This window comes from Nocardia sp. NPDC057455 (assembly GCF_042802775.1).
GTDB lineage: Bacteria > Actinomycetota > Actinomycetes > Mycobacteriales > Mycobacteriaceae > Nocardia.
The window spans coordinates 1-48,203 of the sequence record NZ_JBHVDM010000051.1 but is presented as its reverse complement, the minus strand read 5'-3'; the positions used below and the strand labels follow the sequence as shown (position 1 = coordinate 48,203).

Sequence of the window (48,203 nt, the reverse complement as noted above, 5' to 3'; positions counted from 1 at the left end):
GAACGGAACATGCTCGGTCTCGCTTCGCTCGGAACCGGGAGTTGCGGTGCGCTGGGCGCGTCGGTGTTCGGACTCCGGACATCAGGCGCGCGGCCTCAGCCGGACGACCGAAGGACGGTTCGTCGTGCAAATGCGGACGCACGACGTCAGGGCGGTTCGGCGCGTGGGCCTCATCTGGCCAGGAAGTGCCAGCCGAGCCATGCCCAGGCGAGCACGGCGGTGATTCTCGTTGTTCGCGTGCTGGTCAGGTACGCGAGCGTTTCGCCGAGGGACGCGATTCGATCGCGGCGCAGCCGCGTCAGCGCGATCGCGGTGAGTGCAGCCGCCGCGATCAGGCCGAATCCGAGGAGGACGACGGCTCGATCGCTCATCTCGACACCAGCCGGCAGCCGGCGCCCAGCCACACCAGCCAACCGGCGAGCCGCAGCGGCCATTGTTCGAGCGCTGGATCCAGCAGCGTGGACAATGTCGGGTGCTCATCGCTCGGTTGATTCAGGGCGGGCTGCCGCAGCAATGCGTAGACCTCCCACGCCAGCACCGCGCCCAGCAGCATCGACCACACGGCCACACCACGTCTGAGCCGGGTGGTGCACGGCGGCCGCTCGCTTCGCCCGCGAAAAGCGAGCACCAGCGCGCCAAGCGCCGCCACCGCCACCATCGCGGTCGCAGGCCAGCTGAACGGCCGGGTCGCGGCACCGCCTGCCGCCAGCACGATGCCCACGGTCAGCGGCGTCGCACGCCACCGGAATCGAGGTGCCGAGCGCTGCTCTGTCACGTGCGCAGGATAAGGCCCCGAGTGGCCGGATCCGGGGAGGCGAGATACCTACCTCCTGGCGACGAGCGGGCGGCGCCGGCGGAGGCGGACGCGCGCCGAGCGCCGTCCGCGCGGTTCAGCCGCTGGTGCGCAGGAGTCCGGAGATCAACAAAAGCACCGACTGCTGAGTCTGGGCGCGGGCGAGTTCGGGGTCCTCGGCGTGCGCGACGATCAAGGAGGCCTCGCTGATCATGCTGACCACGAGCTGGGCGAGTACGGGGATGGCGGCGTCGGCGATCAACCCGGCGGCGCGGGCGCGCTCGAGTTGCGTGGTGATCAGCCCGAGGCCGTGGGCGGACTCGAATTCCCGCCAGGCCTGCCAGCCGAGCACGGCGGGGGCGTCGGTGAGGGCGATCCGCAGCACCGCGGGGCGCTGGCAGATTTCCAGGAAAAGCGCGAGCCCCGCCGCCATTCCGGCCATTACGTCTTCGGAATCGACCGCGGCGATGGCGTTCTCGATCTCCTCGGTGATCTCGACCTCGATCTGCTCGAGCACCGCGAGGAACAGTCCGCGTTTGTCGCCGTAGTGGTGGTGCAGGGCGCCCCGGGTGACACCGGCCTCGGTGACCAGTTCTTCCGCCGAGGTTCCGGCCCAGCCGCGCTCGGTGAACAGGCGGCGTCCCGCCTGTTCGAGCGCGGCCCTGGTTGCGCGAGACCGGTCTTCCTGGCTACGGCGTGGCATGCAGCCGAGTGAACTCCAGGATCGATTCGGCGAGCAACTCGGGCTGGTCCTCCGACACGAAGGTGTAGGAGTCGTCGATGAGCTTCAGTTGCGCGTCCGGCAGGTCGCGGGCCAGTCGTTCGGCGAACGACACCGGGAACAGCCGGTCCTCGCGCGCCCAGGCCAGCAGCACCGGGATGTCGACGTCGGCGAAGTGGCGCGCGGCTTCCAGCGTGTAGCGGCGATGCACCGATTTCAGGAAGCGCCGCAAATCTTTGCGGATGGCGGCGGAATTGCGGCTCGGCAGCAGGTAAGAGTCCACGATCTCGGGCGGGACGGGCCGCTTGGCGACCCATCCGAACGCCAGCGGCAGGCGGTGCAGCGCCCGGATCCGCAGCGCCTCGGTGAGGGGGCGCAGCGATCCGGGAATCTTCGCCAGCAGCGGAAGCGAGGTGAACGGCTGCGGCAGGAAGCCCTCGTAGCTGTCGACCGAGGCGAGCACGACGCGGCCGACGCGGGACCGGTCGCGGGTCAGCAGCACCTGGGTGATCGCGCCGCCGGTGTCGTTGGCGACCAGGGTGACGTCGGTGAGGTCCAGGCGTTCGAGGAACGCGGCGATGAGGTCGGCGACGCCGGCCGGGGTCAAATCGGCGTCCGGGACCGGAATCTCGTGCGAGCCCAGCGGCCAGTCCGGCGCCAGGCAGCGGTATCCGGCCGCGGCGACCACGGGCACCACTTTGCGCCAGACATCCGCGTTGACGAGCAGGCCGTGCACGAAGACGACCGGAGCACCCTCTCCCCTCTCGTGATAGCGAATGCGGCCGCCGGGCAGATCCACCTCGTGGGTGCGGCCGAGAGCTGTGCTGGTTGCCATGGGTCCTCCCAGGGTCGGGTTTCCCGACCACTGTTACATACATACAGTATGTATGTCTAGATGCCGGTGCGGCCGGACGGATCAGCTGAAGACTGCTTTCACCGCGTCCTTCGATGCCATCACCGCGCTCGCCAAGGAGGCCACGCCCGCGACCGACTCTCCGACCGCGTACAGGCCTCCCGTGAGCACGATCCGGTTCGGTCGCTCCTTCGCCGCCTCGGCCGCCGCGCGCCGAGTCGTCTCCTCCACCAACTGCCTGTCGGCCAGGTCGATCTCGCACCGACTGATCCGGTCGAGCAGATCGCTCAGCGAAGAACGAAGATCCTCCACCGCCTTCGGCGTGGCCACACCGTCGCTCCCGATCCGCTTTCGGCGGGCACGCACACCGCAGTGCCGGCAGAACGCGGAGTCGTTGCGGTTGAAATGCTGGCACTCGGCGCATCGCACCTCGCCAGCCAAGCATCGGACTCGGATCGAGCCGAGCAGAACCCGGAAGCCGTGCCAGGTATGGCCGGCCACCGCCGTACCCGGGTTCCTTTCGGCTCGACGCGTGTCCGGGGCAGCAAGATCTTGCTGACCCCACGGCGCTAGGGGAGCCCCAGCATCGCGAGGAACTCCGCCTCTCCCAGTTCGTTCCAACGCTCCCGCGTGCCCTGCAACAGCGTGTCGAGATCCACTCGATACCTGCCGGAGGGCAACCCGCTACCGCAAGCGATCAACCGTGCCGCCAGACCGGCCAGCGTCCCCGCGAGAGTCACCGCGGTGGCCAGCTGCGGCCACGAGGACAGGCTCCGGCCGACTTCGGTCAGCGAGTAGCGCGTCCGCGGCGTGACGTCGCTGCCGACGATGGCGGTCGCCAGCTCGATCCGTCGCGCCGGATCGCGCAGCTCGGCCGCCGTCAGTGCGGTCAGATCGCCGGCCCGGCCGTGCAAGAGCGGATAGTCCGGGTCCAGGTCGTAGCGCTCCACGTCCACGAAGGAGCTGTCGCCGTGGTCGGTCGCCATCACCACGGGGACGCCGAGCGCACGCGCTCGTCTGCGGATATCCACTTTCAGCGCGAGGTCGTCCATCTCCTCGATGAGGACGGTCAAGGGCGTGGCGCCTCCCGGCCCGCCCAAGTAGTCCGCGGCGTTCTCCGGCCGGTAACCGTGCGGGAACGCAGCGATCTCGCTGTACGGGTCCAGCTCCAACGTACGGCGTTGCGCCAGAGTCAGCTTGGGTTCGCCGAGGTCGCACACCGACGCCTGGAGTCTGTTCAGGTTGGTGCATCCGAGCGTGTCGTACTCGGCGAGCCGGAACCGCCGGGCGCCGGACAACGCGCAGACCGCCAGCGCGGAAGCTCCGACACTGAGTCCGGCAACTCCCACCACGGCGCCGGACCAAGCCCGTTGCTCTTCACCGGTGAGCAGGTGCCGGTTCCTGGCAGTGCGCAAACGCCAGAAATGCTCGCGGTCGGGAAGTTTGACGACGGTACGGCGCCACGGGTACACGACGTAGCGGGTGATCCGGTCGACGGCCTCACCGTCCCGCAGCGAGGCCGGGTAGCCCGCCAGCGCCGTGGCCGCGGCCGTGGTGCCCGCGGCGAGATCGGGCCGTTCGATCATGGCGAGTTCCTCTGCCGCGCTCGCCCAGCCGTCGACCAGCCGGTACCCGGAATTCGGTGCGCACAGCTCGGCGATGCGTCGCTCGTCGTCCGCCGGATGCAGGATCTCGATCATGACCGAGCCCCCGTCCACCGGTGCTTGACGCCCGTCTCGAAACCCGCGCTGCCATGCCGGTGCAGGCTGATCTCCGGCTCGACGGCCGGGCCGAGGGTCTGGTGCAGGCGGCGGTACTCGCTGTTGGTGCGCAGCAGGGCATCCACCACCTTGCGCTCGAGCAGCGCGGTGAATCCGCCTGCGGGGCAGACGCCGTCGCGCAGTTCCACGCGCAGCCGCAAGGTCTGCTCGAATCGCGCGTCGGTCTCGGTCACCAGCACGAACTTTCCCGTGACCGTTGGGCCGATGTCCGGGTCCTCCAGCGCGGCGCGGATGTTCTCCGGATAGATCTCCAGGGCGTAGAACGACGCGGCGACGTCGGTGCGCCGGTGCAGGGCGAGGAACCCGCAGGAGTCGGTCGAGGTGCGCACCGGCAGACGGTGACCGTGCGCGTCGAGGACGGCGGCGAGTTCCGCGGCGGAGAAGATCCGGCCGGCATCGTTGATCCGGTAGCGCAGCAACGGGATCGCGGTATCGGCGCTGAACAGGAATCGTCCCTCGGCGTCGACTTCGGTGTACCGATACTCCGCGTCGTACTCCACGAAGGTCGGCTGCAGGTGCGCGTCGCCGAACAACGCCTCGCTCAGCGCAGGATCGGCGCCGGCGGCGCGGCGGACGGCGACACTGGTGCGCGTCTCGCAGCCCATGATGCCCGCATCGGCGGTGCCGTAGACGACGCGGATCGCACCCGGCTGCCCCGGCTCGCCGATCCGGTCGAGCACGTAATCCCGCCATTCTTCGGTGATGGCCTCGCCTGCCAGCAGAATGCGCAGGTTCTGGCGCAGCACCTCGGCGGGCGCCCGATCCAGGACGTCCTTGACGAACGGGGGATATCCGGCCAAGACGACCTGGTCGTAATGCGGGCCCAGTTCGGCGATGTCGGCCAGGATCGTCTCCGGTTCGATCCCGGGTGCGATGATCGAAATGCGGTGCCCGCGCTGACGCATGGCGGTAGCAGCCGCGTAGGTGTAGGTGCCTCCGATCCAATTGCCCATCGCGAATCCGACGACCAACAGCGTGGACCGCTGCCGCGTCTGGAAGCTGTCGCGGAACACTCGTGAGTAGAGGTCGATCGCCTCTTCCTGAGCGACGAGGTCCCTCGGCCAATAGGTGGGCCTGCCGGTGGAGCCGGAACTGCACGACCAGGTCCCCGCCGAAGCGACGTCACCGTGCCAGAGCAACATGCGCAACGGGTAGTGCCGCAAATACTCCGCTTTGGTCATCGGCGGCAATGCGGCGAAGTCATCGGCGGTCCGGATGTTTGCCGGTTCGATTTCGCGGCGCGCGAGAAAGTCGGCGTAGGCCGGTACGTGGATCGCCGCCCTGCGGAAGGTATCGAGAGCGCGGCCGAATCCGTGCCTCGGCCGGGTGGGCAACGACAGTGATGGTGCGGACATGGTGGCTGTTTCCTTTCCTCCCCACTGCGGCGATACGCGGTGCGCGATCGCGTCGCGGGTTCTGGAAACAGCCTCTGAGCAGTGCGTACTGCCGAGAAAGAAGTCAATACAAGGTCCATACGACACGCCGCGCCACTGCTCGGATCTCGCTAGACTCCGGTCATGACCGATGGGGGCGGGGGGCGGGTGGATCCTCGATCCATCTCCACCCGAGAAGAATTCGCGGCGGCCTTCACACGGCTGCGCACCACCGCCGGGTTGACCGTCCGCCAGGTCGTCGACCGCTCGGGAGGCCTGCACGGCACGGTTAGCGGATGGTTCGCCGGTCATCATGTGCCGACCGAACAGAACGAGCGGATGTTCCGGGATGTCCTGACGGCGTGCGGCGTGAACGACTCAGAGGGACAACAGCGTTGGCTCGGCGCGGTCCGGCAGGTCCGTCCGACGAGCGGACGCAGACGGAGCCAGGGACCGGTGCCCTATCGAGGCCTGGAGCCTTTTCGGCCCGATGACGCCGAATGGCTTTTCGGCCGCACCGAACTCACGGCGCAGCTGCGGCAACACATTTCGTCGCTCGCCGAATCCGAGCAGCGGATACTCATCGTCACCGGCGCCTCCGGCTCGGGGAAGTCCTCACTGCTGCGCGCCGGACTGCTGCCCGCACTGCGGCGCGAAGGCCGCACGGCGGCGGTGGTCACCCCGGGCGTCCACCCGGCACAAGTACTCCAGGAGGCCGCGGACGTCCTGGTCATCGACCAGTTCGAGGAGACCTGGACACTGTGCCTCGACGACGGCGAGCGAGCCGACTTCCTGGCCGCGCTCGCGGGTGACGCGAGCGGCCGGACCCATGTGCTCGGACTGCGCGCGGATTTCTATCGCCACGCCGCCGAAGAGCCGTTCTTGCACCACGCGCTGGCGCATCATGCGGTCCTGGTCGGCCCGCTGAGCAAGCAGGCGCTGTGCGACGTCATCATCGAGCCGGCCCGCAAAGCGAACTGGACCGTGGAAGACGAACTCGTGCAGCTGCTGATCGTCGAACTCGCGCCGCGCGGGTCCGCCGAAGCGCACGACACCGGCGCTCTCCCCTTGCTGTCGCATGCTCTGCTCGAGACCTGGCAACGATCCAGCCGCCGGAAGATGACCGTCGCCGACTACAACGCCGTCGGCGGAATCGCCGGCGCCATCGAGCAAACCGCCGAAACCGTGTATCGCGGGCTCACCGAGCCACAGCGACAGATCACCCGTCGCACGTTCCTGCGTCTGCTCAACATCGACGACGATGTCACCACCCGTCGCCGGGTACAACGCCGGGAATTGTTCTTCGACCACGATTCCGTGGCCAACGTGAATACCGTGATCGAACGGTTCGCCTCGCACCGCCTGCTCACGGTCGAGGAAGAGACCGTCGCGATCACGCACGAGGCGCTGATCGGCGCCTGGTCCCGGATGCACCGGTGGCTCGACCAGGATCGAGAGAGCCTGGCCGTACACCGCAGGCTGACCCAGGCCACCCAGGTCTGGCTCGACAACACCAAGGACCCCAGCGCGCTGCTCGGGCCCGCGAGGCTGGAGTTCGTCCAGGAGTGGACGCGTGACGACGGGCATCGGCGAGACCTCAACCACCACGAACGCGACTACATCGCCGCCAGCATCGCCCACCAGGCGGCGATCCAGGCCGGAGAACGCCGCCGCACCCGGATATTGCAGCGAATGGTCGCCGGCTTGGCGATCGCGCTGATCGCGACGATCGTCTTGACCGGTGTCGCACTGGTGGCCCGGTCGAACGCCGCGCACGCACGAGACGAAGCGCTGTCCCGCCAGATCGCGCTCCAAGCGGAGCGACTGCGCGGCACCGATCCCGCGCTGTCGGCGCAACTCGCGCTCGCGGCCTTCCGCATCCAACCGACCCTCGAAGCGCGCTCCGCGCTCTTGGACAGCACCGCGGTGCAGACGCCGACCCGGCTGCTCGGACCCGACGGCGGCACGCTGGTAGCCACCGACCGGTCCGGAGTCGTGCTCGCCGTCGGCCGCAGCGACGCCACGATCGACCTGCACCATCTGCACCGGAGCACCCGTCCCGGACAGCGCGGGTCAGCCGACTTCCGCAGCCGGATTCCCGCGCCCCGGCCGGGAGCCGTTCTCGGCTCCGTGGCGATGACTCCCGACGGCACACTGCTCGCCTCGGCATTCGGCAGTCACATCGATCTCTGGGATGTCGCGGATCCGGACGCACCACGACCGCTCGCCACCCTCGCCGGAACCGGCGGCCAGTACCGCACCCTCGATCTCGGTCCCGACAAGCGCTCCCTCGCCGCGACGACCACCACATCGGAGATCGTCCGCTGGGACATCACCGACGTCCGGCAGCCGATCCCGCTGCCCGCCCTGCAATTTCCCGCCGGCGTACCCGTCATCGCGTTCGCCCCGGACGGGAAACTTCTCGCCGCCGCGGGGGACGCGGGAGCACTGCGCATCTGGGCCACCGACCGGGACGTTCCGCTGACGGATATTCCCCCCGACGGTTCCACGGCGCAGGCGCTGTCGCTCCGATTCAGTCCGGACAGCTCCGTCCTCGCCGTTCCCGGACGCGCCAACGAGGTACGCCGCTGGGATGTCCGCGACCCGGCCCACCCGGCGTCACAGCCCCCGCTGCGTGGATTCACCAGCTACGTCAACGACGTCGCCTTCAGCTCGGACGGCACACGGCTGGCCGCGGTCAGCTCGGACAACAAGACGCGCGTGTGGCGGCTGGACACCGACCAAGTGGAGATGGAACTGCCCAACCCGGTCATCGTGGTGTCGGTGCGCTTCGCCCTCGACGCGCACGCGCTGGTCACGGGCAGTCTCGACGGCACCGTCCGGATCTGGCCACTGCCCGGTCCGGTCCTGCGCGGGGCCGGCAGCGTGGTCTTCCAGACACCGATCGATCGCAGCGGGACGCTCATGCTCGTCGGCACCGGCGCCGGCGACGGCAGCGCCCACCTGTGGAATCTCGGTGATCCGGGAGCACCCGCCGAATACGCCGCGCTGCCCGTCGGCGCGGATGAGAAGAGCTGCGGAGCGGTCGCACTGGCGATCGACGGCTCGACGGCCGCGGTCGGCACCCGTTCCGGGCATGTGCTGCTGTGGGACCTGCGCGATCCGGCGCATCCCCGGTTGACTTCGAAGGTGGCCGCCGTCGAGGGCATCGTCTCCGCGATGACCTTCACCCCGGACGCGAAGACGTTGGTCGTCGCGGGCCAAGACGATCCGGCGGTGACGTTGTGGGACCTCGCCGACCTCGCCGCGCCGCGATCACTCGGCGCGGTGTCCACCGGCCCGGGGCTGCCGGGCATCGCCGCCGTCGACGCCGAAGGCACCCAGCTCGCCATCGCCACCTCCAACGAGTCGGTGTTCCGCTGGGACATCCGTGATCGCGGCCGCCCGCGAGAACTACCGAAGCTCTCCGGATTCACCAACGATCTGGCCGCCGTGGCCTTCAGCCCTACCGCGCCGATCCTCGCCGCGGGCAGCATGGACCACACCGTCAAACTCTTCGACCTGTCCGACCCTGGAGCGCCCCGGCATCTGTCCACACTGGTCGGCGCCGCCGACGCGATCATCACCGTCAATTTCGGCCCGGACGGCACGCGACTCGTCGGCGGCGCCAGTGACAACGGCATCTGGGTCTGGGATATCACCGACCCCCGCGACCCGCGACGGCTGGCGGTGCTGAATGCCTACACGGGACGGGTCAACGATGCCGTCTACGCGGCGGGCGGCGATCTGCTGCTCGCAGCCGGCCCGGACCGGATCGTGCGCGTCTGGGCAACGGACGTCGACGAGGTCGCCGCCGAACTCTGCGACAGCGGCAGCGGGCCGATCACCGCCACCGAATGGCAGCGCTACCTTCCGACCATCGCCCAGCACAGTCTCTGCCCGCGGTAGCGCACTAGCGGGCAAGATGTTGCAGCCTCGAGCCACAGGGCGGCAAGCATCGGCGAAAATGCGTCCTGCCGCGGCTGTTTCGGTCCGGCAGAGCCTCGGGGAATGCCAGATCCGACGTCGATGATCTGCCCGTGAGCGTCTCCGCGAGGTCCATACTTGGTTTCTCGCCGCGGGACGGAAGATTTCATCGGGGATACCGAGAGGGGAATCGATTCATGCGACTTCTCGTCGCTTCACCGCTCGGAGACGTCATCGAACCGACGCTGTCGACGTCGTTCCCGGCGGCGAAGGTCATCGTCGCCCGCGACCGAGCGGACGTGGTTCGCGCTGTCTCCGGCATCGAGAAACCCGACGTGGTGATCGCGGACCTGGTATGGAACGACCCCACGCAAGAGTTCCGCTTCGACGGGCTGGATGTTCTGCAGATGGTGCGCGAAAGCCGTTCCGGCACTCCCGTTCTGCTGGCCGGACAAGGTCACGGCATGGAGCAGGATCACTTGGACGAGGCCTATCACCGCGCGGACGAGATCGCGGGTGTGCACGAAAAAGCGGCGGGGATAACGGCGCTGCTCTCGGCGATCCGGCAAGTCGCCGACGGCGAACGCCTGCCGCGCCGCCCCGCGCCGAGCGGTATCCCCTCGCTCTATGAACTATTCACCGGGCGCGACGGAGTACAAGCGGGCCGGCTCGCCGGGGCGATCGCTTCCGGACGTACGTGGGACGCCGCATCCCTGGCAGCCGCGGCCGAAGTCGATCTCGACGCGGCCCATTCGCTGGCCGACGGTCATCTCGGGCAGATCATCTCGCAACGTGGCGAGAACGAAGCCAACGGAGAACTCACCCCGGCCGTCGTGTACCGCTGGTGTGGTTTACACGCGCGCTATCTGATGAGCTGGTGTCGTCGAAACGGGCACACGGAAGTACTGACGCGCGGGGACGACCGCTGATGGCGATCTGCGGACTCCCGGTGCGGATCGTGCCGTTACGTGAATCGCGGACCGAGAACATCGGCATGGCCGTTTCGGCGGCACCAACTGATCAGGTAATGCGCGTGCTCCCCGCACCAGCGGAAGACCGCGCCCTGGGTCAGGGGCGTACCCTCCGGCAACTCTTTGCGGGCGAGGATGATCGGCCCGATATAGGTATTGGTGGCCTTGTTGGCGGTGTTGAGGCCCACCTGGGCGACTTGGGCGAGAGAGTTGTAGTCCCAAGCCGATTTGGCCGCGATCGCACCGGCCAATCGGCCTGCCGTCTCGCCACGCTGTTCGGTGAACAGCGCGCACAATGCGGGCGGCCCCTGCTGCGGGGGCACGGTCTGTGCGCTGCGGCCGGTCGCGGCGCGCTGGATGGCCGCGAGCAGAGCGGGCACGCCGGATGACTTGTCGTAGAACTCGGCGATCTCGGCCGCGCGCAGCCGGGCCTCGTCGAGGTGGTCGCTCTCCATGCTGTGCCCTTGCGCGGCAAGTAGAACCTCGCTCTGCCGTTTGGTGTCACGAAGCAAGTCCAGGACATCCAAACCGTCGAAGCGGTATTCCATTTCGGGTTTGTTCCAGATCAGATCCGAGATGACCACGTCGAACCGAAAACGTCCCACGATTTGACTGCGAACCTCGTCGACATCGGAGGCCACCGCGACGGTCGATGCCGGAAAATACTGCGACAGCATGGGAGCGATGATTCCCCCCAGTGGCGAGGCGACGAGTACTCGTAAGCTCGGTTCCATATCGCGATCTTCATCGCTGCCGATACGCGTCGGCAAGACGTCGAACGTCTTTCGAACCAGTAGGTTTCATAGTTCACCGCCCCAGGCAAGATCTTGCACATCCGACCGGCTCCCGGGTTACTATGCGGCGAATCCATACCTGGACAAGTGATTAGTAGCATCGCTCGTCCATGAACCGATAATGCCGCACCATTTCGTGTTTCGATATCCACACAGTCATCGGACGCCACGGGGGCGTGCCCGCCTGCGGCCGAAATCATGCCGTTTCCGGCCGAACATTCGTCGACATCCCGAGGAAACCCCTGTAGATGGTCATCTTTCTGCTCTATGCCCTGTTTCATCTGGTCTTGCTGAGTTCGGCGGTGCTTTTCATCACCTACTGCTTCCGGGTGGTTCTCGAGCCGCACGACTCGATGGAATCCGTTCTTCGCGGATGCATGTTGATCGCCGGCGGCCTCGTCGTCCTGGCCACCCACGTCGCCGGTCTGACCGTCGCCGAGTTAGCCGTCAGCGCACTGTCCAACGCCACACCGCTCGCGCTCATCGCGGGCGCCGTCCTGCCCGCGATCGCCGGTGCCGCCGTCGGCTGGTACTTCGTGCACGTCTTCCCCAAGAGCGAAGACATCGCCAAACGCATCACGATCTTCATCGGCGCCATCGCGATCATCGAATTCCTCCTGGTATACGCCCAGGCCATCCGCACCGAGGGCCTCGCCATGGGAACCGCCGTGATCCCCAACGTCGCCTTCGTCGTCGGGATCATCATCTACATCGGCATCACCTACACCCATCACCCCGACCGCACCGACGGCCGCCCTGACAACCATTCCGACCGCCGATTCGTCCGGTGACTCAGGCAGCGGATCAGAGGAATCACACGATGCACGTGTTCTCGAAACGTCGCTGCCCGTACTGCGGCCACGTGGTGATGCTCGGCGAACTCCCGATCGTCGCGACCAATCGCATCAGACGCAGGGCCGGCGACGCCGACGGTCAGCACTCCGTCGCCCCGGCGGTGAACGTGCCGGTGTACGACGTGGTTCGTGGCTGGCCTGTCGTCGTCGAAGCTCCGTTGGATGGCACCGACGAAAGCCTTGCCAACCGGGTGCTCCAGAAAGCGCGGCCGCCCGCACTCCCTCTGCTCAGTGACGTCAAACCAGCCCTGGTCCCCCGCCGCCTGTGCAACCGATGCGCGACGCCGATGCCGGAGGATATCGACAACTACCCGATCTACACCATCGCGGTGGTGGGAACCAGCGGAGCGGGCAAAACACACTATCTGGCGAGCATGCTGCGCGAAGCTGTCTACCGGCAAGGGCTGGAGTCCTGCGACTTCGGGGAGTTCATCTTCGACAACGACAGCGGCAACCGGTTCGACAGCGACTACTTCATTCCCATGTTCCGGCAGCGAACGACCCTCCCGTCGACTCCCGAAGGCATGGACGTGGCGCGGAACCCGCTGGTGTGCAAAGTTGCTGTCGGCCCGAACGATCCGGCGCTGGTCCTGTTCCACGACATCTGCGGTGAGGATTTGGCGGACCCGCGCCGCCGCGCTTCGACAGCCGGATTCGTGCGCCGCGCGGACGCGATGATCTTCCTGGTGGATCCGCTGTCCTTGGACCGGCCGGACGGACGCGTCTGGCAGGTCGAGGGCGCTGTCGACACCGCGTACGCCAATCAGGCCAACTTGCTGAACGCGTGCCTGGAAGAGCTCGATCACGCACATCGTCAGCGGACACCGGTCGCGATCACGCTGTCCAAGTCCGATCTCGTCGCCGGGGCGCTGGGACACCCTCCGCTGTTCTCGACGCCGGCCGATATGAGTTCCGTCGCGGCCTGGTTCGGGGACGCCGAGCGGATCGACTGGGAAGTTCGGCAGGTTCTGCGCGCATTCGGCGGCAACGACCTGGTCGCGGCCGGCCGACGGCTGCCCCCCGACCTGGTCTCCTTCCACGCCGTCGCCGCCATCGGCGAGAACCCCAGCGCGGATGCCATCGACGTGCTGAAGCCGCTTCGCTGCCTGGATCCGCTCCTGATGGTGCTGCTGCGCTTACCCGAGATCAGTGGTCGCTCCGCATGACAGAGCTGGAGCAGCTCCTCTATACACGGGTGCCCCGGGGGGCGGCTGGACTCGGTCGTCAAACCGTCGCCGCGACAGATGGTTTGGCGGACCGCGAAGACGTGCTCACGCGAGCCGCGTTACAGCTGTGCCGATACACCGCTCCTCCGGACAGACATCGCGACAGCCTCATGCCGGTGTCGTACGGATGGACCGACCGCGAGGGGATGCGATTCGTGTTCCGTCGCGGCTACCTCGGGCTGGACGCGACCGGACGCCCCGGCAACTTCTACGCCCACATAGTGGCCGGACCGGTGACGGCACTTCCCGTGATCGAACTGGCGGCGCGCTTCGACTCCCCGTTCTGGTGGCGGGGACAGCTACCGGTCGGCCCCGTCCTGCCCCGAACCGGTTTGGGTGACATACCCCCGGCGCCGCTGCCTGTCCTGCATCCGGACGAGCTGTCGGACGTCGTCGCGGCGATTCTGGCGCGCGGCGGGCAACTACCGGTGATTCTGCGGAAGCCGCCGGAGGTGATCGTCGCCGCGTTCGCCGAATTGGCACGGCGGCTCCCCGAAGTCGCCGAGGGCCTCACCGTATCGACCTACGAGACATCCCGTTTCGCCGAGGAATTCGACATCACCGGCATGGCGGGCACGGAACGTCCGCGGCCCGGAATGATAGGCGTTCGGTCCACCCGGCCGGTCGCGCAACTCCACCAGGCCCAGCGCCTCATCCTCTCCGACGACACAAGCGATCGGGCCGTCGTGCGCGCTGCCGTGGAAGCGGTGCGTGGGGGCGAGGGAGGCGGAGAGGTCGTACCGCTCGATGCCGTCCTCCGGTGCATAACGGTGCTCACGACGGGAAGGCCGGATCACGCCCTGCTGGCCCTCCTGCTTCGCCGCGAAGGAGGGCTCGCGACGGTGCTCGCCCTGCCACGCGGCAGCGACATCCTCGTTGCCTTTCTCCTGGAGTCCGATCCGCCGGCGTGGAAAGCCTTGCGCCGGCTCGAGACAGTGCCCGCCGACCGCGCCGACGACTTGGCCACCCGTCTCGGCCGGGAGATAGCCGACCGATCGGCCGCGCACACGGTGGGCGCGTATGTGCGTGAGGTCAGAAGTAACCTCGGCGCCTACCGCGATACCTGCCTGCTCGCGCTGCTACACCACCTGGCACCCCACGTTCTGAACGCTGCTGATCTCGCCCTCGCCGACCGGTGCGTCCTGCTGCACGTCGCGGCGCAACGTGCGGGCACCTCCACCGTCGCCGAGGCTCTGCTGACGACGACCACCGTCGCCGATTGCCTGGTCATAGCGGACGAGGTCCGGCTCTCGGCCCGCATCCGCGCGGCCGCGCTGGCACGGGCGTTCCTGGCCACCAGAAAGGATCCGGCGTCGATCTTGGCGCGGCTGCGCGCCTCCGCAGAGCTCGCGTCCTACTTCGTCGAGGCGTTGCCTTCCGTCGCACCGCTGTACGAGGCTGTCGCCGAGCTTGATCCGCGGCTGGCCTACAGCGTCGCGATCGCCACCGCGCAGGCACTCGACACCGACCAGCGTCATGCGATCCTGGCGATCGTTCTTCCCGGACTCGACACCCGCCGCCGCCCCGGATTCCTGGCCGCGGCGCTCACCGTTCCGCCCGCGCCCGACCCGGAATGGGATGCCATCATCTCGACTGTCATAGGCGAGGATTTGGTGGTTCGCAGCCAGGACAGACAGCGTCCCGCCGGCGTGACGGAGCACCTCACCTTCCTCGCCGGCTTGAACTACGGTCCTCGATCGGCCGCGTGGACGCGGCTGCTTCGCATGCCTCGCCGTACCGCGGACCTCGAGGACGCATTGCGGGCAGCCGCAGGCCCGGCGCTGGAACCCTATCGGGCGGTGACGATACCGCTCGTGCTCCATCGCTCCCGCTTCTTGATCAAAACGCAAGAGGGGGTGGCTCACCTGATCCGAGAACTCACCCGCGACAGACTCGCCTCCACGGAGCGAGACGCCCTCGGCCTGCTGATCGACGCATGCCTGCTCGACGACACGGCCCCGTTGGCAGCAGCGATTCTGCGTCACATCTGCGCTCGGCTGGCCGGCGGCCACCTCAGCACCTTCCACCATCGACTTCGTCCGCGGGGGCTGCAAGCGCGAGCAGCCGCAATCGCCGCGGTCGTCGGCTATGTGGAAGTCGGCGCCATCCTCGGCAACGAGATCGAGGACACGGCGGTGCGCGCGTGGCTGCGCGGCATCTATCAGTCCATCGGACCGCCTCCGGCGAGAGGACGAGCCGGACGCCGTCGACGATGGAGCATCGCCGGCGGCTCGCGGACCGGCCGCGAACCCTGAACTGTGCCTTGTCATCTCGTGTCGAAGGAAGCGACCCGAGCGGAAGATCGGAACTCAGAAGCAACATCTTGCCGACTTCGGCAGTATCGAGCAATAAACCAGCGACATCACCCGGAAACGGCAACAAATCGGTCCGACGACGATAATCCAGGCCGAAAATCACTCCGAGATTCGCTGATCACTTGCCGTACCGGACTTATATGATTTTAAACCTGTGCGCCCCCCGAAACCTTGGAGCACAGTTCCCACCATCGGAAGGCCCGAGAATGGCTGAAGTGTGTCCGCAATGCAGCAAGAAGACCGGAATGGACATCGGCGAGAAGGACCGGCAGGGGTGGCAGAAATATCAGTGCCAGATGTGCAAGTTCGAATGGAAGGCCCCGAATCCCTGACCATTGTCGCGGACCGTCCGGTGCGCGGCGCGTGTCCGAATCCGACGCATGCCGGCACTCCGACCGCACAGGTTGGCATATCTCGCAGTAACCATTTTTCGTGCACCGTCACCAGGTGCATCGGGAGGGCAAACAGTGGCACATACCGTCGGTATCGATCTCGGTACCACGTTCTCAGCGGTCGCCGTCGTCGGAGCGAGCGGTAGGCCGGAGATCCTGGTCAACCGGGACGGCGAGCGACTCACGCCGTCGGTGGTCTTCTTCGACTCCGACAGCGTGCTGGTCGGTTCGATGGCCAGACGGTCCGCGGCGACCGCGCCGCTGGATGTCGCGCAGTTCGTCAAGCGGCAGATGGGCAACCCGGACTACCGGTTCGTCACTTCCGACGACCGCGCCTACTCGGCCGAGGAAGTCTCGGCGATGATCCTCAAACGGCTGAAGGAGGACGCCGAACTCGTCCTGGGGCAGGGGCAGGTCACCGACGCGGTGATCACGGTTCCGGCGTTCTTCGACGACGCGCGCAGGCGGGCGACCAAGGACGCGGGCACGATCGCCGGACTCAACGTGCTGCACGTGCTGAACGAGCCGACCGCGGCCGGATTGGCCTTCGGGCTCAACCGCGGCCGCGCCGGCACCGTCATGGTGTACGACCTGGGCGGCGGCACGTTCGACGTCACCGTCATGCGGATCGGCGACGGCGAGTTCGACGTACTCGGCACCGACGGGCTACACGAACTGGGCGGTTTCGAATGGGACAACCGGCTCATGCGGCACCTCAACGAGCAGTACATGGCCCAAGGGGGCAGCGATCTCGATGAAGCGCTCGACGCGGAGGCCGACCTGCGCGAGAAGGCCGAATTGGCCAAACGCACCCTCAGCTCGACCCGGTCCACCCGCGTGGTGCTCAGTCACGGCGGCGTCACGCGCACGCTCACCGTGACGCGCGAAACGTTCGAAGACATCACCAGCGACCTGCTGAACCAGTCGCGCGATCTGACCCACTCCCTCGTGGAGGAGCTGGGCCTGCGGTTCGCGGACATCGACCACACCTTGCTCGTCGGCGGCTCCACGCGCATGCCGATGGTGGCGACGATGCTGGAGGAACTGACCGGCAAGCCACCGCTGCGGGCAGGCAACCCCGACGAGCTCGTGGCGCTCGGCGCGGCGATCCGAGCCGAATCGCTGGGGTCCTCCAGCACGGCATGGAAGCCGGTCGTCCTCGACGTCACTTCGCAGGCGCTGGGCACGGTCGCGCTGGACGACAGCAGGGAGCCGAAGAACCACATCGTGATCCCGCGCAACACCAAGATCCCCGCCAAGGCGAGCCAGGTGTTCGGCACCGTCGCCGACGGCCAGACCGCACTACGGATCTGCGTCACCCAAGGCGACGACGAGGACATCGACTACGTCCGGTTCGTCACCGAAGGAAAATGGCCCGACGGCGGGCAGCTTTTCACCATCCCGCCCTATCCGGCGGACTCCCCGGTGCTGATCACCTTCCACTACGACATAGATCAGACCATCCAGGTCGAAATCACCGACCTCACCGCGGACAAATCACTCGGCACGTTCGAGGTCGACAACGTCGCCAATCTCAGTGCCGCCGACATTCGAGCCGCCCGCACGAAGAACGAAAATCTCGAGGTGAATTGAGCATGACCACGACAACCGAAGAGTTCGTCAACTACTACGAAATCCTGGGCCTCGCCGAGACCGCGGGCGAGGATGCCATCAAGACGGCCATCCGCGAACAGCGCAGAATGTGGAACAAGCGCGCGGGCCAATCGGATCCCGTGAAACGCGCGCAGGCCGAAGCCCGGGTACGCCACCTCGGCCAGGCCGAGCGGGTGCTGCTCGACCCCAACCAACGACGGCAATTCGACCAGCAGGCCAGACAGTATCGGCCGACGAGCAATCAGCCGGCGCCGGTGGCGCAGGGTGGCCGGGACTGGCTGACCCTCGCCCGCGAGTACTTCGAGCGCGGTAACGCCCCCTCCGCGTATTACTGTGCCCGCGAAGCGATCTCGGTCAACGGCGCCAACCACGAGGCCTGGGCGGTGCGCGCGAACTCGTCGTTCGTCATGGGAAACTACAAGGACGCCGGCTTCGAGTTCCGGGAGGCCATCAGTCTCAAGCCCGACAGCCCGGAATACCACTTCGACTACGCCGAAGCGTTCCTGGCCACCGGCGCATTGAACGAAGCGCTCGGCGAATACGAGACGGCACTGCGTCTCGCGCCCGGCGAGCCGCTCTACCGGACCGCTATCGCCAACGTCTACTTGCAACAGAACAAGAACGACAAGGCGCTGGAACTGATGGAGGACGTGGTCCGGCATCATCCGAACGAGCAGATCTTCCAGTATTACCTGGCCCTCGCGCTGGAACAGGTCAACCTCGGCATGTGGTCGGAACTGCGCAGCGGAGCGTACTGCATCACCTCCGAGGCGCAGATCGCCCTCACCCACGAGATGTCCGGCCGCGCACTGAAACTGCGGTTCGACGACGGGCCGCTGCGCGCCTCGTTGCAAGAGAACATCGAACTGGCCGAGAAGGCCGCCGAGGCGAAGTGGTTCCACAGCGGTATGGGCCCATGGGCGGTGGCCCTCATCATCGGCCTGGCCCTGATACCCATGAAGGGCATCGGATTGCTGATCGTCGCCGCCGTCATCGCCGGTTACACGCTGACCCACCGCATGCCGGTCTGGAAGCACAACTCGAAGCGGTACGACATCACCGAGCGCGGCATATGACCGCACCGCCCGGTACCGATGATCCGCTGATCACGCTGGCCGGGGAGGTCGCGCAATTGCGCGACCTGTTCCACCGCCGGTTGCTCGAGGACAAAGCGAAGAATCGAGCCTTGGACGATCTGCACGAGCAGCTCGCCCTCGCCCGCGGGGGGTTCGCCGAACAGCTGCTCGCGCCGCTGTTCCGGGAACTGCTCATGCTCGTCGATCGGGTGGCGTCGCTGCACGACGAGCACGACGAGGTGCTCGTCAGCATCGTCGACGAACTGCACGAGGTGCTCGAACGCCGTGGCGTCCGGCGTGTGCCCGCCAGGGCCGACTTCGATCCCGACATCCATGAAGCCGTCGCCGCCGCCGAGGCTCCCGGCCGGTCGCCGGGATCGGTGCTGCAAATCGTCCGCCCCGGATACGTCATGGGTGCGCGCCTCTTGCGACCGGAACAAGTCGTCGTCGCGGCTCGCTCGGCGCTATCCGAGCCCGTCGAGACGCAATCCCCTATCGAGAGGTTCGAATAATGCGCAGGTTCTTCCGCATGGCCGTTGCACTCTCCGCTTCGGCGGCATTCCTCGGCCTGGGCCTGCCGAGCGCATCGGCGGCGTCGACCACGGTGAGCGGCACGATCGGTTGCATCAACAGCGCCTCGCCGGTCGGGGTGTGGGTCCAGGCCAAGACGTCGAAATCGGGATGGGCGCAGACCAAGGTCCCGGTCCGGCTCGGCGGCCACTCCAAGGTCGACTATTCCTTCAATCTCGACAAAGGCGGCGACTACCAGGTGCACGTCGGGTGCGGGGGAACGCCGCAGAAATGGGCGAAATCTTTGAAGTCCAAGGATGTTTCGGGCACCAAGAACGATTTCCTTTGCAACGATACGGATTGGTTGTCGGTGGCCGCGTTCAACGCGCTGGTCGGCCGAATGTTCGGTCGGCCCGACCTCACCCAAGGTGTGCCCCGCGGCGAGTGCAAGCACATTCGCTGACGCGCGCCTCCGGGCACTCGGCCAGCGCGCCGACCGCAGCCCGATCCCGCTTATCGAGCACCGCCTCGGCCCTCCCAACCGGCTCCCCCAGCAGTGCGCACCTATATGGACGATTGACCAAGTTCGCGCTACCGTCTGGAAGAAGACGACGAGACGGAGCTCACATGACGGTGTCCGATCACGCGCCCGGTACGCGGGAGCTGGGGTTGGCCGAACTGGCGGCCGCGATCGCGGGTGGCGCGATCACGTCGGCCGAGGCGGTCGGCGGCACGCTGGATCGGATCGACGCGGCACAGGGCACGCTCAACGCCTTCCGGATCGTGCGCCGGGAGCGGGCGCTCGCCGAGGCGGCCGACGCCGACCGGCGGCTGGCCACCGGGGAGCGACTGCCGCTGCTGGGCGTGCCCGTCGCGGTGAAGGACGACACGGATGTCGCCGGCGAGCCGACCGCGTTCGGCTGTGGCGGCGAGTTCGCACCGAAGACCGAGGACGCGGAGTCGGTCCGCCGCCTGCGCGCCGCGGGCGCGGTGATCGTCGGCAAGACCAACACCTGCGAACTCGGGCAGTGGCCGTTCACCAGCGCCACGTGGTTCGGGCACACCCGCAATCCCTGGGACCGCACCCGGACGCCTGGCGGGTCCTCCGGCGGCGCCTCGGCAGCCGTCGCGGCCGGATTGGTCCCCGCCGCCCTCGGGTCCGACGGCGCGGGCTCGATCCGCATCCCGGCCGCGTGGACGAACCTGGTCGGCATCAAGCCGCAGCGCGGACGCATCTCGACCTGGCCGGAGGCCGAAGCGTTCTACGGCCTCACCGTGAACGGGCCACTGGCGCGCACCGTAGCGGACGCGGCGCTGCTGCTGGATGCGGCGGCCGGTCCGCACCGAGGGGACCTGCACACTCCGGAGCCGATCAGCGCCTCGGACGCTGTGGGCCGCGACCCGGGCAGATTGCGCATCGCCCTCTCTCTGCGCATTCCGTTCACCGCGACCAGAACCGCGCTCGATCCCGAGGTCGAGCGAGCCGTGCGGCGCATCGCCGACACGCTGCGCGACCTCGGGCACACCGTGACCGTGGCCGATCTGCACTACGGCATCCTGATCGGCGGCTCGTTCCTTCCGCGTTCGCTCGCCGGAATCCGACGGGTGTACCAGCGCATGCCCGGCCTCGAGGTCGACCCGCGCACCGCCGCCAACGCCCGGATCGGACGGGTTCTCGACGGCCCCGCCCTGTTCGCGGCGCGACAACTGGAACCGCTGCTACACAAGCGGATCGGCCACTTCTTCCGCGACTACGACGTCGTCCTCGCGCCCACCACCGCGACTCCACCACCGCGCGCCGAGGAAATCGACGGCATCGGCGTCAACGCCACCAACAACCTCATCACCGCGGCCTGCCCCTACACCTGGCCCTGGAACGTCCTCGGCTGGCCGAGCGTCAATGTCCCCGCCGGCTTCACCGACGCCGGTCTCCCCGTAGGGGCCCAACTGATGGGCACGGCGAATTCCGAGCCCCGGCTCATCTCCCTGGCCGCCCAGCTCGAATCCGAACTGCGATGGCATCGCCACCGCCCCGACCCCTGGTGGTGACCTGAATCCCGCCCGGGCCGTGCGGGTTCGGCACCGGACGGGCTGACGCACGCGCCGTGCCGAATCGTGCTCGGCTTTCACCGGCACGATGTACCTTGTGGATGCGCCGAGTCCCCCGCATGTGTCGGTACGGCCGCCACAGGGCCCACACGGGTTCTATGCGTCGATGCCGCGTTCTCTCGGCCGCCCCTGGAACGCGAGGAGGGCCCGATGGCCGATCGTCACCTGGTAGACGTTCATGTCTTGCCTGCGCGCGGCGAGGAGCTACTGCCGACTCGGCATCGCGAGGGCGTATTCGCAGGCCGGCGGCACCTGAGATGAGGAAGCCGCGGCGATCGGGCCGAGGACGTTGTCTTGCTGACCAGATCCGACTTGATCGCACGGGCATATGCCCGATTCGCCCAGCACTTGAGCAACGAACTCCGAAGGATCGCGAGGGCTGATGCCGAACACGGCGTCAGGCCTATCGTTCGTGAAGCCGAGGGTGCGGCTCGAGTGCTTTCCGACGCCGACAGAGGTTTTCGCCACACTTTCGATCCCGGCGACCCGTCATTCCCACGTCCGCTGCTGGGGTCAGGGGCCGCACCGCCGGATCGTTTCTATAACGGAGCACGTTTGTGGCAAGTCGATCAGGTGTTTCCCAGAGCTTTTCGCGGAAGAGAAGCCACAGCCGAGGAAGGCTATATCCGCACAGCGTCGCACAGCACCGCCGGAGACGTCGTATACCTCACCGACGGCAGTGACATCGCCGGCGTGTACGGCACGATCACGAGCTGGACCGATGTCCGTGACGGCACGATGCGGTTCCATCCCGCGGGGATGGTGTTGGGTATCGACGCCAACCGTATCCGGGTGAATCCGATGGCAGAAGAGGGGCATTCGGCAGCTGATTTCATCGAAGGTGTCAGCGACCGCGTATTCACCACTCCGGGCCGCGTCGACACTTCCAAGATCGTCAGCGTGGAATTCCAAACCTACGACGACATCATCGACAACCCGGACGTGACCCTGGTCGCCGACGGGTTCCCTGGCTTCGACGGCCTCCGGCAAGAGTCATTACGCGACCCCGCAGTAATCGCCGATCGCCTCACCACGATCGCCGACGCCGTGCGCAGGAACTACCCCACGATCGACGTCACCATCAGTGCCAACCATCTCTCCAGCGACGAAGCCATCAGAACCTTCCTCGCGACGTGAGCAAGCAGGACACGTCTCGGTTCCGCGCCGAAATCTCCGACACGTTCCAATCGGCGAAGGAGATCAACCTGGCACCGAGGTTCGCTGATCAGCATCCGGTTCGTCATGTCGAGACCAGCACCGGATGTGTGTCGCGGCAACGGCGTCCCGGATGGACCGCACCGAGCGGTCTCCCGGAAACCATCCGGGGACGCTCGAACCGCTCAGAACCCGAGCTTGCCCAGCTGTTTCGGATCCCGCTGCCAGTCCTTGGCCACCTTCACGTGCAGGTTCAAATAGATGCGGGTGCCGAGGATGTGTTCGATCTGCTCGCGGGCGTTGGTGCCGACTTCTTTGAGGCGGGATCCGCCCTTGCCGATGACGATGGCCTTCTGGCTGGGGCGCTCTACGTAGAGGAGGGCGTGCACGTCGAGCATGTCCTCGCGGTCCTCGTAGGGCAGGACCTCCTCGATGACGACGGCCAGGGAGTGCGGCAGTTCGTCGCGGACACCTTCGAGCGCGGCCTCGCGGATGAGCTCGGCCATCAGCGTTTCCTCCGGCTCGTCGGTGAGCTCGCCGTCGGGGTAGAACGCCGGGCCCTCCGGCATCTTCGAGGCGATGACGTCGACGAGAACCTCCACCTGCTCGCCCTTGACCGCCGACACCGGCACCACGTCGGCCTCGGGGCCGAGCAGCTGGGAGACGGCGAGCAGTTGCTCGGCGACCTGGTCGCGGCTCACCTTGTCGATCTTGGTGACCACGCCGAGCAGGGTGGTCTTCGGCGCCATCTGCCTGATCTGCTGCACGATCCAGCGGTCGCCCGGGCCGATCTTCTCATCGGCCGGGATGCACAGCGCGATCACGTCGACTTCCGAATACGTATCGCGCACGAGGTCGTTGAGACGCTGACCGAGCAGGGTGCGCGGGCGGTGCAAACCGGGAGTGTCGACCAGGATCAACTGCGTGTGCTCCCGGTGCACGATGCCACGAATCGTGTGCCTGGTGGTCTGCGGGCGCGAGGAGGTGATCGCGATCTTCGCGCCCACCAGCGCGTTGGTCAGCGTCGACTTGCCGGTGTTCGGGCGGCCGACGAAGCAGACGAACCCGGAACGGAATTCCCGCGCGTCAGCCACCGCGCACCTCGCCGGAGTCGGCGCTCACCGCGTCGGCCGCGTCGGCGGAGTCGTCGACGATCTCGAACACCGCGCCGTCGCGATCGGTGAAAATGATCCGCGTCTCCGCCGACACCTCACGCACCGCGGCCACACCGAAGTCGGACAACCGCCCGCCGACCACGACGGCCGCCTCGAATCCCGCTGCGCCGCTGGACAACGCCGCAGCCACGGCGGCCTGCAGCGCCGTCAGCCGCAGCGCGGTCAGCGTGACCTCACCCGCGGCATAGGTGCGGCCGTCGGTGTCCCGGATCGCCGCTCCGCTCGACCCGCCGGTGCGGCCGAGCGCGCCTCGGGCCAGCACCACCAGCTTGTTGTCCTCGGCGTCCAGTTCGGTCATTCGCTGTCTCCGTCCTCGTCGCGATCGGCAGGGATCTCCCGCTCCGATCCGTTGGCCTTGCGCTTGCCATTGGCATTGTCCCCGTTGGCCTTCCCGGCGGGGACCTTCTCGCGCGCTTTGCGTACCACCACGGTGTTCACTCGCATCCGGCCCCGGGCGTCCGCGCCGCCTTCGCCACGCAACACCAGCCCGTGCGCCTCGATCTTCGATCCGGGCAGCGGTACCCGGCCCAGCTCATGAGCTAGCAGACCGCCGACGGTGTCGACGTCCTCCTCGTCGATCTCCAACCCGTACAGCTCACCGAGATCCTCCACCGGCAACCTGGCCGAGACGCGGTAGCGGCCGTCGCCGAGATCCTCGACGGGCGGGGTCTCGTCGGTGTCGTACTCGTCGGCGATCTCTCCGACGATTTCCTCCAGCACGTCCTCGATGGTCACCAGACCAGCGATGCCGCCGTACTCGTCCACCAGCAACGCCATGTGGTTGCGCCTGCGCTGCATCTCGTCGAGCAGGCTGTCCAGCGGCTTGGAGTCGGGCATGAACACCGCGGTCCGCATCACCTCGCGCACCCGCACCTTGCGGCTGCGATCGGTATACGGCACGAGGTCCTTCAAATAGACCACGCCGAGAATGTCGTCGACGTTCTCGCCGATCACCGGGATCCGCGAATGCCCGGAACGCACCGCCAGCGACATCGCCTGTGCCGCGGTCTTGTCCGCTTCGATCCAGACCATCTCCGTGCGCGGCACCATCACCGCACGCGCCGGTGTGTCGCCGAGTTCGAAGACCGACTGGATCATGCGCCGTTCGTCGTCGGCGACCACTCCGCGTTCACTGGCCATCTCGACCACCTCGCGCAGCTCGATCTCGGAAGCGAAGGGACCGTTGCGAAAACCCTTACCCGGAGTGATCGCGTTACCGATGAGAATCAGCAACCTGCTCAGCGGGCCGAGCAGCGCGCCGATGAATTGCAGCGGTAGAGCCGCGGCCAGCGCGATGGTGTACGCGTGCTGCCGGCCCAGCGTGCGCGGGCCGACACCGATCACCACGTAGGACACCAGCACCATCACCAGCGCGGTGTCCAGCAGCGCCCAGTTCTTTCCCCAGACCGTCATCAGTCCCGCCGCCAGCAGCACCGTGGCGCCGATCTCGCACAGGATGCGCAGCAGCACCATCAGATTCACGTATCGCGCCCGGTCGGCGACGACCCGGCTCAGCCGCACGGCACCGGGCCGGTCTGCGCGCACCATGTCGTCGACGCGGGCGGGCGAGATCGTGTTCAGGGCGGAATCGACACCGGCGAAGACCCCACCCACCGAGATGAGCAGGACCGCGAGCAGAACGAGGGTCAGGAAATTCACGCGGGACCCGAGGAGTCACCCGGTGTGGTGAAGCCCGCCTTGCCCAGCAATCGCGCGTCGCGTTCGGCCAGCTCGGCGCGCCGCTGAGCTTCCCGCAGGCTCTCGTACCACTCTTCGAGCAGCCGGGCCTGCAACGCGAACATCTCCTTCTCCTCCTCCGGCTCGGCGTGGTCGTAGCCGAGCAGGTGCAGGACGCCGTGCACGGTGAGCAGAGCGAGTTCCTGATCCAGGGAGTGCCCGGCCTTGCGCGCCTGTCCGGCGGCGAACTCCGGGCACAACACGATGTCGCCGAGCATGGACGGGCCGGGTTCGGGGCTGTCGGGCCGCCCGCCCGGCTCGAGTTCGTCCATGGGGAAGGACATGACGTCGGTCGGGCCGGGTAGATCCATCCAGCGCATGTGCAGGTCGGCCATGGTGTCGAGATCGACGAGCACCATCGACAACTCCGCGGCCGGGTGCACGTCCAACCGGGCGATCACGAAACGCGCGACGCTGACCAGCTCTTCTTCGGGTACGTCGATACCCGACTCGTTGGCGATCTCGATGCTCACCCGAACAGCCTACGATCCCGGCGATCGCGTCGGCGGAGCGGAGCCCCGCCCGGCGAGACTGGTTATCGCCGATCCGACCGGTTCGCCGCGCGGCGCTGCGCCCGGTTGCCCGCGTAATGCGGAGCGACCTGCGGGCGCGTCTCGGCCTCGAAGCGGTCGTAGGCGTCGACGATGTCGGAGACCAGCCGGTGGCGGACCACGTCACTGCTGGTCAGCTCCGCGAAGTGGATGTCCTCGATCTCGGTGAGGATTTCGCTGGCGGCCCGCAGACCGGACCGGGCGCCGTGCGGCAGATCGACCTGGGTCACGTCTCCGGTCACCACGATCTTCGAGCCGAACCCGAGGCGGGTGAGGAACATCTTCATCTGCTCGGCGGTGGTGTTCTGCGCCTCGTCCAGGATGATGAACGAATCGTTCAAGGTCCGGCCGCGCATGTAGGCCAGCGGCGCGACCTCGATGACCCCGGCCGCCATCAGCTTGGGAATGGCCTCCGGATCCATCATGTCGTGCAGCGCGTCGTAGAGCGGGCGCAGGTACGGATCGATCTTCTCGTTCAGCGTGCCGGGCAGGAAGCCGAGCCGCTCCCCCGCCTCGACTGCCGGACGGGTGAGGATGATCCGGTTGACCGACTTGGACTGCAGCGCCTGAACCGCCTTGGCCATCGCCAGATAGGTCTTGCCGGTGCCGGCGGGACCGATGCCGAACACGATGGTGTTGGCGTCGATCGCGTCGACGTAGCGCTTCTGATTCAGCGTCTTGGGCCGGATGGTTTTGCCCCGCCGGGACAAGATGTCGAGGCTGAGCACCTCCGCCGGCGACTCGCTGGAGCCCTCGGTGAGCATGGACACCGTGTGCCGCACCGCCTCGGGCGTCACCACGCGGTTGCGGCCGGTGAGCGCTACCAACTGCTCGATCACCCGCTCGGCGAGCGCGACGTCGGCCGCCTTGCCGGTCAGGGTCACGGAGTTGCCGCGGACGTGAATGTCCGCGTCGAGCAGCGTTTCCAGCTCACGAAGGTTCTGGTCGGCCGAACCGAGGAAGGGGAACACGGATTCGGGAGCGAGTTCGATACTCGAGCGCACGGTGCGCGCTGCGGGACCCGAACCGTTGTCGCCGGCGCCGATGCCTGCCGCTGGGGTAGTCGGGTCGCCGATCTCGCCTTGTGTTCTCAAAAGTGGCTATAGCCTGCTTTCCGGTCTCGACTGCTGTATGGAGAGAGTTTAACGCGCCCCACCGACACCGCCCAGTGAATACGCCGCGGGCGCAATCGGCTCCTCACGGAATTCCCCCACGTCGCCGCGCCCAATCCTCGGTGTAGTCACGAAAGCCGACTCGCCCAGCTTTCCGGGTGACTCTCACCAGCGCGGAGTCAGCGCGCCGAGGGCGCCGAGGGCGACCGCCGCCGCGGTGGAGGTCCGCAGAACCGTGGGACCGAGCAAGGTCACGTCCGCACCCGCCTCGGTCAAAGCGGTGAGTTCCGCGTCGTCCAGTCCGCCTTCCGGGCCCACCACGAGGAAGATTTCGGTGGCGTCGGCGAACGGTAAGCGGGTGAAGCGGGTGGTACCGGATTCGTGCAACGCCGCGACGATCGCGCCGTTGGCCTTCGCCTTACCGACCAGCTCCAGCAATTCCTTGGTGCGGTGCAGGTCGGTGACTTCCGGGATGTAGGCCCGGCGGGACTGGCGAGCGGCCGAACGCGCCGCGGCCCGCCACTTGTCGACCCCTTTGGCCGCTTTGCCCTCCCAGTTCGCGACGCAGCGCGCGGCCTGCCAGGGAATGACGGTGTCGGCGCCCGCCTCGGTCATCAGCTCGACCGCCAGCTCCGAACGGTCGGACTTCGGCAGCGCCTGCACGACGGTCACCGGCGGCGTCGGGGGAACCGCCAGCACCCGGTGGCGCACGGCCAACTCGAGCCGGTCGCGTTGCGCGGCGACGACTTCCGATTCGGCGAGCACACCGCGCCCATCGGAGAGGGTGATCGACTCGCCGACCCGGATGCGGCGCACCGTGGCGGCGTGCCTGCCCTCCGGGCCGTCGAGCACCGCGACCGCACCCGGCTCGGGCACCTCGTCGAGGTAGAAGACCGTCGCGGCCACCTAGCGCCCGCTGAACGAGGCGCGCAGTCGCGCGAACAGGCCGCTGTTGTGCTCGGACTGCGCCGACATCACCTCGGCGCGCTCGCGCTCCCGCATTCCCTTGTACTTGCGCAGCAGTTCGCTCTGCTTGCTGTCCAGCTTGGCCGGGATCACGATGTCCAGGTGCGCGAGCAGGTCGCCGCGGGCGCCGGAGCGCAGCCGCGGCATGCCGTGACCGCGCAGCACCGAGATCTCGCCGGGCTGGGTACCCGCCGGGATGGTCAATTCGGTGGGGCCGTCCAGGATGGTGTCGATCACGACGGTGGTGCCCAGCGCCGCGTCGACCATCGGCACCCGGATGGTGCAGTGCAGATCGTCACCGTCCCGGACGAAGACGTCGTGCGGCTGCTCCACGATCTCGACATACAGGTCACCCGCGTGGCCGCCGCCAGGGCCGACCTCGCCCTGCGCGGCCAGCCGCACCCGCATGCCGTTCGCGACGCCGGCGGGAATCGGGGCGGCGATCTCGCGGCGCGCCCGCACCCGGCCGTCGCCACCGCACTTGTGGCACGGGTCGGGGATGGTCTCGCCCGCGCCGCGGCAGGTGGGGCACGGGCGAGAGGTCAGCACCTGGCCGAGGAACGACCGTTGCACGGACTGGACTTCGCCCGCGCCGCCGCAGGTTTCGCAACGCACCGGTTTGGAGTTGTTATTGGTGCCGGCGCCCTGGCAGATGTCGCACAGGATCGCGGTGTCCACGGTGAGGTGCTTGGTCACGCCCACCGCGCACTCGGCCAGGCTGAGCCGGGTGCGAATCAGCGAGTCGGCGCCGGGCTGGACGCGACCGCGCGGCTTGCGCGCACCGGCCGATCCGCTCATTCCGCCGAAGAACGCCTCGAACACGTCGCCGAGCCCGCCGAAACCCGCGCCGTTGAAGCCGGCCCCGCCGCCGCCGGATTCCATCGGGTCGCCGCCCATGTCGACGATGCGCCGCTTCTCCGGATCCGACAGCACCTCGTAGGCGGTCGACACTTCCTTGAACTTGGCCTGCGCCGCCTCGTCGGGGTTGACGTCGGGGTGGAGCTCACGCGCCAGCTTGCGGTAGGCCCGCTTGATCTCCTGATCGGTCGCGTTCTTCGCGACGCCGAGCAGTCCGTAGTAGTCCCGTGCCACTTGAGTTCTCTAGTCCTTGGTCGTTCTCGACAGTGCCGCCGGTGCCCGCGCCGCGTTCGAAGCGCGCCGGCAACAGCATTAGTCTTGTGCACTCAACTTTATCCGGCCGAAAGGTCGAGCGTAGCAGTGGCGTCTCCGCGCGCTGGTCAGGTCAGCGCTCGGCGAGGACTTCGCCGATGTATCGGGCGACGGCCGCCACCGATGCGATCGTGCCCGGGTAGTCCATCCGGGTCGGGCCGAGCACCCCCATTCCGCCGAGCACCGCTCCCGCCGCGCCGTAGCCGGTGGACACCACCGACGTGCCGCGCATCTGCTCGACCTGCGTCTCCTCCCCGATCCGCACCGTGACCGTTCCCGGATGCTGGGCCGCCGCGAGCAGCTTGAGCACGATCACCTGCTCCTCCAGCGCTTCCAGGACCGCGCGCAGCGAGCCGGGGAACCCGAAGTCGGCGGCGTTGCGGGTGAGGTTGGCGGTGCCGCCGAGCACCAGCCGCTCCTCGGGGTGCTCCACCAAGGTCTCCACCAGCACCGTGGACACCCGCACCAGCACGTCGCGCAGCCGCACCGGCGCGCGCTCGGGTAGCTCGGCAACCGCCGCCGAGGCCGCGGCCAGGCGTTTGCCGTCCATCGCGCCGCCGAGCATGCCGCGCAGCGCGGCCAGATCCTCGTCATCGATCAGCGCGCCGAGTTCCACCAGACGCTGGTCGACCCGGCCGGTGTCGGTGATCACCACCAGCAGCAGGCGCGCGGGATTGAGGGCGACCACCTCGATGTGCCGCACCGTGGACGCCGACACCGTCGGGTACTGCACGACGGCGACCTGCCTGGTCAGCTGGGCCAGCAGACGGACGCCACGGCGCAGCACGTCGTCGAGATCGACACCGGACTCCAGGAACTCCATGATCGCCCTGCGCTCCGCCGCCGACAGCGGCTTCACCTCGGAGATCCGATCGACGAACTGCCGATAGCCCTTGTCCGTGGGGATGCGCCCGGAGCTCGTGTGCGGCTGGGTGATGTAACCCTCGGCCTCGAGCACCGCCATATCGTTGCGCACCGTCGCGCTGGAAACACCCAGGTTGTGCCGCTCGACCAGCGTCTTCGACCCGATCGGCTCCTTGGTCGCGACATAGTCCGCGACGATGGCGCGCAGGACCTCGAAGCGCCGGTCCTCGGTGCTCGACATCGGCCCCATCTCCTCGCTCTTCGTCTCCGATCACGCCGTACCCGGCGCCGACGCCCCGCGGCCACCACGCCTCGCAGGCGAATCACGGTTCGTCCGTTCCGTCAGTCTAATTGTCGGTAACCGGAGCGCTCGCCTGCAACGCCTGCCGGTGGTGCAGGAGGACCGCCGCGCTCAGCGGGGTACGGCGGCGTCGATCAGCGCGGCCACGGCGTCGGGCCGGGAGACGAGCGAGGCGTGCGAGGCGTCGATCTCACTGGTTCGGGCTCCCATGCGCTGGGCCATGAAGCGCTGGGAGGACGGGGGGATCACCCGGTCGGCGGCAGAGACCAGGTACCAGCTCGGGGTGCCGGACCAGGAAGGCGGTCCGGAGGGTTCGAGGTTGGCCTTCACCGCGATGGAGTGCTGATGAGCGATCATGTCGGCGGCGGTTGCCGGGCCGACGTCCTGGGCGAAGACGGCGTTGAAGCTGTCGGGCGCGACGTAGCCGTCCACGTTCTTCCCAGCGACACCCGTGGCGTCGTCGACGACCTTCACCTGCAGCGCGGGCGGCAGCAACTGGCTGCCGGGGAAGCGGATCGGGTCCAGGGCCGCCTGGGCCACCTCGCCTTGCACCGGCGCGAACGCCGCGATGTAGACGAGGGATTCGACCTTCGGGTCGCGCACGTTGCTGATCACGAAACCGCCGTAGGAGTGGCCCGCCAGCACGACGGGACCACTGACGGTATCCAGTGCGCGCTGCACGGCGGCCGCGTCGTAGGCGGGCCCGCGCAGCGGGTTCTCCGGTGTGACCACGCGATAGCCGCGCTCGCGCAGCACGGCGGCGACGCCGTCCCAGCTGGTCGGGTCGGCGAAGGCGCCGTGCACCAGCACGATGGTGGGCAGCGGCTGCGCCCGGGCAGGCCCGGCCGACACCGTGGCGATGAGCGTGAGGGCGAGCGCGGCGACAGCGCGGCGCAGGAAGCGTCTGTTCGTCATCGGGCTCCTCAGTTCTTCAGGAAGTCCAGCAGATCAGCGTTGAACGCTTTCTCGTAGTCACCACACAGGCCGTGCGGGGCGCCCGGATACACCTTCAATCGGGCTCGCGGTAGCAATTCCGCCGTTTTGGCGCCCGCGGCGGCGAGCGGCACGATCTGGTCGTCGTCGCCGTGCGCGACCAGGACCGGGATGTCGATGCCGGGCAGCTCGGCGGTGAAATCGGTCTCGGAGAACGCTTTCACGCAGTCGAACGCGCCTTTGAGTCCCACCTGCATGCCCATCAGCCAGAAGTGGTCGCGTAGCCCTTGCGAGACCCTCGATCCCTCGCGGTTCGCGCCGTAGAACGGGACCGACAGGTCCTTCCAGAACTGCGATCGATCGGCGGCCACGCCGGCGCGGATGTCGTCGAACGCCGCGATCGGTGTCCCTTCCGGATTGCCGCCGGTCTGCAGCATCAACGGCGGAACGGCACCGAGCAGCACGGCCTTGGCGACGCGCGAGGTGCCGTGCCTGGACAGGTACCTGGTCACCTCCCCGCCGCCGGTCGAGTGCCCGACCAGAATGGCGTCCCTGATGTCCAGCTCGTTCAGCACCGCGGCGAGGTCGTCGGCGTAGTGGTCCATGTCGTGCCCGTCCCACACGTCGCTCGAGCGGCCGTGCGCGCGCCGGTCGTGCGCGATGGCTCGATAGCCGTTGCTCGCCACCAGGTTCATCTGGTTGTCCCAGGCATCCCCGTTCAGCGGCCAGCCGTGGCTGAACACCACGGGACGCCCCGCGCCCCAGTTCCTGTAGTAGATCTCGACGCCATCGGTGGTGGTGATCGTCGGCATGACAGTTCCCTTCGATCTGGACGGATGGCCGGATTACGAGTCACCGGGCTCGTGGTCGCGCCTGCGCTCCTCCTGTGACGGACCGGAGGCGATCTTGATGGATCGCCGTTCGACAGCGTATGACGGGCGGCCGCCGGAAAGACGACTCTCCGTGCACGATCTTCGGCTCAGAATGCACGGGCGGATCGGCAGGGTCCGTGCGAGGATTGCCGAATCTGTCTCATTTGCGACGGAGGCTGTGATGACGGTCGTGTTCGATTCGGACACCATCGCGCCGCACGAGCGAGTGGCCGCAGTGGCCGCGGCGCTGCAAGAGGCATCGGTCCCGTCCCATGTGGTGCTGGACGGGCCGCACGAGCGTGTCCACGCCACGGTCGACGTGTGGCAGTTCGGCGAGGCGAGCATCTTCCGCGCCCGTACCTCGGCCATCCAGCTGATCCGGACGCCGAAGCAGGTACGAAGCTCACCCGCGCCGGTGCTGGCGATCGCGGTCCAGCAGGCGGGCGACGGTCGATACGAACAAGGCGGCCTCCGGCGCGTGGTGCGACCGGGCGATTTGCACGTCATGGACTTGAACGCGCCCTACGATTTCGGCTGGCGCGGTGAGGGAGCTTCGACCTGCCTGCATGTGCCGCTCGATCAACTCGGCCTGCCCGCCGACCTGATCAGCCAGGCCGCGACCCGGGTGCAGGACAGCCCGCACTACCGGCTGGTGGCAAACCACATCCTCCAGCTGACCGCCGAGGCCGACGCGCTCAGCGCCGACCCGGCGGCCGCACTGTCCGGCTGCGCCAGTATCGAATTGATCCGGGGGCTGTTGTTGTCGGCGGGTAGCGACGACGGCAACGGTTCCGTCGTCCCGACCGACATCCTGCTGTCCCGGATCCGCGCCTACGTCCGGCGCAACCTGTCCGATCCCGACCTCGGCGCGCAACAAATCGCCAGAGCGCACAACGTGTCGGTCCGGCAGCTGTACAAGATCTGCGCGAACGCGGAGTACAGCCTGGAACAGTGGATCATCAGCCGGCGGCTGGAGCAGGTGCGCGGCGATCTGGCGCGTCCGGAGCAGAAGCACCGGACGATCGCGGTGATCGCGCGACGCCGAGGTTTTCGCGATCCGAGCCATTTCGCCCGGCGCTTTCGCGCCGCCTACGGGCTCTCGCCTCGGGAATGGCGTGGGATCGCGCTCGCCACGGACGAGCCGTAGCGGTCAGCCGCGATCGATTCCGGCCTGTTTGCCGGCGAGGGCGTCGAGGCCGAGCATCGCCAGCAGCGATTCGCAGTCGGTGGCGTTCTGCGCGTAGCTGGCGACGGTGCGCGCGGCGACGGCGCACTGGCGCGCATTCTCCGCTTTCTCCGCCGCTCGCGCCTCCGCGAATTCGCCCGGTTCATGGATAAGAGTGATGTGCCGTGCCGACGCCATGAGTCTCCTTGGGGGTTGGTCGCAGACTACGCGGCCGCTCGGCACCGAGTTACCGCAATGAGACATAAAGTTCGTCGCCTCGATGATTTCGTGATCTCCCGCCGCGATCAAACGAGCAGCTCGCGGACGACGCCGTCGGCGAGGAGACGGCCGCGGTCGGTGAGAACGAGCCGGTCGTCGGCGGTGCGCACGACCAGGCCGTCGGTGACCACCCGGTCGACGGCGGCGAGAGCGGAGGACGCCAGTTCGGCCAGCGGCAGGCCGGTGCGCAGCCGGACGGCGAGCATCACCCGCTCGGTGTACCGCTCGTCCGCGCTGAGCGCCTCCCAGCCCGCGGCGGGCAACCCGCCCGCGGCGGTTCGATCCGCGTAGCGCGCGGGGTGCTTCACGTTCCACCACCGCACGCCGCCGACGTGACTGTGCGCGCCCGGCCCGGCGCCGAGCCAGTCACCGCCGTCCCAGTAGCCGAGGTTGTGTCTGCAGGCCGCGGCGTCGCCCGCGGCCCAGTTCGACACCTCGTACCAGTCGAGCCCCGCCGATCGCAGGCGCGCGTCGATGCGTTCGTAGCGGGCGGCGAGCACGTCGTCGTCCGGGGCGGGCAACTCGCCACGGCGCACCCGCCGGGCCAGCGCGGTGCCGTCCTCCACGATCAGCGAGTAGGCCGAGACGTGATCGACGCCCGCGTCGAGCACCGCGTCCAGGCCGGCGTCGAGGTCGGCGTCCCGCTCGCCCGGCGTCCCGTAGATCAGGTCCAGGTTGACGTGCTCGAATCCCGCGGCGCGCGCCTCCAGCGCGGCGGCGACCGCGCGTCCCGGAGTGTGCGTGCGATCGAGCACCTTCAGTACGTGCGCCGCGGCGGACTGCATGCCCAGCGACACCCTGGTGAACCCGGCCGCCCGGATGCGCTCGAAGAATTCCGGCGAAGTGGATTCCGGATTGGACTCCGTGGTGATCTCGGCACCGGCGGCGAGGGCGAACTCGCCGCGCACGGCCTCCAGCACCGCGGCGAGCCCGTCACCGCCGAGCAGGGAGGGCGTCCCTCCGCCCACGAAGACGGTGGACACCTCCGGCGTAGGGCTCGGCAACGCGGCGAACTCCCGCGCGGCGGTGGCCAGCTCCTCCCGCAACGCCGCCGCCCAGGACTGCGGCGACGCCGACGTGCCGAGTTCGCCCGCGGTGTAGGTGTTGAAGTCGCAGTAGCCGCAGCGCGTGGCGCAGAACGGCACGTGCACGTAGATCCCGAACGGTCCGCCACCGAAATCGCGCAACACCGGCACGGACGTGTCGGTACGCGTGGAAGCGACGGAGGAATTCACCTGTCCAGTGTGAACGCCGCCGGCCGCGCGCCGACGGCCGGGGACTCCGCCGCGCGCCCGAGCGACGTCGAACTTCCGGGCCTCGGCCGTCGCGCGGTGCGCCCTCCGCCGTCGTGCCCGGCTCAGTCCGCCACGACCGGGGTGTTCTGGTTGGCGGTGAGCAACCAGCGGCCGTCCTCCTTGGACATCACGTACATCGGACTGCCTTCGCCGGCCGGCGCTCCGTCGAGGGTGGAGTAGCGCTGGAGCACCTTGACCGCGGCCACGTCCGGCCGGATGAACAGCACGTGCTCGACCTCGTAGGTCGCCGTGCCGTGCGCGGTGGCCCCCGGCAGCACCCGGGCGGTGAATTCGGCGATGGCGGCGCGTCCGTAGAGCCGGCTGCCGTGCCCGGTGGTCCAGATCGCGTCCTCCCGGAAGAGCGCGACGAATTCATCGACGAGTTCGCTCCGCTGGGCGTGCTGGACGCTCGCGACCACCGCGCGGATGGCTTCGGTCTCTGCGGCGGGGTCGACCGCTGTGGTACTCATGCCGACGAGCGTGCTACCTCGACTTCACTCGAGGTCAAGCGGCGTGCGCAACGTCACGAAGGTGCGTCCGCCGTATCACCCGCCCGGATCGGGCCTCGAACTATGACTGCCGTCACAAACCGGGTCGAACGTCCAGGGGATTTCCCGCGAAATCGCGGGAAATGCTGGACGGGGGGTCGGAACGCTATTGCTGACGTGGCACAATAGGCCGCATGCGCGCTTTGGAGATTCGACTTGTGGCCCGTCGCCACGTCGATTACAAGCGCGTCTGTAGCGCCTGCTGTCTGCCTCGTTCCCCTCGGTAGCTCAGCGCGCCCGATCCCCGGGTCCCCGGCGATCCCCGACTTCATCGGCCCGCTGACACCGCAGGCGTGAGTCAGCCCCTCACGCCCTTCAGCAGGATGTACCACCCACCCCGCAGGAGCGACCCCATGACGTCGAGCACCGACGCCGGTCCGACCGATCAGCCCACGCCCGAACCCCAGCCCGGGCATCGCGCGCGTCCCGACCGGCCGGCCTCCGAACGCCGCGTCCGCCCGGATCGCCCGCGTCCCGAAGCGACCGCCACCGGCCCGCGCGTGCGCACCGGCAAGCCCGTGCGCCGTAAGGCCGAGGGTCAGTGGGCGCTGGGCTACCGCGAACCGCTGAACCCGAACGAACAGTCCAAGAAGGACGACAACCCGCTCAACGTCCGCGCCCGGATCGAGAACATCTACGCCAGGACCGGCTTCGACGGCATCGACAAGGGCGACCTGCGCGGCCGGTTCCGCTGGTGGGGTCTGTACACCCAGCGCGAGCAGGGCTACGACGGCACCTGGACCGGTGACGAGAACATCGACCTGCTCGAGGCCGAGTACTTCATGATGCGCGTGCGCTGCGACGGCGGCGCGCTGAATCTGGCGCAACTGCGCACGCTCGGTCAGATCTCCACCGAGTTCGCCAGGGACACCGCGGATCTGTCCGACCGGGAGAACGTGCAGTACCACTGGATCGAGGTGGAGAACGTCCCCGAGATCTGGAAGCGCATCGAAGCGGTCGGGCTGAAGACCACCGAGGCGTGCGGCGACTGCCCGCGCGTGGTGCTCGGGTCCCCGCTGGCGGGCGAGTCGCTGGACGAGGTCATCGACCCGACGCCCGCGATCGAGGAGATCGTGCGCCGCTACATCGGCAAGAAGGAGTACTCCAACCTGCCGCGCAAGTTCAAGACCGCGATCTCCGGCCAGCAGGACGTGGTGCACGAGATCAACGATGTGGCGTTCATCGGGGTCGTGCACCCCGAGTACGGTCCCGGTCTGGATCTGTGGGTCGGCGGCGGCCTGTCCACCAACCCCATGCTCGCCCAGCGGGTTGGCGTCTGGGTGCCGCTGGACGAGGTGCCGGACGTGTGGGAGGCCGTCGTGTCGGTGTTCCGCGATTACGGCTACCGCCGCCTGCGCACCAAGGCTCGCCTGAAGTTCCTGATCAAGGACTGGGGCATCGAGAAATTCCGCCAGGTGCTGGAGGACGAGTACCTGAAGCGCAAGCTGATCGACGGTCCAGCGCCGCAGCAGCCGACCAAGCCGATCGACCATGTCGGCGTGCAGCGGCTGCGCAACGGGCTCAACGCCGTCGGCTTCTCCCCCATCGCGGGCCGGGTGTCGGGCACCGTCCTGACCGCGGTCGCCGACGCGGTGGAGCGGATCGGTTCCGATCGCGTCCGGTTCACCCCGTATCAGAAGCTGATCGTGCTCGATGTTCCCGACGACAAGGTCGACGCGCTGATCGACGAGCTCGAACCCCTTGGCCTGCAGGCGCGGCCCTCCCTGTGGCGGCGCAATCTGATGGCCTGCACCGGCATCGAGTTCTGCAAGCTGTCCTTCGCCGAGACCCGCAAGCGGTCCCAGGCGCTGGTGCCGGAGCTGGAGGAACGGCTGGCGGATCTGAACGCGCAGCTCGACGTCCCGATCACGATCAACATCAACGGCTGCCCGAACTCCTGCGCCCGCTCGCAGATCGCCGACATCGGGTTCAAGGGACAGCTGGTCGACGACGGCAACGGGAATCACGTCGAGGGCTTCCAGGTTCACCTCGGTGGCAGCCTCGGCTTCGACAGCGCCTTCGGGCGCAAACTGCGCCAGCACAAGGTGACCACCCAGGAACTCGGCGACTACATCGACCGGGTGGTGCGCAACTTCGTCAAGCAGCGTACGGACGGCGAGCGGTTCGCCCAGTGGGCGGTCCGCGCCGACGAAGCCGACCTGAGATAAGTGTCGACGGGAGATCAATTGTGACAACCGAACTCGCGGAAAAGCTGTCGGAGGACGAGCTCCGCGCCATCGCCACGCGCGGTGCCGCCGAACTCGACGGCGCCTCGGCGACCGAACTCCTGCAATGGACCGAGGACACCTTCGGCACGAACTACATCGTGGCCTCCAACATGCAGGACGGAGTGCTGGTGCACCTCGCCGCGGGCATCCGCGCCGGCGTCGACGTGCTGTTCCTCGACACCGGCTACCACTTCGCCGAGACCATCGGCACCCGGGACGCGGTCGAGGCCGTGTACGGGGTGAACGTGGTCGACGCCCGGCCCGAACACACGGTTGCCGAACAGGATCAACTGCTGGGCAAGGACTTGTTCGCCCGCGAGCCGAACGAGTGCTGCCGGTTGCGCAAGGTAGTCCCGTTGCGGAAGTCGCTCGCGGGATACAACGCCTGGGTCACCGGCATCCGCCGGGTCGAGGCGCCGACCCGGGCGAACGCGCCGCTGATCTCGTTCGACGAGGCATTCGGACTGGTGAAGATCAACCCGATCGCACCGTGGTCCGACGACGAGATGCAGGACTACATCGAAAAGCACGGCATCCTCGTCAACCCCCTGGTGGAGGAGGGGTATCCATCCATCGGCTGCGCTCCGTGCACACGGAAGCCGGAGCCGGGAGCCGATCCGCGAAGCGGCCGTTGGGCCGGCCTCGCCAAGACCGAATGCGGGTTGCATCAATCATGACCGAAACGATCCGAAGCGAACGCTCTCTCGGCATCAGTGATTTCGACACCCTCGCCGCGCTGGAGTCCGAGGCGATCCACATCTTCCGCGAGGTTGCCGGCGAGTTCGAGCGGCCGGTGATCCTGTTCTCCGGCGGCAAGGACTCCACCGTGCTGCTGCATCTGGCGCTCAAGGCGTTCTGGCCCGCGCCGCTGCCGTTCGCGCTGCTGCACGTGGACACCGGGCACAACCTGCCGGAGGTACTGGAATTCCGGGACAAGGTCGTCGAGCGCTACAGCCTGCGTCTGCATGTGGCGAAGGTGGAGGACTACCTGGCCGACGGCAGGCTCACCGAGCGTCCGGACGGTATCCGCAATCCCTTGCAGACCGTCCCGCTGCTGGATGCGATCAGCGAGCACCGGTTCGACGCCGTGTTCGGCGGCGGACGCCGCGACGAGGAGCGCTCGCGCGCCAAGGAGCGCATCTTCTCATTGCGCAACGCCTTCGGCCAGTGGGATCCGAAGCGCCAGCGCCCCGAGTTGTGGAACCTGTACAACGGGCGCCACGCGCCGGGTGAGCACGTGCGCGTGTTCCCGCTGAGCAACTGGACCGAGCTGGACATCTGGCGCTACATCGCCCGTGAGGACATCGATCTGGCGAGCATCTACTACGCGCACGAGCGTCCGGTCTACCTGCGCGACGGTATGTGGATGACGCCCGGCGTGTGGGGCGGCCCGCGCGACGGCGAGGTGCTGGAGACCCGGTCGGTGCGCTACCGCACCGTGGGCGACGGATCCTCCACCGGCGCCATCCTTTCCGACGCGGCCGACAACGAGGCGATCCTCGCCGAGGTCGCCGCGTCCCGACTGACCGAACGTGGCGCCACCCGCGGCGACGACCGGGTTTCCGAGGCCGCGATGGAAGACCGCAAACGAGAGGGTTATTTCTGACATGTCCGACCTATTGAGGCTGGCCACCGCCGGTTCTGTCGACGACGGCAAGTCCACTCTGGTCGGACGCCTGCTCTACGACACGAAATCCGTTCTGGCCGACCAGATCGACGCGGTCACCCGCGCGTCGGTGGACAAGGGTCTCGCCACGCCGGATCTCTCGCTGCTCGTGGACGGGTTGCGCGCGGAACGCGAACAGGGCATCACCATCGATGTCGCCTACCGCTACTTCGCCACTCCCCGCCGTTCCTTCGTGCTCGCGGACACCCCCGGGCACGTGCAGTACACCCGCAACACCGTGTCCGGGGCGTCCACCGCACAGCTGGTGATCCTGCTCGTCGACGCGCGCAAGGGCGTCATCGAGCAGACCCGCAGGCATGCCGCCGTGCTCGCGCTGCTCGGCGTGCCGAAGCTGGTGCTAGCGGTGAACAAGATCGATCTGGTGGACGACGCCGCCGCCGTGTTCGCCGCCATCTCCGCGGAGTTCACCGAACTCACCAGCACGCTGGGCTGGTCGAGCGAGGACGTGCTGGAGATCCCGGTCTCGGCGCTGCACGGCGACAACATCGCCTCCCGGTCGGACAACACCCCGTACTACAGCGGTCCCTCGCTGATCGAGCACCTGGAATCGGTGCCGGTCGACGCCGACAGCACCGGCAATCACGCACTGGGCCTGCGGTTCCCCGTGCAGTACGTGATCCGGCCGCGCACCTCCGAATACCCGGACTATCGCGGGTACGCCGGACAGATCGCGGCGGGCGCGGTGGCTCCCGGCGACGAGGTCGTGGTGCTGCCCTCGGGTATCCGCACGACCGTCGAGCGGATCGACACCCCGGACGGTGAACTCGCGGTGGCGCAGACCGGGCGCAGCGTCACGCTGATCCTGGCCGACGACGTCGACATCTCCCGGGGCGACATCATCGCCTCCGCCGCCGACGCGCCGGAACCGGTCGACACCTTCGACGCCACCGTGTGCTGGCTGGGCGACAAGCCGCTGCGGCCGGGCGCGCGCCTGCTGCTCAAGCACGGCACCCGGACCACCCAGGCGATCGTCGGCACGCTGCTGGAGCGCTTCGACGAGCAGCGGCTGGCCGCCGACCCGAGCCCGGAGGCGTTGGAGCTCAACGACATCGGGCGCATCTCGGTGCGCGTCGCCGAGCCTGTCGCGGTCGACGACTACCGGGCCAACCGGCACACCGGCAGCTTCCTGCTGATCGACCCGGCCGGCGGCAACACGCTGGGGGCCGGTCTGGTGGGCGATGTGCTGACCGCCGTCGAGGTCGGCACCGGAGCCTGACATGGCGGTGCGTCGAGCACTTTTCGGCACTCCACCGGTCTTGCGCGTGAACGCACCGGCGGGCCGTCCGGGCCGCACGACATCCCGGACCGGCCATCCGGTCGCGCTCGGCGGAAGCGCGGCGCGGCCACCCGCGCTGATCGCGGTGGCCCACGGCAGTCGTGATCCGCGCTCGGCGGCGACCGTCGCGGAAGTGGTCGGCGCCGTCGCGGCCGCGCGTCCGGATCTCGACGTCCGGACGGCGTTCCTCGATCTCACCGCGCCGTCGGTCGAACAGGTCGTGGATGCCGTTGCCGCCGACGGTCATACGCATGCGGTGGTGACACCGCTGCTGCTCGGCAGCGCCTTCCATGCCAGGGTCGACCTGCCCGGCCTGCTCGCCGCGGCAGGCGCCCGCCATCCCGGGCTGCGCCTGACCCAGGCCGACGTCCTCGGCAGGGATGCCGGACTGGTCGGTGCCCTGCACGATCGGGTGCTCGCCGCCGGTGGCGCCGCGGCGGGCCGGTGCCTCGGTGTCGCGGTCGCGGCGGTCGGATCGTCGTCGGCCGCGGCCAACGCCCGGACCGCTGAAGTGGCCGCCCACTTGGCCGCCCGCACCGGCTGGCGCACCGAGATCTGCTTCGCGACCACCGAACCCTCTGTCTCGGAGGCGGTCTCGCGGCTGCATGCCCGCGGCGCGGACCACGTGCTGGTCGCGCCGTGGTTCCTCGCCCCCGGCTTGCTGACCGACCGCCTGGAGATCGCCGCGCCGCACGCGATCCACGCCGAGGTGCTGGGCGCGCATCCGGCCCTCACCCAGGTCGTCCTGGATCGCTACCACGCGGCGATCGCCGCGAAGCGCGCGCTTACGGCCTGACCGCATACGCGAAGCAGTCTGCACGGCTGCGCGACAATCGCCCCTGTTCACTCCCCCGGCGACTACGCAGGCGTTCCGGTGACACCGCCGCGTGCTAGGAACATGGCATGGCCGAGTCGTTCCGCACCACCTCCTGCGCCAGCCACGGACATCCCGAGTTCACCGTCGTTCGCACCGAGCCGCGGCTGCCCGGCACGGAGGCCTGGCTGCTGTCCTACTTGGAATCCGCCGTCGCGACGGGCACGCGGTATCACCCCGGTGAGACGATCCGGATCGGCTGGAATCTGGTCCGGGTACGCGGGCGCGACGACGGCACATTGGGGCTGGCCGAACGCACCGATGCGCAGACCTGGGTCGAGCAGGTCGATCGCACACTGCGCGACGTCTGGTTCCAGCGCGAAGTCGCGGCCGGTGTCGGCCTGGCCGACCACCTCGACTTCCCGGGCGAGGATCAGCAGGCGATCGTCTCGTCGTGCGGTCTCGAATCGCCGGTGCTGGTGCTGGCCCGTACCGCGACGAAGGACCCGGAGTTCTCCGGCTGGTCGGTCGAGTGCTTCGAAGACCACGCGCATCGCTCGTCGTACTACACCACGCTGCTGGAGCTGGCCGCCGCCATGCCGTTCGCGGTGCAGTTCTTCGCACTGCCGGTCGCGACGACGGTGCTCATCGAAAGTCCCGAGATCACGCCCACCGGCGCCATCCGGCCGCACATCGTGGACGCGGACGGCGTGGAGCTGCCGCCGATCCCGGGTTCTTACCTGGACTACCTGGTCAACGGTTCGCCGACCGGTTAACCGGTCGTCTCGAGCAGATCCGCCACGACGGCGCGCGCGGTGGTCACGCCCCACTCGTCGCCCATCTGACGGGCGGTGTGCGCCGCGGCGATCACCGCGTCCAGTTCGAACGCGACGGCATCGGCCGTACGTCCACCGAGCTGCCCCTGCTCCTGGGCGCGGCGAATCTCCTTCACCAAGAAGGCGAGCCAGGCGCGGCGGTCTTCGGCGATGGCGTCGCGCACCGGGCCCGGTCTGCTGTCGAACTCGGCAAGAGTCGCGACGCGGAAGCATCCGCCGGGAAACGCCGGATGGGCCACCTGACCGAACCAGCGCTCGACCAGGGCGCGCAGGCGCGGTAGCCCAGAAGGCTCACTCAGACTCGGCGTGATGACCTCGTCGATGAACACTTGCCGCGCGCACTTCACCGCCGCGAGCTGCAAGCTCTCCTTACTGCCGAAGAGGGTGGCGATGCCGCTCTTGCTCAGGCCCAGATCGGTGGCCAATCGGCCGATGCTGATGCCGGTGAGTCCTTCGACGGACGCCACGTCGGCGGCGCGGCGCGCGATCGACGCCCGCGCCCGCGCGCCTTTGGCCAAGCGCTGATCGGTGCCGGGCGGCGGGCCGCCCGTGGTGACGGACTCGGTCATGAGCTCATTCTTCCACTCCACTGTTGCACATACGAACGTATGGTCGTATTTTAAGTGAACGAACGATCGTGCGTTTTATTTCCCCGCTTCTAAGGACTTCTCATGACCGACGCGTCCGTGCGGCTCGACAGTCCGTCGACCGCGCCCGCGGCCACCCGCACCTTGCTGATCGCCTGCGGCGCGGCATTTATCGCTTTTCTCGACCTCTCGGTCGTCAATATCGCCTTCCCGTCGATCGCCCGGGACTACCCCGGCACGGCCACCACCTCGCTGACCTGGGTCGTCAGCGGATACGCGGTCGCTTTCGCCGCACTGCTCACCCCGGCCGGACGCTTCGCCGACGCGCTCGGACGCCGCAGACTGTTCCTCGGCGCGCTGGCCGGTTTCGCCCTCACCTCCCTGCTGTGCGGACTCGCGCCGACGGCGGGCTGGCTCATCGCGGGCCGGGTTCTGCAAGGCGGCACGGCGGCGCTGATGGTGCCGTCCGCGCTCGGCTTGGTGCTCGCCGCCACACCCCGGGAGAAGATCGGCGCGGCCATCGGAGCCTGGTCGGCCGCGGGCGGGTTCGCCGCGGTGGTCGGTCCCGCGCTCGGTGGCGCACTGGTCGAAGGATTCGACTGGCGAGCGGTCTTCGTGATCAACGTGCCGGTGGCGCTGCTGCTCATCGTGGCGGCGGCACGCATTCCGGCCGTGGACGGCCGTCCTTCCGGTGGCGGGCTGCCGGATCCGATCGGCACCGTCGCGGTCGCACTGGGCCTCGGCGGGCTGGTCGCGGGCGTCACCGAGGGGCAGCGCTGGGGCTGGACGTCGATGGGCACGCTGACCGCGCTGATCGGCGGCGGGTTGCTGGTGGTCGCCGCGCTCGCCCGTTCGGCGCGCCACCACGATCCCGCGATCGCGGTGGAGCTGTGGCGCAGCAAGTCGTACGCGCTGGCCAACGCGACCTCGTTCGTCTTCGGCGCCGCCATGTTCGCCTGGCTGCTGTCGGGACCGCTGTTCCTGGACGCGATCTGGGGCTACTCGGTGCTCGGTTCCGCGGGCGCGATGACCATCGGAGCGGTGGCGTCGATGGTGACGGCGACCGTCGCGGGCCGGGTCGGCTCGCCCGTCGTCAGGCGATGGCTCGGCGTGCTCGGTGCGGCGATGTTCGCCGCGTGCACCGCGTGGATGAGCACCGACGCCTTCGGGGCCACGCCGAACCTGTGGTCGGCGTGGATTCCGGCCGGGGTGCTCGGCGGTGGCGGCATCGGCTTCGTCGTCACGGTGCTCGGCACCGCGGCCGCCAGTTCGCTTCCGCCTCAACGGTTCGCCGCCGGGACCGGCATGAATCTGACCGCGCGGCAAGTGGGCGGAGCGCTCGGCGTGGCCGTACTCGCCGCCGTGTTCGCGGCGCGTCCGGACGATCCGCTCGGCGCGTTCCACACCCTGTTCGCCGTGTGCGCGGGCATTGCCGCCGTGGCCGCCTGCCTGGCGGCCCTGCCGGTCCGAACCCCGTCATTCTCCACCGACAATTAGGAGATATAGTGAGCGACAACGATATTCGAATCGAAGCCAACGATCCATTGCTGCTGCCGCCCGCGGAACAGCACCGCCTGCTCGCGGACGCCCCCTGGCAGCGCTACGCGGTGCTCGGCGACTCCATCGCGCAGGGCGTCGGCGACCCGAGCCCGGGATACCAACCGGTGGGCTGGGCCGACCGCGTCGCGGCCGTGCTCACCGCGGTCCGCCCTGGCCTGGCCTACCTGAACACCGGCCGGATCGGCGCCACCTCCGCCCAGGTTCTGGCCGAACAGTTGCCCGCCGTGCTCGAATTCCGGCCCGACCTCGTCCATCTCAGCTGCGGCGGCAACGACCTGTTCCTGCCCGGCGGCGATCTCACCGAACTGCGGACGAACCTGGACACGATGTTCGCCACACTGGCCCGCACCGGGGCGCAGGTGGTCACCTTCACCCTGGCCGATGTCTGGGACGTCGAGCGCATGGCGCCGATGCGTCCGATGCGCGAGCGGATGGCCCAGCTCAACGACCTGACCCGCGAGCTGGCCGCCCGCTACGACGCGCTGCTGCTCGAACTCTGGGATCACCCGCTGCGCCTGCGGCCAGACCTGATGAGCGCCGACCTCATCCACTTCAGCATGAGCGGCCACGCCGTACTCGCCTCGGACATGGTCCGTACCCTGGCCGGCCACGTCCTCGCGCCGCGCTGATCCGGAAAGACGTGGTGGAGGCGACTGGCGCCGCCACCACGTGTCGAACGGTGGTCGATCGAGTGGCTCGAGAATGCGGTAGTCCCGCCTCGGGGGGTGACGGAAGGTCCGATCTCTCAGCGGCGAAGGGATCGCGGAGCATCTCGACGTACGCGCCACGCCCACTGTCCCGGCAGACCGAGCAGGTCCGAGGGGACGGCGCACCTCGACGGTGCACATCGGTCCGTGTCACGGCCCGGCGACCCCCGGACCTTTGCGTGCCGGGGTGGTCGGCCGGGCTCACGGGCCGAGAGGCATGCTCTGTTCCGCCGGATCGGTCACGATGCCGCGCCGGGCGCATCGTCCCGTCCGTAGCGTTCGAGCAGTTCGGCGCCGAGGCGGGCCAGCTCGGCGCGGACGTCGGCGGGACCGAGCACCTCGATCGAGGCGCCCCAGCCGGCCAGTTGCTGGGCGAGCATCCAGGCGGTGGGGGCGGTGACCCGGACGCGGATGCGACCGTCGTCGGCCGGGCCGTCCACGACGCAGTTCCTGCCCTGCTGGTCGCGCAGGATCGGCAGCAGGCGCTCGGAGATCAACACGGTGGCGGCGGTGGTCGCGCGCCGCCGCTCCATCTCCTCGACCACTTGCGCCCAGGCGGCAGCGAGATCGAAATCGTCCGGGCGGTGGGCCGGTTCGCCGGTCAGCTGCGCCTCGGCGATCCGGTCGACGCGAAAGGTCCGCTGTCCCCGCTCGGTTCCCGCGACCAGGTACCAGACGGCGTCCTTGTCCACCAGACCCCAGGGGTCGACGAGACGTTCGGATCGCTCGCCGGTGCGGTTCGCATACCGCAGCCGCACCTTGGTGCGCTGCACGACAGCTCGTTGCAGCGTAGACACCACCGGCGGCAACTCGCGATCGGTCGCCCCCCAGCGCGCCGGATCGATCACCACGGCATCGGCAGCCGCCGCCGCATCGCCCCGGAAAGTCTGCGGCAGCGCGCGGACCAGCTTGCGCAGCGCCGACTTGGCCTCCGGCACCGCGCCCGCGGAGGGACCGGCCAGAAGGAACAACGCCCGTGCCTCCCCCGCCGTCAGCCCGCTCAGATCAGTGCGCGCACCGCCCACCAGCGACCAGCCGCCGCCGCGCCCTGGCTGCGGGTACACCGGCACCCCGGCCGCCGAGAGCGCCTCGAGATCACGGCGCGCGGTGGCGACCGAGGTCTCCAGCTCCGCAGCGACCTGCGCGGCCGTCACCCGTCCACGGGTCTGCATCATCAGCAGGATCGCCACCAACCGGTCTGCTCGCATGCGCACAATTCTGCCGTTTGAAGTGCTCATTCGGTGCGCACTTTTGCTCGGATGATGGTTTCACAAGCACGATCGAGAACGACTCGAAGGAGAACCATCATGCTGCGCGGAATGGCGACGAGCACCTTTTACGCCGACGACCTGGAGGCCGCCAAGGACTGGTACACCGAGTTCTTCGGCGCCGAGCCCTACTATCACGTTCCCAACGGCTACTACGAGTTCCGTATCGGCGACTACCAGCACGAATTCGGTATCGTGAACCGCGCCTACGCCCCGGCCGGTGCGCGCAACGCGCCCGGCGGCGCGATCGTCAACTGGCACGTCGACGACCTGCGGGCGACCTTCGACCGGCTGCTGGAACTCGGCGCGACCGTCTACGACCCCATCACCCCGCGCGGCGAAGGCGAGGGCTTCGTCACCGCCGCGGTGGTCGATCCGTTCGGCAACGTCCTCGGCTTGATGTCGAACCCGCACTATCTCGCGGTCCTCGCCGAAACCGGTCCGGCCTAGGCTGAAGAAGTGGACGGTGTGGCGCCGGGGCGAAGCCGAGAGCCCAGCGCCATGCCTCCCGATGCGTGGCCCCTTCGACGCGCGACCGAGAATGTCGCGGTCACCTCACGGACGGAACCAGCGTTCCAGAACGGTGGCGACGCCGTCGTCGAGGACGTGTCCGGTCACTTCGTCCGCGAGATCGCGAATGTCGGTCGGCGCGTTGGCCATCGCGACCGAATGCGCCGCCCAGCGCAGCATGTCCCGATCGTTGTAGCCGTCGCCGATGGCCAGCGTCGCCTCGTCCGGCACACCGAGGGCGATGCGAAGCTGTTCCAGCGCCCACCCCTTCGACACGCCGTGCCGGGAAACGGTGAGCCACGGCCCGAACTCGCCGTGCACCCAGCTCGCACCCGGCACTTGCAGGGAGCGCAGCGCCAGCAGCATCTCTTCCAGCGAACCGTCCGGCAGCCAGCCGTTCAGTCGCGGGGTCGGTTCGCTGCTCAGCTCGTGGTGGTCGACGAGCAGGTACTCACCGAGGGGGAACTCGCCGGGACCGGCTCCGGTGGCCCAGGTACCGATGCCGACCTTCTCCACCGCGAAGATCATCGCGGGGAACAGCGCGCGCAATGCGGTGATCGCCGGTGCGGGGTCGAACGACTGGATCGCGACCGGTTCTCCTCTGGCTACGTCGATGTGCACGGCGCCGTTCGAGCACAGGGCATGGCCTTCGAGCAAGCCGAGTTCGGTGAGCACCGGCCGGGTGGTCAGCAACGTGCGTCCCGTGGTGACCACGACATGCGCACCCGCTGCCACGGCCGCACGCACCGCCGCGACCACCCGCGTACTGATCGGTGTTCCCGTATCCAGCAGCGTCCCGTCCACGTCCAGCGCGATCAGCTGGGGACCCCCGGAAGCCATCAACCCATTGTGCCTCGGCGTCGTCGCACCCGTCGGCGATTCCGGCGCGCCGAGACCCGCACGCGCGCTGACCGATTCACCCTCCGCGTCGTCGCCGCTACCGACCGCGGGATCCACCGCCGCCCGCGCCTGCGGCACCCCCCGAGGACGACCCGCCCGACGACCCACCGACCGAACCGGAACGGCCCCGCGATCCGCCGGAGGACGAAGCGCCCGAGGAGTTCCCGCCCGCGTGCCCACCCGCCGATGACGTGCCGCCCGGGCGCCCGCTCGACGATCCGCCGGTCGAGGGCGAGCCACCCGCCGACGAGTTTCCCGCCGGCCCACCAGACGACGAACCGTGCGCCGACGAATTCCCCACCGACCCACCAGACGACGAACCGTGCGCCGACGAATTCCCCACCGACCCACCAGACGACGAGCTGTCCGATGACGAATTCCCGGCCGCGGATGAACCG

Annotated in this window: 46 protein-coding genes and 1 pseudogene; 23 read left to right on the top strand and 24 right to left on the bottom strand. The window is 68.4% G+C overall.

The annotated features are described in order from the left end of the window. Positions 1-170: 170 nt before the first annotated feature. The 7 genes from ACFU5M_RS21215 to ACFU5M_RS21185 all read right to left on the bottom strand — a co-directional run bounded on the left by ACFU5M_RS21215 (position 171) and on the right by ACFU5M_RS21185 (position 5,503). On the bottom strand, positions 171-371 hold the full coding sequence (locus ACFU5M_RS21215; protein WP_379051753.1) for a DUF6186 family protein: 201 nt from the start codon (positions 369-371) through the stop codon (positions 171-173). Continuing rightward, on the bottom strand, positions 368-775 hold the full coding sequence (locus ACFU5M_RS21210; RefSeq protein WP_379051750.1) for a hypothetical protein: 408 nt from the start codon (positions 773-775) through the stop codon (positions 368-370). The genes ACFU5M_RS21215 and ACFU5M_RS21210 overlap by 4 nt, the downstream gene beginning before the upstream one ends. A gap of 115 nt (positions 776-890) precedes the next feature. Then, positions 891-1,496, bottom strand: coding sequence for a TetR/AcrR family transcriptional regulator (locus tag ACFU5M_RS21205; RefSeq protein ID WP_379051748.1), 606 nt, complete (start codon positions 1,494-1,496; stop codon positions 891-893). Next, positions 1,483-2,349: an alpha/beta fold hydrolase gene (locus ACFU5M_RS21200; RefSeq protein WP_379051746.1), complete on the bottom strand. Its 867-nt coding sequence runs from the start codon at positions 2,347-2,349 to the stop codon at positions 1,483-1,485. The genes ACFU5M_RS21205 and ACFU5M_RS21200 overlap by 14 nt, the downstream gene beginning before the upstream one ends. Before the next feature lie 81 nt (positions 2,350-2,430). After that, positions 2,431-2,697 carry a hypothetical protein gene (locus ACFU5M_RS21195; RefSeq protein ID WP_379051744.1) on the bottom strand — a complete coding sequence of 89 codons (267 nt, stop codon included), beginning with the start codon at positions 2,695-2,697 and terminating at the stop codon, positions 2,431-2,433. 239 nt (positions 2,698-2,936) lie between these two features. Next, positions 2,937-4,067 (bottom strand): ThiF family adenylyltransferase, encoded by a 1,131-nt coding sequence (locus ACFU5M_RS21190; protein ID WP_379051741.1) that lies wholly within the window; start codon positions 4,065-4,067, stop codon positions 2,937-2,939. Then, positions 4,064-5,503, bottom strand: a complete 1,440-nt coding sequence (locus ACFU5M_RS21185) for a phenylacetate--CoA ligase family protein (protein ID WP_379051740.1) — start codon at positions 5,501-5,503, stop codon at positions 4,064-4,066. Before ACFU5M_RS21185 ends, ACFU5M_RS21190 begins: the two co-directional genes overlap by 4 nt. 162 nt (positions 5,504-5,665) lie before the next feature. Between ACFU5M_RS21185 and ACFU5M_RS21180 the strand changes: the two genes are divergently transcribed. Both ACFU5M_RS21180 and ACFU5M_RS21175 read left to right on the top strand, forming a co-directional pair. After that, positions 5,666-9,430, top strand: coding sequence for a hypothetical protein (locus tag ACFU5M_RS21180; RefSeq protein ID WP_379051738.1), 3,765 nt, complete (start codon positions 5,666-5,668; stop codon positions 9,428-9,430). 215 nt (positions 9,431-9,645) lie between these two features. Continuing rightward, positions 9,646-10,377, top strand: coding sequence for a response regulator (locus ACFU5M_RS21175; RefSeq protein WP_379051736.1), 732 nt, complete (start codon positions 9,646-9,648; stop codon positions 10,375-10,377). Positions 10,378-10,412: 35 nt separating this feature from the next. Here the strand turns inward: ACFU5M_RS21175 and ACFU5M_RS21170 are convergent, their stop codons facing one another. Continuing rightward, the gene (locus ACFU5M_RS21170; RefSeq protein WP_379051734.1) at positions 10,413-11,189 is read right to left on the bottom strand and encodes a response regulator; all 777 of its coding nucleotides are present in this window, start codon (positions 11,187-11,189) and stop codon (positions 10,413-10,415) included. Positions 11,190-11,461: 272 nt separating this feature from the next. Between ACFU5M_RS21170 and ACFU5M_RS21165 the strand changes: the two genes are divergently transcribed. The 9 genes from ACFU5M_RS21165 to ACFU5M_RS21125 all read left to right on the top strand — a co-directional run bounded on the left by ACFU5M_RS21165 (position 11,462) and on the right by ACFU5M_RS21125 (position 22,446). Continuing rightward, positions 11,462-12,004 (top strand): hypothetical protein, encoded by a 543-nt coding sequence (locus ACFU5M_RS21165; RefSeq protein WP_379051732.1) that lies wholly within the window; start codon positions 11,462-11,464, stop codon positions 12,002-12,004. A 29-nt stretch (positions 12,005-12,033) separates the two neighbouring features. Beyond that, a complete protein-coding gene (locus tag ACFU5M_RS21160; RefSeq protein ID WP_379051730.1) occupies positions 12,034-13,233 on the top strand; it encodes a hypothetical protein in 1,200 nt (399 codons plus the stop codon). Further along, on the top strand, positions 13,230-15,548 hold the full coding sequence (locus ACFU5M_RS21155; protein ID WP_379051728.1) for a hypothetical protein: 2,319 nt from the start codon (positions 13,230-13,232) through the stop codon (positions 15,546-15,548). The genes ACFU5M_RS21160 and ACFU5M_RS21155 overlap by 4 nt, the downstream gene beginning before the upstream one ends. Before the next feature lie 527 nt (positions 15,549-16,075). Then, positions 16,076-17,593: an Hsp70 family protein gene (locus ACFU5M_RS21150; RefSeq protein ID WP_379051725.1), complete on the top strand. Its 1,518-nt coding sequence runs from the start codon at positions 16,076-16,078 to the stop codon at positions 17,591-17,593. A 2-nt stretch (positions 17,594-17,595) separates the two neighbouring features. Then, on the top strand, positions 17,596-18,690 hold the full coding sequence (locus ACFU5M_RS21145; RefSeq protein ID WP_379051724.1) for a tetratricopeptide repeat protein: 1,095 nt from the start codon (positions 17,596-17,598) through the stop codon (positions 18,688-18,690). After that, a complete protein-coding gene (locus tag ACFU5M_RS21140) occupies positions 18,687-19,202 on the top strand; it encodes a nucleotide exchange factor GrpE (protein ID WP_379051721.1) in 516 nt (171 codons plus the stop codon). Before ACFU5M_RS21145 ends, ACFU5M_RS21140 begins: the two co-directional genes overlap by 4 nt. A gap of 17 nt (positions 19,203-19,219) precedes the next feature. After that, positions 19,220-19,663 (top strand): hypothetical protein, encoded by a 444-nt coding sequence (locus ACFU5M_RS21135; RefSeq protein ID WP_379051719.1) that lies wholly within the window; start codon positions 19,220-19,222, stop codon positions 19,661-19,663. Between the two features lie 164 nt (positions 19,664-19,827). Next, a complete protein-coding gene (locus ACFU5M_RS21130) occupies positions 19,828-21,249 on the top strand; it encodes an amidase (RefSeq protein ID WP_379051717.1) in 1,422 nt (473 codons plus the stop codon). Between the two features lie 495 nt (positions 21,250-21,744). Continuing rightward, on the top strand, positions 21,745-22,446 hold the full coding sequence (locus ACFU5M_RS21125) for a hypothetical protein (RefSeq protein WP_379051715.1): 702 nt from the start codon (positions 21,745-21,747) through the stop codon (positions 22,444-22,446). A gap of 203 nt (positions 22,447-22,649) precedes the next feature. Here ACFU5M_RS21125 and era read toward each other — a convergent pair whose 3' ends face one another. From era to ACFU5M_RS21075, 10 genes are all read right to left on the bottom strand, one after another. Further along, the gene (era, locus tag ACFU5M_RS21120; RefSeq protein WP_379051712.1) at positions 22,650-23,558 is read right to left on the bottom strand and encodes a GTPase Era; all 909 of its coding nucleotides are present in this window, start codon (positions 23,556-23,558) and stop codon (positions 22,650-22,652) included. Next, positions 23,551-23,937: a cytidine deaminase gene (locus tag ACFU5M_RS21115; RefSeq protein ID WP_379051709.1), complete on the bottom strand. Its 387-nt coding sequence runs from the start codon at positions 23,935-23,937 to the stop codon at positions 23,551-23,553. The genes era and ACFU5M_RS21115 overlap by 8 nt, the downstream gene beginning before the upstream one ends. Next, positions 23,934-25,298 carry a hemolysin family protein gene (locus ACFU5M_RS21110; protein ID WP_379051706.1) on the bottom strand — a complete coding sequence of 455 codons (1,365 nt, stop codon included), beginning with the start codon at positions 25,296-25,298 and terminating at the stop codon, positions 23,934-23,936. The genes ACFU5M_RS21115 and ACFU5M_RS21110 overlap by 4 nt, the downstream gene beginning before the upstream one ends. Further along, positions 25,295-25,849 carry an rRNA maturation RNase YbeY gene (ybeY, locus tag ACFU5M_RS21105; RefSeq protein ID WP_379051704.1) on the bottom strand — a complete coding sequence of 185 codons (555 nt, stop codon included), beginning with the start codon at positions 25,847-25,849 and terminating at the stop codon, positions 25,295-25,297. The genes ACFU5M_RS21110 and ybeY overlap by 4 nt, the downstream gene beginning before the upstream one ends. 62 nt (positions 25,850-25,911) lie before the next feature. Beyond that, the gene (locus ACFU5M_RS21100) at positions 25,912-26,973 is read right to left on the bottom strand and encodes a PhoH family protein (protein WP_379051755.1); all 1,062 of its coding nucleotides are present in this window, start codon (positions 26,971-26,973) and stop codon (positions 25,912-25,914) included. A gap of 231 nt (positions 26,974-27,204) precedes the next feature. Continuing rightward, positions 27,205-27,945, bottom strand: a complete 741-nt coding sequence (locus tag ACFU5M_RS21095) for a 16S rRNA (uracil(1498)-N(3))-methyltransferase (RefSeq protein WP_379051701.1) — start codon at positions 27,943-27,945, stop codon at positions 27,205-27,207. Then, complete coding sequence (dnaJ, locus tag ACFU5M_RS21090) at positions 27,946-29,097, bottom strand: molecular chaperone DnaJ (protein ID WP_379051699.1); 1,152 nt, start codon at positions 29,095-29,097, stop codon at positions 27,946-27,948. 151 nt (positions 29,098-29,248) lie between these two features. After that, entirely contained in the window at positions 29,249-30,280 is a 1,032-nt protein-coding gene (hrcA, locus tag ACFU5M_RS21085; protein WP_379051697.1) for a heat-inducible transcriptional repressor HrcA, read from the bottom strand. A gap of 171 nt (positions 30,281-30,451) precedes the next feature. After that, entirely contained in the window at positions 30,452-31,255 is an 804-nt protein-coding gene (locus ACFU5M_RS21080) for an alpha/beta fold hydrolase (RefSeq protein ID WP_379051696.1), read from the bottom strand. A gap of 8 nt (positions 31,256-31,263) precedes the next feature. Then, positions 31,264-32,085, bottom strand: coding sequence for an alpha/beta fold hydrolase (locus tag ACFU5M_RS21075; RefSeq protein WP_379051693.1), 822 nt, complete (start codon positions 32,083-32,085; stop codon positions 31,264-31,266). Between the two features lie 241 nt (positions 32,086-32,326). Between ACFU5M_RS21075 and ACFU5M_RS21070 the strand changes: the two genes are divergently transcribed. Continuing rightward, positions 32,327-33,292, top strand: a complete 966-nt coding sequence (locus ACFU5M_RS21070) for a helix-turn-helix domain-containing protein (protein ID WP_379051690.1) — start codon at positions 32,327-32,329, stop codon at positions 33,290-33,292. Positions 33,293-33,295: 3 nt separating this feature from the next. Here the strand turns inward: ACFU5M_RS21070 and ACFU5M_RS21065 are convergent, their stop codons facing one another. From ACFU5M_RS21065 to ACFU5M_RS21055, 3 genes are all read right to left on the bottom strand, one after another. Beyond that, on the bottom strand, positions 33,296-33,508 hold the full coding sequence (locus tag ACFU5M_RS21065) for a hypothetical protein (RefSeq protein WP_379051688.1): 213 nt from the start codon (positions 33,506-33,508) through the stop codon (positions 33,296-33,298). Positions 33,509-33,615: 107 nt separating this feature from the next. After that, a complete protein-coding gene (hemW, locus tag ACFU5M_RS21060) occupies positions 33,616-34,824 on the bottom strand; it encodes a radical SAM family heme chaperone HemW (protein WP_379051685.1) in 1,209 nt (402 codons plus the stop codon). A 122-nt stretch (positions 34,825-34,946) separates the two neighbouring features. Beyond that, positions 34,947-35,354 carry an SgcJ/EcaC family oxidoreductase gene (locus tag ACFU5M_RS21055; RefSeq protein WP_379051683.1) on the bottom strand — a complete coding sequence of 136 codons (408 nt, stop codon included), beginning with the start codon at positions 35,352-35,354 and terminating at the stop codon, positions 34,947-34,949. A 212-nt stretch (positions 35,355-35,566) separates the two neighbouring features. On the opposite strand from ACFU5M_RS21055, the gene ACFU5M_RS21050 reads away from it, so the two are divergent. From ACFU5M_RS21050 to ACFU5M_RS21020, 7 genes are all read left to right on the top strand, one after another. Next, positions 35,567-35,659, top strand: a complete 93-nt coding sequence (locus tag ACFU5M_RS21050; RefSeq protein WP_357037344.1) for an Ms4527A family Cys-rich leader peptide — start codon at positions 35,567-35,569, stop codon at positions 35,657-35,659. A gap of 126 nt (positions 35,660-35,785) precedes the next feature. Further along, positions 35,786-37,600, top strand: a complete 1,815-nt coding sequence (locus ACFU5M_RS21045; RefSeq protein WP_379051680.1) for a nitrite/sulfite reductase — start codon at positions 35,786-35,788, stop codon at positions 37,598-37,600. A 20-nt stretch (positions 37,601-37,620) separates the two neighbouring features. Further along, entirely contained in the window at positions 37,621-38,337 is a 717-nt protein-coding gene (locus tag ACFU5M_RS21040; protein ID WP_379051678.1) for a phosphoadenylyl-sulfate reductase, read from the top strand. Continuing rightward, on the top strand, positions 38,334-39,266 hold the full coding sequence (gene cysD / locus ACFU5M_RS21035; RefSeq protein WP_379051676.1) for a sulfate adenylyltransferase subunit CysD: 933 nt from the start codon (positions 38,334-38,336) through the stop codon (positions 39,264-39,266). The genes ACFU5M_RS21040 and cysD overlap by 4 nt, the downstream gene beginning before the upstream one ends. A 1-nt stretch (position 39,267) precedes the next feature. Continuing rightward, positions 39,268-40,563, top strand: coding sequence for a sulfate adenylyltransferase subunit 1 (locus tag ACFU5M_RS21030; protein WP_379051673.1), 1,296 nt, complete (start codon positions 39,268-39,270; stop codon positions 40,561-40,563). Position 40,564: 1 nt separating this feature from the next. After that, positions 40,565-41,419 (top strand): sirohydrochlorin chelatase, encoded by an 855-nt coding sequence (locus ACFU5M_RS21025; RefSeq protein WP_379051671.1) that lies wholly within the window; start codon positions 40,565-40,567, stop codon positions 41,417-41,419. Between the two features lie 107 nt (positions 41,420-41,526). After that, on the top strand, positions 41,527-42,213 hold the full coding sequence (locus ACFU5M_RS21020) for a hypothetical protein (protein ID WP_379051668.1): 687 nt from the start codon (positions 41,527-41,529) through the stop codon (positions 42,211-42,213). On the opposite strand, the gene ACFU5M_RS21015 is transcribed toward ACFU5M_RS21020, so the two are convergent. Further along, on the bottom strand, positions 42,210-42,842 hold the full coding sequence (locus tag ACFU5M_RS21015; RefSeq protein ID WP_379051666.1) for a TetR/AcrR family transcriptional regulator: 633 nt from the start codon (positions 42,840-42,842) through the stop codon (positions 42,210-42,212). The genes ACFU5M_RS21020 and ACFU5M_RS21015 overlap by 4 nt on opposite strands. A 102-nt stretch (positions 42,843-42,944) precedes the next feature. Here ACFU5M_RS21015 and ACFU5M_RS21010 point away from each other — a divergent pair, with 102 nt between their 5' ends. Both ACFU5M_RS21010 and ACFU5M_RS21005 read left to right on the top strand, forming a co-directional pair. Further along, entirely contained in the window at positions 42,945-44,357 is a 1,413-nt protein-coding gene (locus ACFU5M_RS21010) for an MFS transporter (RefSeq protein WP_379051664.1), read from the top strand. 8 nt (positions 44,358-44,365) lie between these two features. Further along, the gene (locus ACFU5M_RS21005) at positions 44,366-45,049 is read left to right on the top strand and encodes an SGNH/GDSL hydrolase family protein (RefSeq protein ID WP_379051661.1); all 684 of its coding nucleotides are present in this window, start codon (positions 44,366-44,368) and stop codon (positions 45,047-45,049) included. A 317-nt stretch (positions 45,050-45,366) separates the two neighbouring features. Here the strand turns inward: ACFU5M_RS21005 and ACFU5M_RS21000 are convergent, their stop codons facing one another. Next, positions 45,367-46,335, bottom strand: coding sequence for a helix-turn-helix transcriptional regulator (locus tag ACFU5M_RS21000; protein WP_379051658.1), 969 nt, complete (start codon positions 46,333-46,335; stop codon positions 45,367-45,369). 99 nt (positions 46,336-46,434) lie between these two features. On the opposite strand from ACFU5M_RS21000, the gene ACFU5M_RS20995 reads away from it, so the two are divergent. Continuing rightward, positions 46,435-46,845, top strand: coding sequence for a VOC family protein (locus tag ACFU5M_RS20995; protein ID WP_379051656.1), 411 nt, complete (start codon positions 46,435-46,437; stop codon positions 46,843-46,845). A gap of 105 nt (positions 46,846-46,950) precedes the next feature. Here ACFU5M_RS20995 and ACFU5M_RS20990 read toward each other — a convergent pair whose 3' ends face one another. After that, complete coding sequence (locus tag ACFU5M_RS20990) at positions 46,951-47,745, bottom strand: HAD hydrolase family protein (RefSeq protein WP_379051653.1); 795 nt, start codon at positions 47,743-47,745, stop codon at positions 46,951-46,953. A 251-nt stretch (positions 47,746-47,996) separates the two neighbouring features. Here ACFU5M_RS20990 and ACFU5M_RS20985 point away from each other — a divergent pair. Continuing rightward, a pseudogene (locus ACFU5M_RS20985) lies at positions 47,997-48,203 on the top strand (hypothetical protein); the annotation flags it as partial.

Bases quoted from the DNA above. Each gene is read 5' to 3' on its own strand.
- ACFU5M_RS21055 (WP_379051683.1), bottom strand. From the start codon at position 35,354: ATGAGTACCACAGCGGTCGACCCCGCCGCAGAGACCGAAGCCATCCGC.
- ACFU5M_RS21140 (WP_379051721.1), top strand. From the start codon at position 18,687: ATGACCGCACCGCCCGGTACCGATGATCCGCTGATCACGCTGGCCGGG.
- ACFU5M_RS20990 (WP_379051653.1), bottom strand. From the start codon at position 47,745: ATGGCTTCCGGGGGTCCCCAGCTGATCGCGCTGGACGTGGACGGGACG.
- ACFU5M_RS21075 (WP_379051693.1), bottom strand. From the start codon at position 32,085: ATGCCGACGATCACCACCACCGATGGCGTCGAGATCTACTACAGGAAC.
- ACFU5M_RS21180 (WP_379051738.1), top strand. From the start codon at position 5,666: ATGACCGATGGGGGCGGGGGGCGGGTGGATCCTCGATCCATCTCCACC.
- ACFU5M_RS21135 (WP_379051719.1), top strand. From the start codon at position 19,220: ATGGCCGTTGCACTCTCCGCTTCGGCGGCATTCCTCGGCCTGGGCCTG.
- ACFU5M_RS21025 (WP_379051671.1), top strand. From the start codon at position 40,565: ATGGCGGTGCGTCGAGCACTTTTCGGCACTCCACCGGTCTTGCGCGTG.
- ACFU5M_RS21160 (WP_379051730.1), top strand. From the start codon at position 12,034: ATGCACGTGTTCTCGAAACGTCGCTGCCCGTACTGCGGCCACGTGGTG.
- hrcA (WP_379051697.1), bottom strand. From the start codon at position 30,280: ATGTCGAGCACCGAGGACCGGCGCTTCGAGGTCCTGCGCGCCATCGTC.
- ACFU5M_RS21015 (WP_379051666.1), bottom strand. From the start codon at position 42,842: ATGACCGAGTCCGTCACCACGGGCGGCCCGCCGCCCGGCACCGATCAG.
- ACFU5M_RS21205 (WP_379051748.1), bottom strand. From the start codon at position 1,496: ATGCCACGCCGTAGCCAGGAAGACCGGTCTCGCGCAACCAGGGCCGCG.
- ACFU5M_RS21045 (WP_379051680.1), top strand. From the start codon at position 35,786: ATGACGTCGAGCACCGACGCCGGTCCGACCGATCAGCCCACGCCCGAA.
- ACFU5M_RS21185 (WP_379051740.1), bottom strand. From the start codon at position 5,503: ATGTCCGCACCATCACTGTCGTTGCCCACCCGGCCGAGGCACGGATTC.
- ACFU5M_RS21080 (WP_379051696.1), bottom strand. From the start codon at position 31,255: ATGACGAACAGACGCTTCCTGCGCCGCGCTGTCGCCGCGCTCGCCCTC.
- ACFU5M_RS21215 (WP_379051753.1), bottom strand. From the start codon at position 371: ATGAGCGATCGAGCCGTCGTCCTCCTCGGATTCGGCCTGATCGCGGCG.
- ACFU5M_RS21020 (WP_379051668.1), top strand. From the start codon at position 41,527: ATGGCCGAGTCGTTCCGCACCACCTCCTGCGCCAGCCACGGACATCCC.
- ACFU5M_RS21145 (WP_379051724.1), top strand. From the start codon at position 17,596: ATGACCACGACAACCGAAGAGTTCGTCAACTACTACGAAATCCTGGGC.
- ACFU5M_RS21130 (WP_379051717.1), top strand. From the start codon at position 19,828: ATGACGGTGTCCGATCACGCGCCCGGTACGCGGGAGCTGGGGTTGGCC.
- ACFU5M_RS21155 (WP_379051728.1), top strand. From the start codon at position 13,230: ATGACAGAGCTGGAGCAGCTCCTCTATACACGGGTGCCCCGGGGGGCG.
- ACFU5M_RS21000 (WP_379051658.1), bottom strand. From the start codon at position 46,335: ATGCGAGCAGACCGGTTGGTGGCGATCCTGCTGATGATGCAGACCCGT.
- cysD (WP_379051676.1), top strand. From the start codon at position 38,334: ATGACCGAAACGATCCGAAGCGAACGCTCTCTCGGCATCAGTGATTTC.
- ACFU5M_RS21050 (WP_357037344.1), top strand. From the start codon at position 35,567: ATGCGCGCTTTGGAGATTCGACTTGTGGCCCGTCGCCACGTCGATTAC.
- ACFU5M_RS21200 (WP_379051746.1), bottom strand. From the start codon at position 2,349: ATGGCAACCAGCACAGCTCTCGGCCGCACCCACGAGGTGGATCTGCCC.
- ACFU5M_RS21175 (WP_379051736.1), top strand. From the start codon at position 9,646: ATGCGACTTCTCGTCGCTTCACCGCTCGGAGACGTCATCGAACCGACG.
- ACFU5M_RS21065 (WP_379051688.1), bottom strand. From the start codon at position 33,508: ATGGCGTCGGCACGGCACATCACTCTTATCCATGAACCGGGCGAATTC.
- ACFU5M_RS21115 (WP_379051709.1), bottom strand. From the start codon at position 23,937: ATGACCGAACTGGACGCCGAGGACAACAAGCTGGTGGTGCTGGCCCGA.
- ACFU5M_RS20995 (WP_379051656.1), top strand. From the start codon at position 46,435: ATGCTGCGCGGAATGGCGACGAGCACCTTTTACGCCGACGACCTGGAG.
- ACFU5M_RS21030 (WP_379051673.1), top strand. From the start codon at position 39,268: ATGTCCGACCTATTGAGGCTGGCCACCGCCGGTTCTGTCGACGACGGC.
- ACFU5M_RS21165 (WP_379051732.1), top strand. From the start codon at position 11,462: ATGGTCATCTTTCTGCTCTATGCCCTGTTTCATCTGGTCTTGCTGAGT.
- ACFU5M_RS21010 (WP_379051664.1), top strand. From the start codon at position 42,945: ATGACCGACGCGTCCGTGCGGCTCGACAGTCCGTCGACCGCGCCCGCG.
- ACFU5M_RS21190 (WP_379051741.1), bottom strand. From the start codon at position 4,067: ATGATCGAGATCCTGCATCCGGCGGACGACGAGCGACGCATCGCCGAG.
- ACFU5M_RS21070 (WP_379051690.1), top strand. From the start codon at position 32,327: ATGACGGTCGTGTTCGATTCGGACACCATCGCGCCGCACGAGCGAGTG.